This window comes from Acrocarpospora catenulata (assembly GCF_018476525.1).
In the GTDB taxonomy this organism is placed as follows: domain Bacteria; phylum Actinomycetota; class Actinomycetes; order Streptosporangiales; family Streptosporangiaceae; genus Acrocarpospora; species Acrocarpospora catenulata.
The window spans coordinates 1-42,146 of the sequence record NZ_JAHCST010000078.1 but is presented as its reverse complement, the minus strand read 5'-3'; the positions used below and the strand labels follow the sequence as shown (position 1 = coordinate 42,146).

Here is a 42,146-nt window from a genome sequence, read left to right as displayed (position 1 = left end):
GGCCGGCACCCGGACGCCCCGCTCGGCGGCGATCTCCAGCCACTCCTCCACCAGCCGGGGGTGCTCGCCGCCGAGCATGCGGGCCAGCCGGTCCCCCGCCCGGCGCGGGGCCGCCGGGCGGGTCTCCTCCGGGGCCGGCGGCAGCGGCTCGGCCCGGACCAGCGGCTGCCCGGCCCGCCGCCCGGCCACCTCCACGGCGGCCTGCTCCAGCACGGCCGCCGCCGAGGGGCCGGCCCCGCGGTCGCTGCCCACCAGCGCGGCCGAGACCAGGTGCTCCCATTCGCTCACAGTGTCACCACCCGTCCGTACTCGTCCCAGGTGGTCAGCAGGCGCAGGCCGTCGGGGGTCCACTCGGCGGCCACGGTCACCGGATGGCCGCCGGAGACCGCAGCCAGGTTCCACGGCGGCGCGGCCGAGGGCAGCAGCGGCACGGCGTTCTCCTCCTTGGGATGGTGGTCGGTCAGATGCCAGGCGTCGCCGGAGCGGGCCGGCACCACGTCGGTGAGGATCAGCGGCCAGGACTCCGTCCACGGGTCCCTGGCCAGCACGTCGGCGATCAGGCCGGGCACCTCGGCGACGCGGATCCCGTGCGGCGGAGCCTGGATGGGCGTGGCGGGCGCGTGGCGCTCGGCGACCAGCGCCCGCAGCGGCGCGGCGCCCGGGTAGAAGGCCAGGTCGGCGTCGAGCGTGGTGCCCAGCACCAGCGAGGCGTCCAGCACCTGGCCGACCGGGGCGAAGGACAGGACCAGGGCCGGGCGGCCGGTGGCCCGGCCGTGCAGCCAGACCCGGCGGGAGACCAGGCGGTCGCGCTCCTCGTCCCGGGTGGCCACCACCTGCCAGTGGTCGCGGACCGGGGGCCGGGCGAGCACGGCCTCCTTCGGCGTGGAGAAGCCCACCCGGGACCTGATCGTCTCGGCCAGGTCCGCCGGGAGCTCGGCGCTGCGCCGGTAGCCGACCGCGAGCAGGTGGATCAGCCCGTACTCGGCGAGCAGCCTGGCCGGCCAGTCCTCGTGCCTGAGCACCCGGCTGAGCCCGGCGACCGCGCTGGAGACGCCGGGGGCCTGCGCGTCGATCAGCCGTTTGGCCAGCTCGTCCCAGTCCCGCAGGCCGGTGCGGCGGGCGTCCGCGATGCCGTGGGCGATCTGGTCGCGGAGCCAGCGCTCCAGGTCGGCCAGCCCGGCCTCGACCCGCTCCGCCCGCTGCCGGGCGCGCCGCTCGTCGGTGACCTTCTCGGCCTTCTCCGTCGGCTCCGCCTCCGCCTTCGCCTTCTCCCTGGCCTCCTGCCTGGCCGCCCGCTCCCGGCGCTGGTCCAGCCACTCGCCCACCCAGTCCACCGGCTCCTCGACGGGCGGCGCCCCGTCCGCCGACCAGAGCAGCAGCAGGCCAAGCGCGTGCTTGCAGGGGAACTTCCGGCTCGGGCAACTGCACTTGTACGCGGGCTCGCTCAGATCCACACACGCCCGGTACGGCTTGGCGCCGCTGCCCTTGCACTCCCCCCACACCACGGCCCCGGTCACCCCGGTCACCAGCCACTTCGCGGGGGCGCTCACACCTGCCGCCGCCTTCTGCGACGCGGCGTCCGGCGCGAGCGCCAGCACCTGATCCCGACTCCAACGTTCGATCACGCGCCGCACCATATCCGGGGCGGACGACAAAACAAGCCCGCCCAGTTCAGCCCGTTGTTCGGGGTCCGGGTTCTGTCGGTGGCGCGTGAAATACTCACTCCGTGATGGCGCGATTCGCTCAAAGCACCCATAGCGAGCTTATCGGGCGGTCCGCCGAGCTGGCCCGGCTGCGGGGGGTGCTCGACGCGGCGGCCGGGGGGCTGGCCGGTGTCGCGCTGGTCGGGGGCGACGCGGGGATCGGCAAGACCCGGCTGGTCAAGGAGCTGTCCCGGCTGGCCGGGGAGCGGGGGTTCGAGGTTCTGGTCGGCCAGTGCGCGGAGCTGGGGGACGCGCTGCCGTACCTGCCGCTGGCCGACGCGCTGCGCGGGGCCGGGCCGGACGGGCCGGTGCCGGGGGCGCTGGCCGCGCGGCCGGTGCTGCGGCGGCTGCTGCCGGACGGGGAGGCCGCGCCGGGCGACCCGGTGACCGGGGGGCTGGCGCAGCAGCGGCTGTTCGGTTCGACGATCAGCCTGCTCGGCGAGGTGGCCGGGCAGCGGCCGGTGCTGCTGGTGCTGGAGGATCTGCACTGGGCCGACCGGTCCACCCGCGACCTGGTGGTGTTCCTGACCCGGATGCTCCAGCGGGAGCGGGTCTGCCTGGTCGGCACCTACCGCACCGACGACCTGCACCGCCGTCATCCCCTGCGCCCGGTGCTGGCCGAGCTGCACCGGCTGCCGCTGGTCACCGGGGTGGAGCTGGCGCCGCTGCCGGACGACGCGATCGCCGCCCACCTGCTGGAGCTGTGCGACGGCGACACCGCCGTGCTCGACGGGGTGATCCGGCGCGCCGGGGGCAACCCGTTCTTCGCCGAGGAGCTGTTCGCCGCCACCGCCGAGGCCGAGCGGCTGCCCGGCACACTGGCCGACGTGCTGATGGCCCGGGTGGAAGGGCTGCCGGACACCGCGCAGCAGGTGATCCGGGTGGCCGCGGTGGCCGGGCGCAGGGTCGACCACGACCTGCTCAGGGCGGCGGCCGGGCTGGCCGACGGGCCGCTGGAGGAGTCGCTGCGTGAGATCGTCTCGCGCGGCCTGCTCACCGTGGACCGGCGGACCGGCTATCAGTTCCGGCACGCGCTGCTCCAGGAGGCCGTCTACGGCGACCTGCTGCCCGGCGAGCGGACCCGGCTGCACCTGGCTTTCGCGGGCCTGCTCACCGAGCTCGGCGGCGCGCCCGCCGAGCTGGCCCACCACTACGCCGCCGCGCACGACCCGCGCGGCGCGGTGCTCGCCTCGGTGGCGGCGGGGCGGCGGGCCATCGAGCTCGGCGCCCCCGCCGAGGCGCACCGCCACTTCGACCGCGCCCTGGCCGACTGGGAGCATGTGCCGGACGCCGAGCGGCTGACCGGCGTCACCCTGGCCAGGCTGGCCCTGGACAGCGCCGCCGCGGCGGCCGACAGCGGCGAGTACCACCGGGCCATCGCCCAGCTCAAACGGCTGCGGCGGCTGGCCACCACCCCCGAGCTGGTGGCCGAGGTCAACGAGCGGCTGGCCTACTACCAGGCCGACGTGGACGATTTCGCCGGCATGCTGGACGCGGCCCGCACCGCGGTAACGACCCTCGACCCGCTCGGGAACAGCCCGCTGCTGGCCCGCGCCCTGGCCACCTACGCGCGCACGCTCTGGGCCGCGGAACAGCCGGGCGAGGCGCGGGCCACCGCCACCCGGGCGCTGGAGGTGGCCCGGCACACCGGGGCCGGCGACGCGGAGGCCGCCGCGCTGGTCTCGCTGGCCCTGTTCGAGGAGGCCACCGGCACCCTCGCGCAGGCCGAGAAGCTGCTGTCCGGCGCCGCCGCGCAGAACTCGCCGATCCTGTCCATCAACCTGCGGGCCCGGTTCAACCACGCCCGGGTGCAGTTCGAGCAGGGCCATCTGGAGGCCGCGGCCAAGTCGGCCGAGGACGGGATCCGGCTGGCCGGGGAGACCGGGCTCACCTGGAGCCTGTTCGGCACCGACCTGCGGTTCCTTCAGTATCTGGTGCACTACGTGGACGGGGACTGGGCCACCGCCGAGACGCTGGCGGCCGGGTTCGGGGTGCGGGTGGGCACCATCCCCGAGGCGACGCTGTCCTCCTTCGCGCTGTTCGTGGAGGTCGGGCAGGGGCGGGAGGCCGCCGACGAGCGGCTGCGCTGGCTGGCGCCGTTCTGGGGGGACGAGCTGGTCAACTACATGGCCCGGGGCATGGCGGCCGAGCAGGCGCTCTGGCGGGGGGATCCGGGCACCGCGCGGGAGCATGTGGAAGCGGTGGCCGGCACGCTCAAGCCGTACGATCCGGGGTGGATCCGGATCGCGGCCACGGGGCTGTGGGCGCTTGCCGAACTGGGCAGCCAGCAGCGGGCGGCGGTCCGGGAGCGGGCCGACGAGCTGCTGGCGGCGGCGCGGCACGCGGCGGCCAACGGCCTGTCCGGGCCGCGCGGGGAGCTCGGCCCTGAGGGCCTGGGCTGGCTGGCCCGGGCCGAGGCGGAGTGGCACCGGGTGTGCGGCACCGCCACACCGGAGGTCTGGCGGGCCTCGGTGCACGCCTTCGGCTTCGGGTTCCGGTACGAGGAGGCCCGGTCACGGTGGCGGCTGGCCGAAGCCCTGCTGGAGGCCGGGGAGCGGGAAACGGCCCGGGTCGAGTGGCACGCCGCCGTGGCCGTGGCCGAGCAACTGGGGGCGGCGCCGCTCGGACGGGCCCTGACCGAGCTGGGGCGCCGGGCCAGGTTCGCGGCCGGGGAGGCGCCGCCGCCGAGCCTGCTGGGCGGGCTGACCAGCCGGGAGCGGGAGGTGCTCGCCCTGGTGACGGCCGGGGCGTCCAACCGGGAGATCGGGGAGCGGTTGTTCATCTCGCAGAAGACGGCGAGCGTGCACGTGTCGAACATCCTGGCCAAACTCGGGGCCACCACGCGGACACAGGCCGCGGCCATCGCCCATCAGGAGGGCATCGCGGGTCAGGAAAACTAGGATTTTCGCATGAGCACACCGAAACTCGCCGAAGAGCTGGGGCTGGTTCCGCATCCCGAGGGTGGTTGGTTCCGGGAGGTGTGGCGGTCGCCGGTGGCGTTCCAGCCGCCGGGGTATCCGGGGGCGCGGAGCAGCGCCACCTCGATCTACTTTCTGCTGGAGCCCGGGGAGGAGTCGGTGTGGCACGTGGTGCGCAGCGCCGAGCTCTGGTTCTGGCATCGGGGTGGGCCGCTGGTGCTGACCCTGGGCGGGGATGGGGCCGCTCCCGGTGCGGAGACGGCTGTCGTGCTGGGGCCGGATGTGGCGGGTGGGCAGGTGCCGCAGGCGCTGGTGCCGGCGGGGACCTGGCAGGCCGCGCGGCCCGCCGGGGAGGAGGGCGTCCTGGTGAGTTGCGTGGTGTCGCCGGGGTTTGACTTCGCGGACTTCCGGATGCTCGATGGAGACGGAAATACTGAAGGATGAGCATGCCCATCGTGGAGCATTTTGGAGGTCGACGGTGACCCGCCACATCGTTTCCGTAATCGCAGGGAAAGACGGCTCGCTTGGGCCGGTCTACGAGTCGGTCAATCCGGCCCGGCTGGACGAGATCGTCGCGGAGGTCCGGCTGGCGGACGTCGAGACGTTCGCGGGAGCCTGCCGTGCCGCCAAGGAGGCGCAGGCGGAGTGGGCGCGGGTGCCGGCTCCCGTCCGGGGGCGGGTGGTGGCCTCGATCGGGCGGCTGGTGGAGGCCAACGCCGAGACGCTGGCGCGGCTGGTGACCGAGGAGATCGGCAAGCCGTACGCGGAGGCGCTGGGCGAGGTTCGGGAGATCGTGGACACCTGCGACTTCTTCCTGGGGGAAGGGCGGCGGCTGTACGGGCAGACCGTGCCGTCCGAGATGCCGGACAAGAACCTGTTCACCTTCCGTACGCCGGTGGGGGTGGCGGCGATCATCACGGCGGGGAACTTCCCGGTGGCGGTGCCCTCCTGGTATCTGGTGCCCGCGCTGCTCTGCGGCAACGCCGTGGTGTGGAAGCCCGCCGAGTACGCCGCCGCGTCCGCGCACGCGCTTTTCCGGCTGTTCGTGGCGGCTGGGTTGCCGGATGGGGTGTTGAACATCGTCTTCGCGGACGGGGAGACCACCTACGCGGGGCTTGAGCGGGGGCTGGCCGAAGGGTTGGTGCAGAAGGTCGGGTTCACCGGGTCGTCCGAGGTGGGGCGGCGGGTGGGTGAGCTCTGTGGGCGTCACCTGCAGGCGCCCTGTCTGGAGCTCGGTGGGAAGAATCCGATGGTGGTGACGGCGGACGCCGATCTCGACCTCGCCGTCGAGGGGGCGCTATTCGCGGGGTTCGGTACTGCTGGGCAGCGGTGCACCTCGCTGGGCACGGTGATCGTGCACGAGTCGGTGCACGATGAGTTCGTGGCTCGGTACGCGGCGGCCGTCGGGGCCGCGGAGATCGGGGATCCGGGCGGCGATGTCCTCTGCGGGCCCCTTCTGGATCGTCGCTTCGCCGACCGGTTCGAGGCGTATCTGGGGTGGATCGAACCCCATCACCAGGTGGTTTCCGGCCCGGTTGGGCAGATCAGCGCTGACAATCCGCGTGGCGAGTTCACCGGGGCGGGTGGGCTCTACTACCACCCGGTGATCGTGGACGGTGTACGGGACGGTGATCGTCTCTTCCTTGAGGAGACCTTCGGCCCGATCGTCGGCGTAACCACCTACCAGACCCTGGACGAGGCGATCGAACTCTCCAACAAGCCCGGCTATGGACTCTCCTCCTCCATCTACACCACCGACCCGAAGGCGGCGTTCCGCTTCCGGGAGGGCATCTCGGCCGGAATGGTCAGCGTGAACAACTCGACCTCGGGCGCGGAGGCACACCTCCCCTTCGGCGGAAACGGAAAGTCAGGTAACGGAAGCCGCCAATCCGGAATGTGGGTCCTCGACCAGTTCACCCGATGGCAGGCCCTGAACTGGGACTACTCGGGCCGCCTGCAGAAGGCCCAGATGGACGTCGCCGACATCACCCCAGACCTCGGCTTCCGCCTCTGAACCAGTGGCCGCGAGGCTGCTACCGGGGTCCTACGACCTGCTGGCGCTGGCTGCCCAGCCCGTCGATGCCGAGTTCCATGACGTCGCCGGGCTGGAGCCAGATGGGCGGATTGTGGCCCATGCCGACGCCGGGCGGGGTGCCGGTGTTGATGAGGTCGCCGGGCTCCAGCACCATGAACTGGCTCAGGTGGTGCACGATCACGTACGGGTCGAAGATCATGGTCTTGGTGGTGCCGGTCTGGCGGCGCACCCCGTTGACCTCCAGCCACATGCCGAGGTTCCTGACATCGGGGACCTCCTCCGGGGTGACCAGCCACGGCCCGGCCGGGTTGAACGTCTCGGCGGACTTGCCCTTGCTCCACTGGCCGCCGCGCTCCAGCTGGAAGGCGCGCTCGCTGACGTCGTTGACCACGCAGTATCCGGCGATCGCGTCAGCGGCCTCCTCCGGCGAGTCCAGGTAGGAGGTGCGGCGGCCGATGACGACGCCCAACTCCACCTCCCAGTCGGTCTTGGACGCGCCACGCGGGATGCGCACTTCGTCGTACGGGCCGATCAGGGTGTTGGGCGACTTGGTGAACAGGATCGGCTCGGCCGGGACGGCCTGGCCGGTCTCGGCGGCGTGGTCGCTGTAGTTCAGGCCGATGCAGAGGATCTGGTGCGGCCGGGCGATCGGCGCGCCGACCCGCTCGCCGGCGAACGCCCGCACATCGCCCCGGGCGACCCGGTCGGCCAGCAGCGCGGTGCCGCCTGCGGCGAAGAAACGCTCGTCGAAATCGGGGGTGACGTCCGAGACGTCGATGTAGTGGGACTCATCGACGCGGACGACCGGCTTCTCGGCGCCGGTTGCGCCGATGCGCATGAGGTACAAGGCACTTCTCCTTTCGGGGTCAGCGGTAGACGAGGCCGGCGCCGACCTCGATCACTTGGCCGGTGACTCCGGCGGCGCCGTCACCGGCCAGGAAACGCGCCGCCGCGACCAGGTCGGCCGGCACCAGCCGGCGGCGCATCGTCTGCCGGGCGATCACGTCGGCGTCCAGTTCGGCCTGGTCACGGCCGTCGGCGAGTTCGACTTCGCTCGCTGTCTTGATCGCGCCTGGCGAGATCGCGTTGACCGTGATGCCGTCCGGGCCCCACGCCCGCGCCAGCGACCGGGTCAGCCCGACCAGCGCCGCCTTGCTGGCGACGTAGGCCGGTCCGGAGGGGCCGGCCAGCCGTACCGTGGCCGAGGTGATGTTGATCACCCGCCCCCAGCCCCGTGTCCGCATCCCGCCGGCCAGCGCCTGCGCCAGCAGCATCGGGGCGGTCACGTTCACCGCGAAGGTCGCCTGCCACTCGGCCGGCGACAGCTCGTCGGGGGTCACGTTCGAGGCTCTGGCCGCGTTGTTGATCAGGATGTCGACCGCGCCGGCCTGGTCCGCCAACGCCGATACCGCGGTCGGCTCGGTCAGGTCGGCCTCGACGATCCGCACCTTCGCGCCCGCCTCCGTGCAGTGCCGCGCCACCTCGGCGGTCTCCTGCTCGGCGGCCAGGTGGTGAAGCACCAGCGTGACGCCCGGCTCCGCCAAGCCCTCGGCGAGCGCCGCCCCGATGCCCCGGCGGGCTCCGGTGATCAAGATCGTACGCCCGGTCACGGCCGTACCTCCGGGGTGAGCACGGTCTTGACGGTCCGGCCGGACCGTACCAGGGCCAGCGCGTCGTCGATCCGATCCAGCTCGAACCTGTCGGTGACCAGCGGTGCCAGCCGGGCCGCGTGACGGCGGATGACGTCGATGGCCGGGGGAAAGCTGTTCAGGATGGCCATCGAACCCACGATGGTCAACTCGTCGGCGTAGATCCGGTACGGCGACACCGCGGCCGTGGCCTGCGGCGAGGCGACGCCGAAGACCAGCAGATGGCCGGCGCGCGCCACGCAGTCGAGGGCCTGCGCGAACGCCCGCGGGCTGCCGGTCGCCTCGATCACCCACGGCGCCCGCAGCCCCGCGGCTTCCTCGGGGTCGCAGGCGCGCGCGCCGGTCAGCCGTTCGGCGAGTTCCCGCCTGGCCGGGTTGATGTCCACCACGGTCACCGGCCCGACGCCCCGCGAGTCGAGCATGATCGCCAGGATGAGCCCCATCGTGCCGGCCCCGAAGACGATCGCGGGCTCGTCGGGCCGGGGGTTCAACCGGTGCAGGCCGCGAACCGCGCAGGCCACCGGTTCGGCCAGCGGGGCCGCCTCCAGGGGGAACGACTCCGGCAGGCGGTACAGGTTGGCCTCGGGCACCGCGGCGAACTGGGCCCACGCGCCGGGCCTGGTGGCGCCGAGCGCACCCCACCGCAGGCACATGTTGCCCTGCCCCCGCCGGCATGGGTCGCACCGGCCGCAGTGCAGCGACGGGTCCACGGCGACGAGGTCGCCCACCGCGTACCCGCCTACCTCGGCACCGACCGCGACCACCTCGCCGTACGGTTCGTGCCCGGGGATCAGCGGCAGCCGGTCCACCCCGAGGTCGCCGCTGACCAGGTGCAGGTCGGTGCCACAGATGCCGCACGAACGGACGGCGATCACCACGCCGTCGGGCGCCGGCGCCGGATCGGGCACCTGGGTCACGGCGAGGCGGTCCGGCGCCTCTACCACCACGGCGTGCATTGGCTCCCCCTCACTCGAAGACGATCAGGCCGCGGGTCTGCATGCCGGAGCTGAGCGCCTCATACGCCTCGTCCACCTGATCGATCCGCCATCTCCGGGAGACCAGTTCGTCCAGGCGCAGCCGCCCGGCGAGATACAGGTCGACCAGATCGGGAAAGTCGACCGGTGGATTCGACGAGCCGTACTTGGAGGCGATGATCCGGCGTTCCCCGTTGAGCAGATGTCCCGGGTCAAAGGAGAGCGTCGCGCCGTCCGGATAGCCGGCGATCAGCACGCAGGTGCCCTGGGGGGCCAGCACGCGGGTCGCGAGCGGGAACGCGGAGGGCGCGCTGCTGGTGACGAGGGCGTAGTCCACGCCACCGCCGGTGATGTCGAGGATGCGCGCGACGGCGTCGTCAGCCGTCGCGTCCACACAGTGCGTGGCGCCGAGTGCCGTGAGCGCGGGAAACTTCTCCGGCACCACGTCGACGGCCACGACCGGGTACGCGCCGGCCAGCGCGCCCGCGTGCAATGCGCTGATACCGACCCCGCCGCAGCCGACCACCACCATGCTCTCGCCGGTCCGCACCCGCGCGGTGTTGCGCACCGCGCCCACCCCGGTCGCGGCGGCGCAGCCGATCAGCGCGGCCAGGTCCAGCGGCATCCGCGGGTCGACGGTGACCACGGCGCGTTCGTTCAGCACGGTCAGCGGCGCGTTGGTGGCCGGGCCGTAGTGGAAGACCTCCGCGCCGTCGAGGTGGAACCGGGTGGTGTGGTCGGCCATCCGGCCCAGTGGCGGCCCGGCGGCGCACAGGGCGGGGGCTCCCCGCAGGCAGGTACGGCACCGGCCGCAGCCGGGCGCCCAGGAGACGATGACATGGTCGCCTTCGGCGACCGAGGTGACGCCGGGGCCGACCGACTCGACCACCCCGGCCCCCTCGTCGCCCAGCACGATCGGCATCGGGATCCCCGCGTGCTGGCCGTTCATGGTGTACAGGCAGCTGTGGCAGACTCCGGAGGCCGCCATCCGCACCCGTACCTCGCCCGCGCGGGGTTCGTCGACGTCCAGTTCGACGACGCGGTGCGGGGTGCCCGCCTGGAACAGCACCGGCGTGGCTACGCGCATCGGGTTTCCTCCTCCAACGATCAGCCGGCGGCCGGGCCGGACAGGTGGATCTTGACTTCGGCGCCGGTGGCGGCGGTGCGCAGCGCGTCCGGCGCGTCGCCGACCGGACGGATCGAGGTGACGAGCCGGTCGACCGGCGCTCCGGCGGCGATGAGCCGCTCCGCGGCGGTGAAGTCGCCGGGTACGTACATGGCCGAGCCGGCGATGCGGATCTCCTGGTCCTGGATAACCTCGATGGCGACCTCCAGCGGACCGTGGCCGACGCCGACGACGATCACGCTGCCGCCACGCGAGGACAGCGAGATCGCGACCCCCAGCGAGCCGGCGGTCGCCACACAGTCGAAGACCACGTCCGGACGGCCGCCGAGCACCTCGGCGAGGCCGGATTCGAGTGCCGGGTCGGCCGCGTCCAGGGCCGCCACCGCGCCCAGCCGGGTGGCCAGCGCCCGCTTGCCCGGGACAGGATCGGTGACCGCCACCGCGGCGGCCCCCGCGTCGAGCGCCGCGAGCAGCACGCACTGCCCGATCGTGCCGCCGCCGAGCACGGCGGCCGTGCACCCGTCCAGCCGCCCGCCGCGCCCGGCCGCCAGGGCGACGGCGTGCACTGCGGTGGCCAGCGGCTCGGTCATCGCCGCCGCCCCCAGGCCGACCCCGGCGGGGACCGGGGCGAGCGCGGCGTGCGGCACCGTGAAGTAGTCGGCGAACGCGCCGGGCCGGTGCGAGCCGATCCCGATCAGGTTGGCGCACAGGTTCTCCCGGCCGCGGCGGCAGTAGAAGCACCGTCCGCAGTGCAGGGCCGGGCGGAGGTAGACGGCGTCACCGACCGCGAGACCGGACGTGCCGGGACCGATCTCGGCGACCACGCCGGACGCCTCGTGGCCCGGCGCGATGGGGTAGGGCAGCCAGGGATGCCCGCGCCGCAGTGTGTGCAGGTCCGAGCCGCAGATGCCGGCGTAGGCCATGCGTACCAGGACCTCGCCCTCCGCCGGCCGGCAGATCGGCACTTCGCGCACCTCGGCCAGCTCAGGCCCGTTGATCCACACCTGTCGCATACTCACTGCTCACCGCTCCTTTCCGCGGTCGCGCCGAACAGATGGCCGGGGACGCCGTGCCGGCCGACATCCAGCAGGTAGACCGATCCCCCGCCACCGGCCGGGTCGACGTCGTCCGCGGCGGTGGTCACCGCGAGCAGGCCGAGGTCGGGTCCGGCGAAGGCGCATGAGGTGACGTTCCGGTCGGGCAGGTCGACCCGTCCGACCGGGGTGCCGTCGGCGCGCAGCCGTACCAGACAGCCGCCACCCCAGACGGCGAGCCACAGGTCGGCCTGGGCGTCCACGGTCAGGCCGTCGGGGATGCCGTCGGGGATGCGAGCGATGACCTCGCCGGCCCCGACCCCGCCGTCGCTGGAGAACGCGGCGCGGGACACGGTCCGTTCGCCGCTGTCGACGAAGAACATCGTGTCGCCGGACGGGTTCCAGGTGATGCCGTTGCCGTGGCTGATTCCGGACCAGTGCCGGACGGTGTCGCCGGTGGGGCCGATCGACCACAGGGCGGCGGTGTTCGGCTGTCCCGGGCAGACCGTGCCGGCCCAGAGCCGGCCGTCCGGGCCTGCCTTCGCGTCGTTGAACCGTATCCCAGGGGGCTGGTCGGGGATTCGCGCGAGCTCGGTGGCCGGTCCGCCCGGCCCTGCCGTACGCAGGACCCGCCGGTCGGCGGTGAGCACCAGGCCGCCGCCGGTGTCGGCGGCGATCGCACTGAGCACCCCGGTCACGACCGGCCGTCGTTGGTGCCCGCCCGGACCCAGCGTGTGCAACTCACCGCGTACCGCGTCGACCCAGCGGAGTTCCGCGGTGCCGGGCAGCCACAGCGGGCTCTCTCCCAGCGCGCACCGGCTGTCGACGACCTGTACGGTACGCGCGGGGAGGCGGGGCAGGCGGCCGAGGTCCATCAGCACTCCGGCGGCAGGCAGGCGATCACCCGGACTGTGCCCCGCAGGCACAGCGGTCCGGCCGCGGCGGGCACCACCAGCGTCTGGCCGCGCGCGATGGGGGTTTCCCCGCCGTTCCAGACCAGTGTGCCCGCGCCGCCGGTGACGACGAGGACGGCGAATCCGGCGCCCGGCAGGGCCAGATCCTCGGTGCACTCCGCCTGCCAGGCGCGGAAGTAGGCGTCCGCGTCGGCGGGGAAGAGGCTGCGCAGCCGGCCGCCGGAGGACGACCGCAGATCACGGGAGGCCGGCATCAGCTCGCCGAGCCGGTCGGCGTAGCCGTTCAGGTCGAAGCAGGTCAGCGCGAGATCCCAGCCCAGTCCCAGGGTCGCCGCCGCCGATCCCAGCCCGAACGCGTCGTGCTCGGCGAGGACCGAGAACGAGGTCGGTTCCTGCAGTTCGGTCACCATCACGCCCGCGCCGATCGCGTGCGGCAGCCCGGCGGGAACGTAGAACACCTGGCCGGCGGTCACCGGGATCTCGTTCATCGCGGCGAGCATGGCGGTGCTGTCCTGGGCCGTGATCCAGCGCCGGAGCTCCTCGGCGGCGACCCGCTCGCGCAGGCCGAGCCAGACCCGGGCACCGGGCGCGGCGGCCAGCACGATCCAGCCCTCGGTCTTGCCGAACCGGCTGCCCAGATGGGCCCGGGCGAAGTCGCGGGTCGGGTGGCAGTGCACCGGCAGCCGTTCGCCCGCGTCGAGCAGCTTGACCAGCAGTCCGCTCTCGGCGCCGTGGGCGGCGGCCAGTTCCTCCCCCAGCCAGGCCTGTGGGGCGGCTTTCACCAGGTCGCGAAGCGAGCCGCGGTCGGTCCGCGAGACGCCCGTGTCCTGCGGATATCCGGGTGGCAGGAGGGCGGCGGGCAGGGCGGTCAGCGAGCCGACCCAGTCCTCAGGGCCGGTCGGGGAGTCGCCGCCGCCCCGGAACTCGCTGATCCGCTCGCCGCCCGCGTAGTAGACCGGTATCCGGTTGTCCGCCAGCAGCAGCGGGGCTGGTCTGGAGTTCATCGGCTGCCTTCCGCCAGAGTCGGGTCCAGGGGATGAAGCGGTCGCGGGGCGTGCCGGAACTCGAGGTAGTCGAGCCGGGGCGTGCTGGCGCCGGGCAGGTCGAGCAGGATCGCGCCGGCGTGGATGCCGCGGAACCCGGCCCGGTACATGGTGGCCGAGCGGACCACGACGGTGTCCGCGTCGGCGGGTTCGAGCCCGGCGTGCCGGTATCCGGCGGGATCGAAGGTCGGCGCCGGGCGCTCGGTCACCAGCACCACCAAGCCCTCGCCGGTGTCGACGGTCGCCCAGCGGCCCATGGAGATCGCCTGGCCGGTCATCGAGTCACCGGTCAGAATGACCGGTTCCGCGCCCAGCCGCCGTACGGTTCCGGACAGCGGCGTCGGCCCGGACCATCGCGGATCCAGGGTCGCGCCGACCACGGTGCCGACCGTGGCCCCCGGTCCCGCGGCGAAACACGCGGCCACCGCCGGAGCGTCCACCACCGTCGCGTACGCCCGCAGGCCCCGGCCGTGCTCCCGCAGTGCCGCGATCACGGCGGCGCTGTCGGCGGTGGCCCCCGCCGTGGGCGAGTCGGCGGACTGAACCAGCAGCACCGGCCCCAGCCCGGTACCCGGGCGGATCCGGCGGATGGCCTCGGCGACCGGCACCGGCTGGACCGAGAACCCCGCCCTGCCGTCCCACGCCGCACCGGCGATCCGATCGGCGACCGCCTCGGCCGCCGCCGCGGCGCCCGGCGCTCCGGTGTGGGTGACCGTCACGGCGAACCCCAGCTCCGGTACGTCCAGCCAGGGCTGCACCGGGAACAGCGACACGTCGAGGATCGGCCCGCCGGTCGCCGCGTCGGCGAGCGCGCGCAGCCGCGCCATCGGCGGGTCGGCCAGGGCCTGCGACTCGGCCGGCACCAGCATGGGCCGTTTGGCCAGCGCCGTACCCGGCATCGGCCCGCCGTCCGCCGCGCGCAGCGCGAGGTCGGCGCCGCGCCGCCCGGTCTCGCCCTGGTCCACGTGCGGGTAGGTGTGGAAGCCGATCAGCGCGTCGGCGGCGCGCACGATCCGCCGCGTCACGTTGGCGTGCAGATCGTGGGTCACGATCACCGGCACGCCGGGGGCGAGCGCCGCGCGCGCGGCTTCCACCAGCACGGCGTCGGCGGCGGCCGCGCCGTCGGCGACCAGCGCGCCGTGCAGGCAGAGCACCAGCGCGTCGACAGGTCCCGCGGCGGCCAGGCCGTCGGTCAGCAGCCCCCGCAGGGTGGCGAAGCCGGGCCGGTCGAGAACGCCGCCGGACATCGCCCAGGCCCGCATGATCGGCACTGGCCGGGCCCCGGCCTCCCCGATCCGCTCGACCGCGCCGGCGAACTCCGTGTTGGTGCCGGCGGACCTGTCCATGGCCTCGGCGCCCAGCCAGAGCCCCTGCGCCCGGAAGTCGTCCAGGGTGGACGGTTGCGGGGAGAAGGTGTTGGTCTCCTGGATGAGACTCGCGACGGCGATCCTGACCGGCATCAGTGCATCACCCAGCCACCGTCGACGACCAGCAGTTGCCCGGTCACGAACGAGGCGTCCTCGCTCAGCAGGAAGCTCGTCGCCGCCGCCACGTCCGCCGGTTCGCCGCGCCGGCGCAGCGACTGCACGGCCGCCAGGTCCGCGGCGAGTTCGGCCTCGCCGCCGTACACCGCCTCCGCCGGGGTACGGATCGCGCCGGGCGCGATGGCGTTGAACCGTACGCCGTCCGGGCCGGACTCCCGGGCCAGCGCCCGGGTCAGCCCGATCAGCGCGGCCTTGGAGGTCACGTAGTGCAGGTTCCCGGTCCGGCCGAGCAGCGGCGTGACCGACGACATCACCACCACCGCGCCGTGGCCGCCGGCGGCCAGGTCGGGATAGGCCGCCTGGACGCAGAGGAAGGCGCCGGTGACGTTGACCGCGAGCACCCGTGCCCAGTCCTCGGCGGTGAGCCGCCGCCAGTCGCCCCGCGCGGCCACCGACGTCGCCGCGTTGCACACCAGCGCCGAGACCGGCCCCAACCGGTCGCGGGCCGTGCTCACCAGTTCCGCGACCTGATCCGGGTCGGACACGTCGGCGGGGATCGCGGTGGCCCGGTCCGCGCCGATCTCCCGGACCAGCTCCTCGGCGGCGGTCTCCTCGTCCGCCGCCGGGTGGTAGTTGACCGCGACCGCCGCGCCGTCGGCCGCCAGCCGCCGCGCGATCTGGCGGCCGATGCCGCCGGCCGCCCCGGTCACCAGGGCCACCCGGCCCGCCAATGACCCTGCCGGCATCAGAACCTCGGGAACTTCGCGCGGAACCCGGGCTGGGCGGTGTCGGCGAACTCGCTGCCCTCGCCGTTCCTGCGGTGGTAGTCCGCGTAGAAGCGCAGCTTGTCCTGGTCGATCTCGACGCCGAGTCCGGGTCCGGCCGGCACCTGGATCCGCCCGTCGCGGAAGGTGAACGGCTCGGTGATGATGTCGTCGGCCTGCTCCGGCAGGTGGGAGTCGACGGCGTGGCTGACCATCGTCTCCGCGGCGGCCACGTGCAGCACCGCCGCGGTGGAGATGCCCAGTTCGCGGTCGCTGTGCATGCTCAGGCCGAGGTTGAACGTCTCGCACACCTTCGCCAGTTGCAGCACCGAGCTGGGGCCGCCCCAGAAGTGCACGTCGCCGAGGATCACGTCGACCGCGCGCAGCCGTACCGACAGCGGGATCTGCTCGAAGGTGACGCAGCACATGTTGGTGGCCAGCGGGACCGGGGTGCGCTCCCTGACCAGCGACATTCCCTCGATCCCCCAGGTCGGGTCCTCGCAGAACTCCAGGCCGTAGTCGGCCAGCTCGTTGAGCACCCGGACACTGGTCTCCACCGACCAGACCGCGTTGGGGTCGATCCGCAGGTACCGCAGCCGCGAACCGAGCCGCTCCCGCATGATGCGGACCGAGGCGATCTCCTGCTCCGGCGGCAGGACCCCGTTCTTGAACTTGATGTCGGTGAACCCGTAGGTGTCGAAGAGCTCCTCGGCGTGGTCGGCGGCGTCCTCGGGACGGTCACCGTTGCCGATCTCGCCGGTGGCGGCGTAGCGGTAGAAGACGTACGCGGCGAACTCCACCTGTTCGTTCTCGATGCCGCCCCACAGGTCTCCGCAGCGCTTGCCCAGCGCCTTGCCGACCAGGTCCCAGCAGGCCATCTCCACGGCGGCGCCGGCCAGCTTCGCGGCGCCGACCAGCGCCAGCTGCTCGCTGGTCATCCGGAAGACGCTGAAGCGGCGGGTGATCCGCCACACCTCCATCGGATCGACGCCGATGTAGAGGTCGCGGTGGAGCATGAGGGCGCGCACGACCTCGTCGCCGCCCCGGGTCTCGCCGACGCCGATCAGGCCCTCGTCGGTGATCAGTTCCACGATGGTGCGGGTGGTGGACACCTCGACGCCGAAGGACCAGCGCAGCGGCCGGCGCAGCGGCACCGTCACCGGGGTCGCACGGATGTCAACGATCTTCAAGAGAGGGTCCCTTCGGGTCGGACCTCGGCGAGCACCGCGCGGACCGCGGCGAGGGTGGCGTCGACGTGGCTGTCCTCGTGCGCGGCGGACACGAACCAGGTGCCTCGGGGCAGCACCCGCACCCCGTGGCGGAGCAGCGCCGCCGCGAAGTCGGCGTACCGCGCGTTGTCGGCCTGCTGGGCCTCGCGGTAGTCGCGCGGGCGCACCGCGCCGAACCGCACCTGGAACACGGCCGGATAGCCGACGACCTGGGCGTCCACTCCCGCTGCCGCGAACTCCCCGCGCAGCCCGTCCATCAGCCGGGCGCCGACCTCGTCGAGCCGCCGGTACGGCGTGCCCTCCCTGATCTGGGTCAGGGTGGCGAGCGTGGCGGCCATCGCGATGGACTGGGTGTTGTAGGTGCCGCCGTGCAGCACCTGCCGGTCGGCGATCAGATCCATGTACCGCCGCCGTCCCACCACGGCGGCCACCGGGAACCCGTTGGCCAGCGCCTTGCCGAGGATGGTCAGGTCGGGTACCACGCCGAACCGTTCCTGCGCGCCGCCGGGGGCCACCCGGAAACCGGTGATCACCTCGTCGAAGACGAGCACGGTCCCGGCGGCGTCGCAGGCTTCGCGGACCGCTTCGAGGTAGCCCGGCGCGGGCAGGATGCCGGCGCTGTTGAACATGACCGGCTCCATGATGACGGCGGCCACGTCACCGGCGCCGAGCCGCTCGCGCAGGGCCTCGGCGTCGTTCCAGGGCAGTACGGAGATGTTCTGGTCGGGTATCTGGCCCGCCGATCCGGGTAGCGGCACCGGCGCCTCCCGCGGACCGGCCTTGGCGAGGTCCGGCGCCACGCTCCACAGCACGTTGTCGAACCAGCCGTGGTAGTGGCCCTCGAACTTGACCACCACCGACCGCCCGGTGGCCGCCCGCGCCACCCGCAGCGCGGCCTGCACCGCCTCGCTGCCGGAGACGGAGAAGCGCACCAGCTCCGCCGAGGGCACCAGGTCGACCAGCAACCGCGCGGCGGCGTACTCCAGTTCGGTCTGCCCGGCGACGAGGATGCTCCGGTCCAGCTGCGCCCGCGCGGCCTCGACGACGGCCGGTGGCCGGTGCCCGAGCAGCATCGGCCCCATGCCGAGGAAGTAGTCGATCAGCCGGTTGCCGTCCACATCGGTCAGGATCGCGCCGTCCGCCGAGGCGAAGACCAGCGGATGGGGGCGGATGCCGAGCCGGAAGGCGCTGTTCACCCCACCCGCGACCACCGCGGCGGCCTGTTCGACCTGTGCCCGTGACACGTCGAATTCCATCAGTGGCTCTCCTTCACCAGATCGTCCATCCGCCGTCGACCACCAGGCTCTGCCCGGTGACGAAGGAGGAGGAGGGTGCCGCGAGGAACAGCACGGCCGAACGCAGCTCCCGGTCGGTGCCCAGCCGGCCCATCGGGGTGCCGGCGGAGAGCGCCGCGATCACCTCGGGCTGTAGCGCGTCGTCGTTGGCCGGGCTGGGGAACATGCCGGGGCAGAGCGCGTTGACCGTCACGCCGGTCGTGCCGATCTGGGCGGCGAGGAACTTGGTCATCCCGATGACGGCGTGCTTGCTGGCGAAGTAGGAGGCGATGTCCAGGCCAAGGCCCGGATAGCGGCCGGCGTCCCCGGCGACCAGCCCGTACACCGAGGCAACGTTGATCACCCGGCCCCAGCCGCGCTCGATCATGCCGGGCACGAAACGCTGGCAGAGCCAGAACGGCGCCTCCACGTTGAGCGTCATGATCCGTCGCCACTCCGCGGACTCGACCTCCTGCCAGGGCGTACGGTGCGCGAGTCCGGCGTTGTTGACCAGCACGTCGATCTGGCCGGCCGCGGCGACCAGCGCGTCCACGTCAGCGGGGACGGTCACGTCGGCCTGGACCGGCGTGACCTCGCCGCGCTCGGCCAGCTCGGCGGCGGTCCGCTCCAGCGGTTCCCTGCGACGCCCGCAGATGACCACGCGGGCGCCCGCGTCCACGAACGCCTCGGTCATCTGCCGGCCGAGCCCGTCCCCGCCTCCGGTGACCAGTACCCGGCGGCCGGTCAGGTCGAAGTCGTCCATGTCATTTCCCCGTCTTGGTGGTGGAGTCGTCTTCAAGGCCGGCCATCAGGTGCAAGAGCCTGGTGTGGGTGATCTGGTGGACCGAGTCGTCGTACACGACCCGGCCCAGGCGCAGGACCACCACCCGGTCGGCGACGGCGAAGACGGTGCGGATGTCGTGGCTGATCAGGATCACGCCGGCGCCGTTCTCCGCGGCCTGCCGGGCGATGCGCAGCACGTTCCGGGTCTGCGCAACGCCCAGCGCCGCGGTGGGCTCGTCGAGGATGACCAACTTGATGTCCGCTTTCATGGCCCGGGCGATCGCGACCGACTGGCGCTGGCCGCCGGACAGCCGCCCCACCGACCGGTTCAGGTCGGTGAGCGTGATGCCCAGCGACGCCAGCCGCGTCCTGGTACGGGCGACGGCGGCGGCGTCATCGCGTACCGGGATCAGACCGAACATCCGGCGGCGCGGCTCGTCGCCCAGGATCAGGTTGTGGGCCACCCCGAGGTTCGGGCAGACCGCCAGATCCTGGTGGACCGTCTCGATGCCGGCCCGCCGGGCGTCGATCGGGCCGCCGAACTCGACCGGATGGCCGTCCAGTTCGATGCGGCCGGCGTCCGGCTTGTAGACGCCCGAGATCAGTTTGATCAGCGTCGACTTGCCGGCGCCGTTGTCGCCGACCACGCAGACGACCTCGCCGGCGCGTACCGAGAAGGTGCCGTCGCGCAGGGCGAAGACCGGTCCGAATCGTCGGGCCAGGCCGGTCGTGGCGAGCACCACCTCGCCGGGCTCGCGGGTGCGCGGCACGCCCAGGCCGTACTCGTCGGCGGCGTCCGGTGGCGGCGACGTCCCCGCCGCCACCGGTTCGGCCGCCTCGGCGGGCGGGTCGTCGCGTGCCGCGCGGGCCCGCCGGTGCTCGGCGATCTGGTCGGCGCCCAGGGCCAGCAGCAGCACCAGGCCCTTGAAGATCTGCTGCCACCAGTCCGCCAGCCCCGCGAAGATCAGACCGGAGCCGAGGATGCCGATGGTGGCGACGCCGACGAACACGCCGGCGGGGTGGCCGCTGCCGCCGGCGAACCCGACGCCGCCGAGGATGACGGCGGTGAGCACATCCAGCTCGAAGGCGGTGCCGATCTGCGGGGTGCCGCTGCCCAGCCGGGCGGTGGTCAGCACCGCGACCACACCCATGAGCAGGCCGTTGAGCACGTAGAGCCGGACGACCACCCAGTCGACGTTGATCCCGGTCAGCCTGGCCGCCTGCTGGTTGCCGCCGATGGCGAACAGCCGCAGGCCGGCGGCCGTGCGCAGCAGCCAGAAGCCGCCGACCACGAAGATGACCGTGGCGATGATGACCGGCAGCGGCACGTTGTTGATCCGGGCCCGGCCGAGGAAGATGAACGCCTCGGCGAAGCCGAACACCGACTTGCCCTCGCTGACCAGGTAGGCCAGTCCCTTGAAGACGGCCATGGTGCCCAACGTGACGATGAGCGGTGAGATCTTCATGTACTTCACGAGGATCCCGTTGGTCAGGCCGAGGACCAGCCCGGCAACCAGCCCGGCGAGCACCGCCACCCAGACGCTGCCCTGGTCCCGGGCGAAGCTCGCGACGATCACCGAGATGAGCGCGTACTGGCCGCCGATCGACAGGTCCACGTTGCCGGAGACGACCAGGAACATCGCGCCCACCGCCGCGATCGCGATCGCCGAGATGTTCATCAGAATGGACAGACCGTTGGAGACGGTGAAGAAGTTGTCGTAGGCGAACCCGAAGTAGGCCACCAGGACGACGCAGAGCATCGCCAGCCCGGTACGCCGGCTGGGCTCGCCGGGAACCAGGTAGCGGCGGTTCACCGGCGTGGAACTGATCGGCACAGCAGCAACCCCTAAGTGGCGGTTCAGGCGGCGTAGTTGATGAACTGGTCCCGTTCCTGGTAGCGGATGGAGCCCAGCAGCGTGAAGTACGTGCCGGCGTTCTTCCAGGTCTCGGCCACCGCCTTCATGTCGGCCTGGTACTTGTCGATGGTCTCGGCCGAGTTGAGCTCGATGGCGTTGAACTGCATGACCTGAGGGATCGGCTTGCCCTCCAGCCAGTCCGCCGCGAACTGTCCCCAGGCGTAGCCCATCAACGGGTAGGCGAAGGCGAAGCTGGCCTTGTACGCTCCGCCCTTGCGGATCTCGGCCAGGGCCTGCTCGTCGCCGTCGATCCCGGACAGGTACATGTCCGGCCGGTCCTTGCCGGCGGCCTGCAGCGCCGAGAGCGCGCCCAGGCAGTGCGTGTCACCGCCCACGACGACGTTGACGTCGGGGTGGGCCTGCAGGATGGTGTTCATCGCCTTGAAGCCGCCATCCTGGGTGAGGGCCGGCGGCTGCACGTCGGCGATGATCTTCACATCCGGTCCGGCGGTCTTCAGGCCGTCCAGCACGCCCTGGTGCCGGGCCTTGAGCACCTCGATGGTGTCGATGTTGAAATAGACGGCGTTGGCCTTGCCGCCCAGCTTCTCGGTGATGTACTTGGCGGCGGCCAGCCCCTGGGTGTTCCCGACCTTGTACTGGTCGGCGACGGCCTGTGAGGTGCTGGGCGGGGTCACCAGCGACATCACGGCGGCGCCCGCCTCGATCGCGCGCTTCATCAGCGGCGCCTGGGCGTTGGCGTCCAGCGGCTGGATGCACAGCGCGCCGATGCCGCGCTGCAGGAAGGTCTCGATCTGCTCGACGTTCTTGGCCGAGTCGTCGTTGGCGATCGCCGTCACGAACTCCAGCCCGCGGGCGGTGGCGGCCAGCTGGATGGATTGGGTGATCTGCAGGAAGAACTCGGCGTCGGAGGTGTTGGCCCAGGCGATCCGCTGGGGGATGTCGGGCTTCTCGCCCGCCGGGCCGCCGAACTGGAAGGGTGCCAGCTCCTTCTTCTCGGTGAGGCCGTTGCCGATCGCTTTCTGGGTGGCGGCGCCCGGTGCGGAGCTCTGCTCCGTGCCCGAGCCCGTCCCGCTGTCGACCGAACATGCGCTGAGTAGCGGGGCGCCGACAGCGATCCCGGCTCCGGTGATGACGCTGAGGCGCAGGAGATCGCGCCGGTTGAACTGGCCCAGGCCCTTCGACGTGTCAGGCATTGCTACCCCTTAGGGTTAGTCCGCTATGCGGACTACGTTTTTGCTATGCGGACCAAATTAGGAAGGCCGGAACGGCTGTGTCAATCACTCGACGTGTCGCGATCTTCGACTGGTACCGAGTTGTGACCAGGCAGGTTACGGAAGGTTCCCCGAGGTCAGCCCGGTGGCCACGGCGGATTCCCAGGCCGGGTCCCGTTCCAGCGGGTAGAGCGGTGCCGGGCGGGACCGGTAGTCGAGCTGGTCGAGCGCGGCCGGACAGTAACCCGGAGTACGGACGTAAACGGTCTGTGCGGCGTATCCGGCGAACGCGGCCTTCCACGCGATGGCCCCCTTGGCGACGATCACGCGAGCGCCGCGCGGCGCCAGGTCCAGCGCGCGCAGATGATCGTCATCGAACGGGACCACCCGGTTCTCGGTCAGCACGATCGCGCCGATCGGCGCCTCGATCACCGCCACCCGGCCCATCTCCACCCGCTGACCGCGCATGTACGAGCCGGTACGCAGGTACGACACGGCGCCGAAGCGGCGGACCGGCCCGGCCGCGCGGAACGGCGGCCCCATCACCGGGTCGCTGTGGCCGCCCACCCGCAACTCCATCCGGTCGGCGGACCCCGCGTGCGCCGCGGCCACCGCGGCCGGATCCCAGATGACCGCGATGGCGCCGGAAACGCCGGCTTGGGCCAGCGCGTGGAGCAGCGCCGTACCGTCGCCCGGTGAGCCGCCGCCCACGTTGTCCGCCACGTCGACCAGCACGGTGGGCCCCCGCCCCCGGACGCCGGCCAGCCTGGCCACCGCCTCGGCCGGGCTGACCAGCGGCGCGGAGAACGCCGCACGCTCCCGCCACACATGGGCGGCCAGCTCCCGGGCGCGCGCCACCGCGTGCGTCTCCGCCGCTAGGTACACCGCGAACCCGAGCCGGTCGCTCTCGGCGTAGGCGAACCCGGGCAGCGCGCTGGCGGCCCAGACGCCGGGCTCGGCGCGTAACTGGTCGGCCGCGGCGAGGATGGACCGCATCGGTTCGGCCACGTCCTCCTGGGACGGGGGCACCGTGAGCAGCGGAAGCTTCTCCAGGTGCCGGGCCGGGCGGCGTCCCCGCCACGGCGCGCGCAGCAGGCGCAGCACCGCCTCCATCGCCTCCGCGCCGCGTTCGGCCATGTCCACGTGCGGATAGGTGCGGTAGCCGACCAGGATGTCGGTGACCTCGGGCAGGGTGGCGCCGATGTTCGCGTGGTAGTCCAGCGTGGCGGCGATCGGGATGTCGCCGACGACGGCACGGAGCGCCGTGACGATCTCCGCCTCGGGGTCCGGATGGCCGTCGACCACCATCGCACCGTGCAGCGACAGCACCAGTCCGTCGAGGGGAAGCTGAGCCCGGGTGAGGGCGGTCAGCCGGCGCAACATCGACTCGAACGCCCGCGACCGCACCATTCCGGAGGGCAGCGCGGCACCGAAGAACAGCCCCACCGGATCTGCCGACCGCCGCCGGGCCGCGTCGATGGCCCCGCCCAGCTCAGTGCCCGTCCCACGGAGCGAGGCCACCAGTTCCCCGCCCTCGAAGAACTGGTACTGACGGAAGTCCGCCAATGTGGTGGGCTCGACTGCGAAGGTGTTCGTCTCCTGCCAGATTCCGCCCAGCCCGATCCGAACCGTCATCACTTTGCCCTTCCGATCAGCCAGGTGTACGATAAGCGAAATCTAGTTCCGTATATCGGACTTCGCAATGACGGGGTATCCACCCGGAAGGAGCCATTGGTACCGGTGACCAGCGAACGGCGGTCCGACGAGGTCGGAGTCCTCGTCAAGGCGCTCGACATCCTCGACCGGATGGCGACGGACGCACCCTGTACCGTGGCCCAGCTCTGCCAGCACACCGGGATCACCAAGCCGGCGGCGTACCGGATTCTCAAGACCCTCGACCAGCGGGGCTACGTGGTGCGCGACGAGGTGCGCCGGGAGTACTCGCTCGGCCCCGCGCTCTACGGCCTGAGCCGGGCGGCGCGGAACTCCACCGACCTGGTCCGGCTGACCCGCCCGGCCATGCAGTCGCTCAACGAGGAGTTCGGCGAGACCGTCAACCTCGGGGTGGTCAGCCACGGCCAGGTCGTCTACCTCGACGCGGTGGAGAGCCCCCAGCGGCTGCGCACGACGGTGCAGATCGCGCTGCGCGACCGGGTGCACACCACAGCGCTGGGCAAGGCGGTCCTCGCCGCGCTCCCCGAGGAGCAGGCCCGCGAGCTACTCGCCGAGGCCGACTGGTCGCAACCCACCCCCAAAGCCGTCAATTCGGTCGAGGAACTGCTCGCGACTCTTGGGCCCTTCCGCCGGCTCGGCTACGCCATCGACGACGAGGAGAACGAGGTGGGCTCCCGCTGCGTGGCCGCGCCCATCCTGGATGGTGAGGGCCGGCCGGTGGCCGCGATCAGCGTCTCCGCGCCCACCCCGCGCATGACCGACGAGACCCTGGCCACGGTGGGGCGGCGCCTGCTCGAGGTGTGCGCGGGGCTCGGCAACGCGCTCACCTGATCCGGGAAGGGAGTCCCCATGGCCTTCGACCTGTGGCTCCACGGGGCCACCGTGCTGGACGGCACCGGCGCGCCGGAGCGCCGGCTCGACATCGGGGTGACCGCGGACCGGATCACTCACCTGGAGGCGCCCGGAGCCTCCCCGGAGAACGGTGTCACGGCGGTCGAAACGGTCGATCTGACCGGGCTCACCCTCGCTCCCGGATTCATCGACATCCACACCCATTCGGACGTCAGCCTGTTGCTCGACCCGCGCGGCGAGAGTAAGGCCCTGCAGGGGGTGACCACCGAGGTGGTCGGCAACTGCGGGTACTCGGCCTTCCCGGTGCATCCGGCCCGCCACCACCTGCTGACCGACCACCTCGCCCGCCTGGGCGACGGCTCCGCCCCGGTCACCTGGACCGACTTCGACGGGTACGCCGAGGCCCTGACCGGCGCGCGACCGGCCATCAACGTCGCCGCCCTCGCCGGTCACGGCGCGCTGCGGATCGCCGCGATGGAAGACCCGTACGGGCCGGCCACCACCGCCGACGTCGCCCGCATGCGGCACCTGCTCGACGACGCGCTCGCGGCCGGCGCGTTCGGCCTGTCCACCGGGCTCACCCACACGCCGTCCTCACTCGGCGACCCCGGCGAGGTGGCCGCGCTGGTGGAGATCTGCGCCACGCACGACGCCGTCTACGCCACCCACGCCCGGGCCTCGGCCGGCCGGGAGCTGGCGGCCGTAGACGAGGCCGTCGACACCGCCAGGCGTACCGGCGGGCGGCTGCAGTTCTCCCACCTCGCGCTGAACGATCCCGCCTACTGGGGCCGCGCCGCCGACGCGCTCGCCCGCTTCGACACCGCCGAGGCGCAGGGTCTCGACGTGGCCTTCGACGTCTACCCCTACGCCGCCTCGTCCTCGGCACTGGTGCAGTACCTTCCCGAGTGGGTGCAGCGGGGCGGCAGCGCGGAGCTGCGCCGGCACTCCGGCGACGCCGCATGGCGGCAGCGCGCGCTTGGCGACATCCGAGCCGGCTTCTTCGGCGGCATTCCCTGGCACTGGGACCGGATCGTGATCACCGCCGCCGGGCCGTACGACGACCTGCCCGGCAGCTCGATCGGCGAGGTGGCCCGGCGTCGGAGCCGGCCGCCCGAGGAGGTCCTGCTCGACCTGTGCGTCGAGTTGGGCAGCGCGGCCCAGGTGGTGCTGCACTACCGCACCGAGGCCGACATGACCGCGTTCCTCGCCCATCGCCTCTCGATCGTGGGCTCGGACGGCAACGCGCTGCCGTTACGTGCCCGCGCCGACCAGCCGCACCCGCGCGCCTACGGCACCAACGCCCGGGTCCTGGGGCGTTACGTGCGCGAACTCGGCGTGCTGGCCTGGCCCGACGCGGTACACAAGATGACCGCCGCCCCGGCGGCCCGGCTCGGCCTACGCGATCGCGGGCAGATCCGTCCGGGATTCGTCGCCGACCTGGTCGCCTTCGACCCCTCCACGGTGGCCGACCGGGCCACCTTCGAACAGCCCCGGCAGGCGCCGGTGGGGATCGCGCTGACCGTCGTCGGCGGTCAGATCGTCGTACGGGACGGCGTGCTCGGCACCGCCCGTCCGGGAAAGGTGCTGCGCCATGCGGGATGAGCCGAAGGTCACGCCGGAGAAAGGGCTGCCCGACGTCGCCGACCCGCGCGGAGCCCAGCTCTTCGACGGCACGTTCCCGCTGCCCACCGCCGTGCTGCTGCGGGACGAACTCGAGCACAACCTCGCCACGATGGCCGCGTACTGCGCGGCCAACGGCGTGCTGCTGGCCCCCCACGGCAAAACGACGATGTCCCCGCAGATCATCGAACGGCAGCTCGCGGCCGGGGCGTGGGCGATCACCGTGGCGACCGCGTGGCAGGCCCGGACGGTGGCCGACATGGGCGTGCGCCGCCTGGTGCTGGCCAACTGCGTCGTCGACCCCGGCTCGCTCCGGCTCCTCAACGACGTGCTGGCACGCCATGACGACCTCGAACTCTACTGCTACGCCGATTCGCCGGCCGCGCTGCACGCTCTGGAAACCGGCATCGACGCGGGCCTGCGCGGCCGAGCGCGGGTTCTCGTCGAGCTCGGGGTGGCCGGTGGACGGACCGGTCTGCGCGACGACCGCGACGCGCTCGCCCTGGCGGCCAGGATCGCGGGCGGCCCCCTGGGGCTGGCCGGATTCTCCGCTTTCGAGGGCATCCTGCGCGGAGCCGACCTAACCGGCACCCTGGCGCTGGTCGACCGGCTCCTCGACCGGCTCTCCGGCGTGGCGCGCACCGCGTACGCGGACGGGCTGATCGGGGCCGGACCGCCGCCGATCGTCACCGTGGGCGGCAGCGCCTACTTCGACCGGGTGGTGGAGCGACTGGCGCCGGCCCTGGCCGGCACACCGTTCCTGACCGTCCTGCGCAGCGGGTGCTACGTCACCCATGACGCCGGTGGCTACGAGGCGATCTCCCCGTTCGGCGCCCTGCCCCGGGCACCGTACCGGCTCCGCGAGGCGCTGCGGATCTGGGCGCCGGTGCTGTCCCGCCCCGAGCCGACGCTGGCGCTGGCCGGGCTGGGCCGTCGGGACGCCTCCACGGACGACGGGCTGCCGGTGCCCCGCATGGTGCGCGACCGCACCGGCCTGATCACCCAGCTCGACGGCGAGCTACGGGTGACCGCCGTCAACGACCAGCACGCCTATCTCGCCCTGCCCGCGGACCTGCCGCTCGCGGTGGGCGACGTCGTCGCGTTCGGCATCTCCCACCCGTGTACGACCTTCGACAAGTGGCGGGTCATCCCGATCGTCGACGCCGACTACACGGTGACCGAGCTGGCGTACACCCATTTCTGATCAGCAGGCGTTGACCTGGATCCAGTAGTCCGGGCGGGTTTGGCGGAGGGAGGTGGTGGTGCCGCTGGTGCCGAGGTACTGGCCGGAACCGGTGGCGTAGACGAGGAAGAAGAAGCGGACGAAGGCGCGGCCGGCGGAGACGTGGGTGCCGTTGGTGGTGCGGTGGCACGGCTGCGGCTGGGCCGTTGGAGTGGGGGTTGGGCCGGTCGTGGGGGTCGCGGTGCCGGTCGGCGTGGGAGTCGGGGTCGGAGTCGCGGTCGGGGTCGGGGTGGGACTCGCGGTGGGGGTCGCCGTTGGGGTGGCGGGGTTGGCGCTGAGGAGGATGTTCGGGGAGCCGGTGCCGGGGCTGGTGATCGCGTTCTTGATACCTGCGTTTACGAGGGTGTCGCGAATCTGTTGCGGGGTGGCCGTGGGGGTCGCGGCGAGGAGCAGGGCGGCTGCGCCGACTACGTGGGGGGTGGCCATGGAGGTGCCGCTGATGGTGTTCTTGGCGGTTGGGCCGGTGTACCAGGCTGAGGTGATGTCGGTGCCGGGGGCGAAGATGTCCAGGCAGGTGCCGTAGTTGGAGTAGGTGGCGCGGGCGTCGGTGCGGGTGGTGGCGCCGACGGTGATTCCGGCGGGGACCCGGGACGGGGAGGTGTTGCAGGCGTTGGCGTTGCTGTTGCCGGCGGCCAGGCCGTACACGACGCCGGAGTTGATGGAGTTGGTCACGGCGGTGTCGAGGGCGGTGCTGGCGGAGCCGCCGAGGCTCATGTTGGCGACGGCCGGTTTGGCGGCGTTCTGGGTGACCCAGTCGATTCCGGCGATCACGCTGGAGTTGCTGCCGCGGCCGGCGCAGTCGAGGACCCGGACGCCGACGAGTTTCACGCCTTTCGCCACTCCGTAGGTGGTTCCGCCGACGGTGCCGGCGACGTGGGTGCCGTGGCCGTTGCAGTCGGTGGCGTCGGCGTCGTTGTCGACGAAGTCGCGGCCGGAGACCGCCCGGCCGCCGAAGTCCTGGTGGGTGGTGAGGATGCCGGTGTCGATGATGTACGCGGTGACGCCGGCGCCGTTGCCCGCGTACGAGTAGCGGTTGTCCAGCGGTAACGCCCGCTGGTCGATGCGGTCCAGCCCCCAGGAGGGCGGGTTGAGCTGCTCCGCGTCGAGGGTGACCACCCGGTCCTGCTCGACGTAGGCGACCTCGGGGTCGGCGGCCAGGGCGCGGGCCTCCTCTGGGGTGGCCTCGATGGAGAAGCCCTTGAGCGCCCGCTGGTAGACGTTGGTGACCTCCCCGCCGTTCTCCTCGACGAGGTCCCGGGACTGGGCCCGGACGTTCGGTTCGCGCGGGTCCTCCAGCACCACGATGTAGCTGCCGGGGATGGCATCCGGCGCCCCCAGGCCGACAATGGCGGGAGTCGTCGCATGAGTCGGTGTGGTCATGGTGGTGAGGGTCACCAAGGCGGCGATGACGGCCACACCTCGGGAGGTTCGATGCATCGGGGTCCCCTTCCGGAACAAGCAGAAGACGCCCCACACACCGACAAATCACGAAATATCGTGAAAAACCGCTCGGGCGTGACAGCGCCAGGTCCCGAGCTTCCACGAAATTTCGCGAGGAATCAGGTGGTATGTCATTTCCGGTCTGACGACCGGAGCGCCCGCAGCACAGCGAGTACAGTCGGCAGTTCATCGTCGGCCAGCGACTCCACGATGCCCCGCAACTCCTCCCGCTGCGCCGACGGATCATCCCCCAGCCACCGCCCCCGCGGCCGCCGCGGCCCCAGCAGCGTCACCAGCGAGTGCGTGGGCAGCCCCAGAATGATCTCCAGCTCCCCCACCGCCGCCAACGACGAGGACCGCTCCGGCCGGGACCGCCCACGCTGCCAGTTGCTCAGGCTGGCCAGGCTGACATGCGTACCACGTTCGGCCAGCCGTACATGGAGACGTTCCAGGGACAACCCCCGGGCCGCGATGGCGGCCCGGAGTGCCCGTTCGAACGGCCCGGTCCGGAGCAGTACGGCCAGTTCCCGCTCCGTCCCACGCGCCCGATCAGTTGCCACACATGTCACATTTACATTGACATGCGATGGCGTCCATCACTGCTGTGTGATCTTCACATCATCAACGCCGGCTTCGACCAGTGAGGCCGTCGAGGCGTCCGCCGCCTGGATGGTGATCTGCACCGTCTGCCCGGCGAACGACGACAGGTTGGCGGTGGCCACCCCCCACGCGCCGTTCCGGTTGGACGCCGCCCCCAGTTGCTGGAACACCTGGGTCCCGTTCACCAGCACCCGCAGGTAGTCGGCGGTGGAGGAGTTGGACCCGTGCGCCAGGTACCAGGAGAACGACAGGGTCAGCGTCCCGCTCGCGGGCAGCGTGATGGACGGCGACCGGATCGAGGTCACCCCGCCGTCCACGTCGTAGTCACCCGCGGAGGCGCCCGCCAGCGGACCGGTCACCAGGTCGTAGCTGCCGCTGACGGTGGTGCCCAGCTGCTTGGCCCCGCTGGAGTTGGTGTCCTGCGGATCGGCCCGCTCCCACTGGCCTAGGGTGGCCGTGTCGGTGCCGAGCGGGTTGACCGTCCAGCCGGTGGCGGTCTCGAAGGTGTCGTTGTAGACCACGGTCGGCGGGGTGGCGTTGCAGTACTGGACCTCCTTGCCGATGATCCGGTAGACGCAGTCGGAGTACTCCAGGAAGCGGAGCACCGCCTCCCGCAGCTTGGTGGTCTGTGGCACGATCTGCTCGTCCGGCGGGTAGAAGCCGGGGTTGGAACCGGTCGGGTACATCTCGATGGTGTAGGCGAAGATCTTGTAGACGCCCCACATCCAGTCGTCGATGGAGCCGTCGGTGATGTAGAGGTCGCTGGCCTGTTCCGGCGTGTAGCCGCTGGCGGTGGAGGCCATGTTCTGGCCGAGTGTGGCGTGCGCGTTCCGGTCGTCCAGGGTCAGGCCGGGCGCCGTGTCGGCGGTGGTGTACCCGTACGGCCAGAGGATGAGCTGCCCGTAGGTGTGCCAGTCGATGGTGGACTTGATCTGCTGCACGCCGCCGACCACCCGGCTCCTGACGAAGTCGGCGACCGCCTTCACCTCGGGGGCCGACTCGGCGGACGGGCCCCGGTAGGTCTCGCTGGAGGTGGTCCCGGAGGAGCCGCCGCAGCAGCCCCACTGGTAGGCCCAGTTCCGGTTGAGGTCGGTGCCGACCGCGCTGGAGCCGGCGTTGGGCTGCCGGTTCTTCCGCCAGGACCGGTAGGAGCCGGTGGCGATGTCGTACTCGCCGCCGTCCGGGTTGAGGTCCGGCATGATCCAGATCTCCCGGGTGTTGACCAGGTTGGTGATCCGGGAGTCGGTGCCGTAGCTGTCGGTGAGCAGGTTCATCAGGTAGAGCGCCATCTCGACGGTGAGATGTTCGCGGGCGTGCTGGTGGGCCGTGAAGAGCACCTCGGGCTCGTTCTCGTCGGTGGCCACGTTGTCGCTGATCTTGATGGCGATCAGGTCCCTGCCCTCGTACGAGGTGCCGTAGCTGATCTTCCTGAGGATCGCCGGGTGGTCCAGGACCGCCTGGTTGATCTCCGCCGTCATCTCGGCGTAGTTGTGGTAGCCGCTGTCGGCCGCCGGGAAGTCCTGCAGCTGCGGCACCACGGGGGTCAGGGGCTTCGGCAGGACGGTGACGGTGTGGCCGAGCGCCCTGATGGCCGCGACCTCGTTCTCGGTGGCGGTCACGACCACGTCCGCGGCGCTCACCTCGTCGATGGCGGCGCCCGTGGCGGCGATGGCGGAGCGCTGCGGCTGGGTGGTCACCCCCGCGACCCGGTACTGACGGTTGGCCGGTGGTTCGGCCGCGGACTGGGAGGCGGTCGCCCCGGTCAGTCCCCAGGCGCAGAACATCACGAACAGTGTTAATGCAGTTAAGACGCGCTTCACCCTTTGTGCCCTCCATCTGGCAGACCTTGTGGTCAAGGTCAGATGGCGGCAGCGATCATACAAGTAGTCCGCACGACGCGAAGTCAAGACGGTTAAGCGACCGTGTCAGACGCCTGTGCTTCTCCAGCAATACTGTGATTTTTCAAGCAAACGGCCCGGCCTTCGGGAAAAAGGCCGGGCCGTTTCGATCCCCGGATCAGGGACCCTGCTTGTCCCGCCCGTCATAGCCGAGCAGCCGCATCGCGACCTCCGGCTCCATCGCGGCGGCCAGCAACTGCGCCCGCTCGTTGGCCCGGTCCCTGGACTCCTCGGCCCGTTTCCTGGTCGCCTGCTGGTTGCGCACGATGAGCGCGATGGCCACGATCAGGCCGATCAGCACCAGGATGCCGACCAGGAACGCGATGATGGTCCCGGTGCTCAGACCGCCGCCGCTCATCTCGGCCGACTCCGGCGTCATCCCGGCGCCGAAGGCCGCGAACAGCAGCACGACGAAGACCACCAGTGCCATCGAGGCCCCGACCAGCGCCCAGAGCATGCCCCGGCCCTTGGACGTCTCGACCGGCGCGGGCGGCGGGTACGGCTGGGCGTACCCGGCCGGCGGAGGCGGCGGCTGACTCCCGCCGTTCCACGGCACGAAGTCGGGTGAGGCCACCCCGGCCGCCCCGGCCACCGCCCCGCGGTTGCCGTTGCCGTTGGTCTGCACGATCTCCCCGGCGATGAAGGCGGGCCCGGCGGCGGGGTAACCCACCCCGGCGCCGACCGGCTCCAACTGCTGGACCTGCTGGTAGACCGGCAGCGGCAGCATGGACTGGTCGTGCTCCAGGTGGGCCCGGAGCGCCGCCTCGTGGTAGGCGTCGATCTCGGCCACGAAGCGCGGGTCCTTGTAGATCCTGCCGTCCACGATGGTGCCCGGCACGCCGTCCATGACCGCCTTGACGTCCTCACCGCTGAGCGTCTTGTACGTCTCCAGCGCGTGCGCCACGGCGAGCACCTCGGCCCGGTTCTCCCGGAGGATGTTCTCGGCCTTCTCCAGCAGTCGGCTGAGGGTGTACTCGACCCGCATGCCCAGCGCCTCGGGGGCGATGTTCTCGTCATTGGGGCCCAGCCGCTGGGCCAGGAAGCCGATCCGTCCCGGCTCGCCGCGCCGGCGCTGGTCCGGTTCGCCCGGCTGGATCCCCAGGTCCTGGAGCGCGGGCAGCGAGGCGATGCCCACGCCCATGCCCCAGTGCGATTCCATGCGTCCGGCCACCAGCGTGGCGTTGGCCAGGTCGCCGGAGACGCCGGAGGAGTTGTCCTCGCCGAAGAACATGCGCTCCCCCGCCAGCGAAGCCAGCGAGGTCAGGATGTGCGCCTCGTAGGTGGACTTCCACTCGGTGAACTGGTCCTCCAGCGGAATCCTGGACACCATGCCCAGGTAGCCGGCGCCCTTCTCGATGGTGGCCAGGTCGATCTCGGTGTAACGCTGGACACGGATAGCCATCACCGCGTGGCAGGCCTCGTGCACGGCGGTGGCGTGCCGCTCGCGCTCGACGTACTCCACACCCTCCGGCGGGCCGAGATCCTTCAGGTGCTTGGCCGCGATCACGTCCTGCCAGGTGATCACCTCCCGGCCGTCCCGGATGGCGATGATCAAAGACTCGTTGACCAGGTCCTTGATCGTGGCGCCGGTGGCGTACGGGGTGATGGTGGCCAGCTTCTCGATCTGCTCGTCGGTGATCTCGTGGTTCACCTTTTCGAAGTAGCCCTGGTACGTGCGGAGGCGTCCGGCCTTGGACGGGTAGCCGACCTTGTAGATGCGGTCGATACGGCCCGGCCGCAGCAGCGCCTCGTCCAGCGCGTTGGGCATGTTGGTGGCCATCATGACGAGGATGCGGTACTTGGGTGGCGGCTTGGGGCGCATGCCGAGCAGTCGCCGTACGTGGCGGTTGATGATGCCGCGCGGTTTCTTCAGGCCGGACAGCTCGGTGAGCAGGGCCTGGAGGGTACCCATGTCCCCACCACCGCCGCCCATCATGTTGCCGCCCATCATGAAGAAGTTCCGCCGGCGGGCGGGCTCCTGCGGCGGGGCGAAGCTCTCCTCCAGCATGCTGCGCATGTTGCTGGACATGTAGCTGTAGCCGTTGCAGCTCATCCTGTCCACGAGCGGGCTCATCCGGGGACCGGCGTTCGGGCCCTGCTGGGCCAGTGAGCCGCGGCGGCCCAGCGAGTCGGCCTCGTCGAAGAAGACGATCACGCCGCCGTACCGCAGGGCCAGCTTGCGCAGCTTACGGAAGAGCGACTTGACCTTGAGGATGCCGATGCCCATGAACATGTTCACGAACGCGCCCGGGTCCACGAACACGTACGGCTTGCCGGTCTCGCCGGCCACCGCCTCGGCCATCAGGGTCTTGCCGGTGCCGGGCGGCCCCCACAGCAGCAGACCGCTGGGCACGTAACCGCCGCGCTTCTCGATCTCGTCCGGCCGCTCCAGGAAGACGATGTTCTCCTTGACCCGCTCGACCACGTGGTCCTGGCCCCAGACGTCGGAGAACCGGGTCTTGATGTCGTCCGGGAAGTAGGTCTCGATGCCGCCCTTCGACAGGAACCAGAACAGACCAATGAACTGGAACATGATGAAGAAGAACGCGAAGGCCAGCTGCGCCACGTACGGCAGCGCCGACCAGAGCAGCGCCGGCGCCTGAAACAGCGCCTGGATCGGCGAGGGGTCGTTCGGCAGCGCCTCGGCCAGCACGAACGCCAGGATCGTGATCCAGAACGCCCACTTGATGAAGCGGGCCAGGCGGAACCGGTTCCAGTCGCTGAAGGTGCGGTGGCTCCAGCGCTCGAAGCCGCCGAACACGCCCTTGGTCCAGAACCGGTGGTAGCCGGCCGAGCGTTCGCTGATCAGGAAGTGCACCTGACGCAGGGCGTCCAGGCCGATCAGATAGAGCAGCCAGGGGGTGGCCTTGGCCTGCTCGTAGAGGGCGTCCTGGAACGTCATGATGCCGTCGAACTCGCCGTACGTCTTCACGGCCAGTAGGAGGAACGCCAGGCCCAGGATGATGATGATCTTAGAACGGTCCCAGAAGGCCATCCGCTTGCGGGTCTTCGGGTCCCGATCATCCGGGCCGGAACCCGGGGCACGCAGCCCTTCGTACGTCATGCGGGGGGCATTCATCGCTGCGTCACCACCCGGGTCTCTGATCTATGGTCAACGTGGGCTCCTTACCCGAGCATCTTCCTGACCTTGAATGACTGCGTGACCCCGTCGAGCTCGGAGGCCCGCTGCCGGTAGCAGGTGGCCGAGCAACGGACCAGCAGAATCGACATCTTCGTGTCGTCCTCGTTGAGGTACGCGGTGAGGTCGAAGGTGTGCGTGCCGCCGGTGGCCCCGAGCTGGTAGTTGAACCGCACGTGCACTCCGCGCACGCCGTCGCCCGGCTGGAGCACGTCGTCGGCGAGCAACTCGAAGTTGCGCAGCGGGTAATCGGGGCTCTGCTCGGCGATCTGGTCGCGGTACGACTTGGTCACCGGCAGTATGGCGTTGCGCAGCACGTTGAGCGACACGGTGTCGCGCGTTTCCTCGGAGAGCGGCTGCACCGTGGAGAACACGAAGGGCTGATCGGCGCTGGCGTCCCCGAGCGGGATGAAGTGGTCGACGTTCGGTTTCTTCGCGTCGCCGTCGAAGGCCGCCGACCACACCAGCTGGGCGCGGAGTTTCGCGGTCTCCGACTCCGGGTCCTCACCGGTGAGCATCTGCTGGATCGGCGCGTGGTCCACTTTCGGCCAGGACGCCGGAACCTTGAAATACGTTTCGCCCTCATTGTCACGGACATACGTGAACTGAGCGCCGCCACACCCTGCGAGTCCGGCGGCGAGCGTGGCTGCCGCGAGGGCCGCCGTAACTGCGGAACCCACCCGCGATCTTTTCACCTGGGCCATACCTCCGCTTTGCGGGCCTACGAGGTAGTCTTGCCCGTTTCCCAAGTATCCATCTCACGGGAAGGTTGTTACATCTTGGAAAACTTGACCAAATCTTGCCCAGATCTTAGCTCGACTTGTTACATGATCACAGCTCTAGGAGATCTGGGTAGTTGAAGGATAAACAGTTGCGGCGCACGCTATTGGTGCTCCTTTCCCCGGAATCGCCGATTCGTAACCGACATCCGAAACCTGTCACAACAGCACCATGCGTGCCGTCGGTCTGTAACATCCCGCGCCATCGTGCACGACATATTGGTACACCCAGGGCAAGGGTGCTCACGACCCTGGGCAGGCCCCGCCAAGTGGCCGACCATGGGAAAGACAACCACTCGCGGAACCGGGCGGGGACGGGAAGTGCCAGATGAGTGAGCCAGAGGACCGCACGCGCGGCCTGGAGATCATGAAGCGGGTGTACGGCTGGGACCACGTCGGAGACGCCCCCGGCGACTTCTTCGCGATGACGGTCGAGCACCTGTTCGCCCAGGTGTGGGCCAGGGACGGGCTCTCCATGCGGGACCGGCGGCTGCTGCTGACCGGCCTGCTGGTCGGCCAGGGCCTGCACGACGCGCTCGCCACCCAGTTGGACGCCGCGCTCCGCACCGGAGAGCTGACCCCGGACGAGTTACGCGAAGTGGTCGTCTTCCTCACCCACTACGCGGGCTGGACCGTTGGCGCGAAACTGAACGACCAGGTCGAGGAGCTGATCGCGCGCACCCTCGACTAGCCTCTAGTCTGCGGGGATGCTCACCGCTCTCATCACCGGCGCCACCGCGGGAATCGGCGCGGCGTTCACCCGCCGCCTGGCCGGGGACGGGTTCCGCCTGGTGCTGGTCGCCCGCGACCGGGAACGCCTGGCCGCCGCCGCCGAGAACCTCCGCAAACGGTACGGCGTGCCCGTCGAGGTGCTCCCCGCCGACCTGTCCACCGAGGCCGGGCTGTCGGCCGTGGAGGAGCGCCTGCGGGCCGGCGGGGTCGACCTGCTGGTGAACAACGCCGGCTTCGGCCATCCGGGCGAGTTCCTCGAGGTCCCGGTGGCGGAGGAGCTGACCATGCTCCGGGTGCACTGCGAGGCCGTGCTCCGGCTGACCTACGCGGCGCTGCAGTACCTGACCGAGCGGGGGCGGGGTGGGGTGATCAACGTCGCCTCGGTGGCGGCGTTCTTCTCCCGGGGCACCTACAGCGCCTCCAAGGCGTGGGTGGTCAACTTCAGCGGCTCGGTGGCCGCCGAGGTGCCGGGGGTGCGGGTGATGGCGCTCTGCCCGGGGTTCGTGCGGACCGAGTTCCACCGGCGCGCGGAGATCGATGTTTCCGGGGTGCCGGACTTCCTCTGGCTGGACGCCGACTACGTGACCCGGGTGGCCATGCGCGACCTGGCCCTGGGCAAGGTGGTCAGCGTGCCCAGCCTGCGGTACAAGGCGATCGTCGGGGTGGGCCGGTTGATCCCTGCCAACCGCGTCGCCTGGATCTCCGCCCGGGTCGGCCGCCGCTACCGCTGATCACTCCGGCGGCTTCACGGAGCGGCCACTGCAGGCGCGGGGATGTCAATCCCCGGACTCGATGATCACTTTGAGTAGCATCACGGTCATGTTCGGTAACCCTTCGCGCCGCCCCGAGCTGGTCGTGCAGCTCATCGGGCATCTGGGTCAGGGCGGGGCGGAGCATCAGGGCGTGCTGCTCGCCAAGGAGCTGGCGGCCCGGGGCGTACGCTCCGAGGTCCTGGTCATGTACGGCGGCGGCCGGGACGAGACCCTGCAAAAGGCCGGAATCCCCGTCCATCACCTGGGATTCCGCACCTTTTCGCGGTACGGGCTGCGGGCGCTGCCCGCCGTGCTCCGGGGCTGCCTGCGCATGATCGTCTACCTGCGGCGCAGACGCCCCGACGTGCTCCACACCCACCTGTTCCAGGGCCACCTGACCACCGCGCTGCTGGCCCGCCCGGCCGGCGCGCGGGTACTGGTGGCGGCGGCACACGCCATGACCGGCCGGCGCGGAGCCTCCCGCCTGGTCCGCCTGCTGGACCGGCGGGCCGCCCGCCGGGCCGACTACCTGCTGGCGGGCGGCGGCGAGCTGGCCAGGCGGGTGGCCGAGAGCACCCGCCTGCCGGACGGCAGGATCGGCGTGGCCTACGCCGGGCTGCCCGCCGACGCGTTCGCCCGGTACGTGCCCGCCCAGATCGACACCCGGGGCCCGGTCATCCTGGCCATCGGCGCCCTGCACCCGTCCCGGGGCCACAGCGTCCTGCTCGGGGCCGCCTCCTTGCTCCGGCAGCGGGGCCTGGACTGCACGGTGGTGATCCTCGGCGAGGGCCCGGAGCGCGCGACGCTCAGCCGCCTGGCCGCCAGCTTCCGGGTGGACGCCCGGCTGCTCGGCGCCCGGCCGGACGTCGGCCGGTGGCTGGCCAGGGCCGACGTGCTGGCCCACCCGTCGTTGTCGGAACACGCGGGGCTGGCGGTGATGGAGGCGATGGCGGCCGGGGTGCCGGTGGCGGCCAGCGCGATCGGCGGCGTGCCCGAACTGCTCACCGGCCGGGGCCTGCTGGTGCCGCCCGGCGACGCGGACGCGCTGTCCCGGGCCCTGGAACGGCTGCTCCGGGACCGTGCGCTGGCCTCCGCGCTGACCTGGCGGGGCTACTCGTGGAGCAAGGAGCACCTGCACGCCGAAGCGGCTGCCGACCGGCACCTGTCCATCTACGGCCGGTTGCTGGCCGCCCGATGAAGCACCTGGAGCGGGAATGTGCGGGATAGCGGGACAGGTCGCCGTCGGCGGCCCCGACCACCACCTGGTCCGGCGGATGTGCGACGCCCTCGCGCACCGGGGACCCGACGGCGACGGCTTCCACCACGGGCCACGCGCCGCCTTCGGCATGCGCCGCCTGGCGGTCACGGACGTGGCCAGAGGCGGCCAGCCGGTACGCAACGAGCGCGGCGACGTCACCGTCGTGTTCGACGGCGAGATCTACAACTACCCGGAGCTCCGCACCGAACTGCTGGCCAGGGGCCACCAGCTGCACAGCGGTTCCGGAGCCGAACTGATCCCCCACCTGTACGAGGAACACGGCCCCGACCTGGTGCACCGGCTGCGCGGCATGTTCGCCTTCGCGCTCTGGGACGACCGGACGGGACAGCTGCTGCTGGCCAGGGACCGGCTCGGCAAGAAGCCGCTGTTCTACCGCGAGCGGGCCGGAACGCTGACCTTCACCTCCGAGCTGAAGGCGCTCCGCCAGGACCCGGAGCTCCCGCAGGCGGTCAACCTGGAGGCCCTGCACCACTATCTGACCTACCGGTACGTCCCGGCCCCGCTCTCCCTGCTGGACGGCGTGCACAAGCTGCCGCCCGGGCACCTGCTGATCTGGCGGGACGGCACCACGCAGGTCCGGCGTTACTGGCGGCTGGACGCCACGCCCCGGCCGGTGGCCGACGAGGAGAACGAGGCCGCCCGGCTCCGCGAACTGCTGTTGGACGCCACCCGGCGGCGGCTGGCGGGCGAGCGCCCGATCGGGGCGTTCCTGTCCGGCGGCATCGACTCGGCCGCGGTGGTCGCCGCCATGGCCCGGGTGACCGGCGGGCGGCTGCGCACCTTCACCATCGGCTTCGAGGACCCGCGCTTCGACGAGCGGGTTCCGGCCCGCGCCCTGGCCGGCATGTACGGCACCAGCCACCACGAGTTCGTGGCCACCCCGTCGGCGGCCGAGTCGGTGGCCGGGCTGACCCGCCACTTCGACGAGCCGTTCGCCGACGCCTCCGCCATCCCCAGCCTCTACCTGGCCAGGATGAGCGGCGCGCACGTCACCGTGGTGCTCAGCGGGGACGGCGGGGACGAGTGCTTCGCCGGGTACCAGCGGCACCTGCTGATGGCCCGCCTGGGCGCGGCCCGGGCGCCGGGCCCGCTCAGCCGGGCCCTGACGGCGGCGGGCAACGCGCTGGTCGCGCGCGGCGCGCCGGGCACCCCGCTCCGCCAGACCGGCTGGACGCTGCGCGTGCTCGGGCAGCCGCCGTCCCGCCGGTACGCCGGGCTGATGACCTGCTTCGACCATGAGGAGAAGCTGGCGCTCTACACGCCGGAGGCACGGGCGGCCCTGACCGGCGTGCGCAGCGGGGCGCTGGTGGACGAGGCGTACGCGACCTCCCGGGCGCGCACCCCGCTCGGGCGGGCGGTGGACGCCGACATCGCCACCTACCTGCCGGGTGACCTGCTGGTCAGGACGGACATCACCACGATGGCGCACTCGGTGCAGGCCCGCTCGCCGTTCCTGGACCACGTGCTGCTGGAGTGGGCGGCCGGGCTGCCCGACGACCTGCGGATCAGGAAGGGGCGGACCAAGCACCTGCTGCGGGAAGCGGTCGCCCCGTGGCTGCCGCCCGAGACGCTCGCGCTGCCGAAGAAGGGCTTCGGCGTGCCGCTGGCCGCCTGGCTGCGCACGTCCCTGCGCGATCTGGCCTACGACGCGCTGACCGATCGCACCGCCGCGTCCCGGGGCTTCTTCCAGCCGGAGGGCATCGCCCGGCTGCTGGAGGAGCACATGTCCGGCCACGACCACGCCACCCGAATCTGGACGCTGCTCCAGTTCGAACTCTGGCAGCGTGCCGCGACACCTGTCCGGGTGTGATCCCGGGTAACGCCCATATCGGCGGCCGGACAACAGCCATGACCTGGGCGCGTGTGACGCGCCCGGCCCTGACTCGCACAGATGAGGAGTCACCTTGACCGCTACGACCTATCTGATCACCGGCGGCTGCGGGTTCATCGGATCGCACCTCACCGATGCCCTGCTCGCCCGGGGTGACGCGGTGACCGTCCTCGACGACCTGTCCACCGGGCGGGCGGCCAACCTGCGCCAGTCGGCCGCCCATCCCCGGCTGCACGTGGTCCAGGGCTCGGTCCTGGACGGGCTGCTGGTGGACGAGCTGACCCACCAGTGCGACGTGGTCGTGCACCTGGCCGCCGCGGTCGGGACGCGCCTGATCGCCGACCACCCGCTCCGCTCGCTGACCACCAACATCCGGGGCGCGGAGACCGTCATCGCGGCGGCCCACCGCTACCGGCGGAAGATCCTGCTGGCCAGCAGCAGCGAGATCTACGGCAAGAACACCGCGGTCCCGCTGGGCGAGGACGCCGAGCGCATCCTCGGCAGCACCGCCGTGGCCCGCTGGTCGTACGGCACCGCCACCGCGGTGGACGAGCTGATGGCCGCCGCCTACCACCGGGAACGCGGCCTGCCCGCCGTCATCGCCCGCCTGTTCAACACCGTGGGCCCCCGCCAGAGCCCCGCCTACGGCGTGGTCGTCCCCCGCCTGGTACGGCAGGCCCTGGCCGCCCGCCCGCTCACCGTCTACGGCGACGGTACCCAGACCCGCTGTTTCGTGCACGTCCTGGACGTGGTGGACGCCCTGATCCGCCTGCTCGACGAGCCGCTCGCGGTCGGCCAGACCTTCAACGTGGGCTCGGCCGAGGAGGTGAGCATCCTGGAACTCGCCAAGACCGTGATCGAGCTGACCCGGAGCAGCTCGCCGGTGGAGATGGTGCCCTACCACGAGGTCCACGAAAAAGAGGTCTATGAGCGCGGCTTCGAGGACCTGCCCCGGCGGGTGCCCGACACGTCCCGGCTGCGCGCCCTCACCGGCTGGCGGCCCACCCGAAACCTGGACGACATCCTGCTGGACACCATCACCGACACCATCAGGGAGACGGCCCGGGGGAAGTCCCGGTGACGGCTCCGGTCGTCCCTGCGAAGTGACTGCGGCGCGTCGGCTGCGCTGGCGGGGGCGGTTCGAGCATGGTGTAACTATCTGCATCCGGGTAGCTACAGGGGGCCTTCATGCTGCGTGTCGCCATTCCGAACAAAGGGGAACTCTCCGGCCCGGCGGTCACGCTGCTCCGCGAAGCCGGGTACGCGCAGCGCACGGGGACCAAGGAACTCGTCGTGGCGGACCGGGAGAACGGCGTCGAGTTCTTCTACCTGCGGGCCGCCGACATCGCCACCTATGTCGGCTCCGGCCGGGTCGATCTGGGCATCACCGGGCGCGACCTGCTGCTGAACTCCGAGGCCGCGGCCGAGGAGGTCCTGCCGCTGGGGTTCGCCCGGTGCGCCTTCCAGCTGGCCGCCAGGCCGGGGGCCGTGGCCTCGGTGCACGATCTGACCGGGCGGGTCATCGCGACCGGTTACCCGGGGATCCTCGGCAAGTACCTGGCCGACCACGGGGTGGCGCCGCGCCGGATCCTGCGGGTGGACGGCACGGTCGAGATCGCGCTGCACCTCGGGGTGGCCGACGCCGTGGCGGACGTGATCGGGTCCCCGGCCGCGCTGGCCGACCGGGGCCTGGAGGCCGTCGGGCCCGCGATCATGACCTCCGAGGCGATCCTGGTCCGCCCGTACTCCACCACTCCCGGAGAGGGTCGCGCCAGCCGTTTCGTCCGCCGCCTGCGCGGGGTGCTGATCGCCCGCGACTACGTGCTGATGGACTACGACATCCGCATCGAGGACGTCGCCCACGCCCTGACGCTCACCCCCGGGCTCGAATCCCCCACCGTCTCGCCGCTGCACCGGGCGGGCTGGGCGGCGGTACGCGCGATGGTTCCCGCCCACCAGACCCAGACCATCATGGACCACCTCAAACTGGCGGGCGCCCACGCCATCCAAACCACCCAGATCCAGGCATGCCGCCTCTGAATCCTATTTACCAGCCGGTCGCGGCGGCCGGTTCCCCGCAGGCGCAGGAGTTCTCCCTGGCGTCGGTGCGCGCCTGGACGGCGGCGATCGAGAACTCCGGCACCGCCACGGCCGCCGACATCGCGGCGGCGGTCGAGGTGTCGACGGCGCAGTTCGCGCCGGACCTGGCCGGCCAGAGCTGAACCGGCGCGGACGCGCTCGGCCCGGGAGCGGTGCTCCCGGGCCGAGCCTGGTGGAACAGCCCTCGCC

35 protein-coding genes are annotated in these 42,146 nt (G+C 71.8%); 12 read left to right on the top strand and 23 right to left on the bottom strand.

Going from position 1 to position 42,146, the window contains the following annotated elements; genetic code table 11:
- Together KIP79_RS41565 and KIP79_RS41560 are read right to left on the bottom strand one after the other, a co-directional pair.
- Nucleotides 1-288: DUF5691 domain-containing protein (locus tag KIP79_RS41565; protein WP_443611874.1), on the bottom strand; the 288-nt coding region annotated here is incomplete at its 3' end.
- The gene (locus KIP79_RS41560) at nucleotides 285-1,625 is read right to left on the bottom strand and encodes an SWIM zinc finger family protein (protein WP_308170175.1); all 1,341 of its coding nucleotides are present in this window, start codon (nucleotides 1,623-1,625) and stop codon (nucleotides 285-287) included. The genes KIP79_RS41565 and KIP79_RS41560, both read right to left, overlap by 4 nt.
- A gap of 104 nt (nucleotides 1,626-1,729) precedes the next feature.
- Between KIP79_RS41560 and KIP79_RS49870 the strand changes: the two genes are divergently transcribed.
- Genes KIP79_RS49870 through KIP79_RS41545 form a run of 3 tightly spaced genes read left to right on the top strand, consistent with a single transcriptional unit; the run spans nucleotide 1,730 to nucleotide 6,635 of the window.
- Complete coding sequence (locus KIP79_RS49870) at nucleotides 1,730-4,603, top strand: helix-turn-helix transcriptional regulator (RefSeq protein ID WP_214110547.1); 2,874 nt, start codon at nucleotides 1,730-1,732, stop codon at nucleotides 4,601-4,603.
- 9 nt (nucleotides 4,604-4,612) lie between these two features.
- On the top strand, nucleotides 4,613-5,065 hold the full coding sequence (locus tag KIP79_RS41550; protein ID WP_214110543.1) for a cupin domain-containing protein: 453 nt from the start codon (nucleotides 4,613-4,615) through the stop codon (nucleotides 5,063-5,065).
- 34 nt (nucleotides 5,066-5,099) lie between these two features.
- Nucleotides 5,100-6,635, top strand: a complete 1,536-nt coding sequence (locus tag KIP79_RS41545; RefSeq protein WP_214110542.1) for an aldehyde dehydrogenase family protein — start codon at nucleotides 5,100-5,102, stop codon at nucleotides 6,633-6,635.
- 19 nt (nucleotides 6,636-6,654) lie between these two features.
- Here the strand turns inward: KIP79_RS41545 and KIP79_RS41540 are convergent, their stop codons facing one another.
- The 15 genes from KIP79_RS41540 to KIP79_RS41470 form a co-directional block, all read right to left on the bottom strand.
- Nucleotides 6,655-7,503, bottom strand: a complete 849-nt coding sequence (locus tag KIP79_RS41540; RefSeq protein WP_214110541.1) for a fumarylacetoacetate hydrolase family protein — start codon at nucleotides 7,501-7,503, stop codon at nucleotides 6,655-6,657.
- A 19-nt stretch (nucleotides 7,504-7,522) separates the two neighbouring features.
- Complete coding sequence (locus tag KIP79_RS41535; RefSeq protein ID WP_214110540.1) at nucleotides 7,523-8,266, bottom strand: SDR family NAD(P)-dependent oxidoreductase; 744 nt, start codon at nucleotides 8,264-8,266, stop codon at nucleotides 7,523-7,525.
- A complete protein-coding gene (locus tag KIP79_RS41530; RefSeq protein WP_214110539.1) occupies nucleotides 8,263-9,261 on the bottom strand; it encodes an alcohol dehydrogenase catalytic domain-containing protein in 999 nt (332 codons plus the stop codon). The genes KIP79_RS41535 and KIP79_RS41530 overlap by 4 nt, the downstream gene beginning before the upstream one ends.
- 10 nt (nucleotides 9,262-9,271) lie before the next feature.
- The gene (locus tag KIP79_RS41525; RefSeq protein ID WP_214110538.1) at nucleotides 9,272-10,366 is read right to left on the bottom strand and encodes a zinc-binding dehydrogenase; all 1,095 of its coding nucleotides are present in this window, start codon (nucleotides 10,364-10,366) and stop codon (nucleotides 9,272-9,274) included.
- A 20-nt stretch (nucleotides 10,367-10,386) separates the two neighbouring features.
- Nucleotides 10,387-11,418, bottom strand: coding sequence for a zinc-dependent alcohol dehydrogenase (locus KIP79_RS41520; protein ID WP_250214717.1), 1,032 nt, complete (start codon nucleotides 11,416-11,418; stop codon nucleotides 10,387-10,389).
- A 2-nt stretch (nucleotides 11,419-11,420) separates the two neighbouring features.
- Nucleotides 11,421-12,314, bottom strand: a complete 894-nt coding sequence (locus tag KIP79_RS41515) for an SMP-30/gluconolactonase/LRE family protein (protein ID WP_214110536.1) — start codon at nucleotides 12,312-12,314, stop codon at nucleotides 11,421-11,423.
- Nucleotides 12,314-13,357 carry a class I mannose-6-phosphate isomerase gene (locus KIP79_RS41510; protein ID WP_214110535.1) on the bottom strand — a complete coding sequence of 348 codons (1,044 nt, stop codon included), beginning with the start codon at nucleotides 13,355-13,357 and terminating at the stop codon, nucleotides 12,314-12,316. Before KIP79_RS41510 ends, KIP79_RS41515 begins: the two co-directional genes overlap by 1 nt.
- Nucleotides 13,354-14,856, bottom strand: coding sequence for a M81 family metallopeptidase (locus KIP79_RS41505; RefSeq protein WP_214110534.1), 1,503 nt, complete (start codon nucleotides 14,854-14,856; stop codon nucleotides 13,354-13,356). Before KIP79_RS41505 ends, KIP79_RS41510 begins: the two co-directional genes overlap by 4 nt.
- On the bottom strand, nucleotides 14,856-15,626 hold the full coding sequence (locus KIP79_RS41500) for an SDR family NAD(P)-dependent oxidoreductase (RefSeq protein WP_214110533.1): 771 nt from the start codon (nucleotides 15,624-15,626) through the stop codon (nucleotides 14,856-14,858). The genes KIP79_RS41505 and KIP79_RS41500 overlap by 1 nt, the downstream gene beginning before the upstream one ends.
- Nucleotides 15,626-16,834, bottom strand: a complete 1,209-nt coding sequence (locus KIP79_RS41495) for an enolase C-terminal domain-like protein (protein ID WP_214110532.1) — start codon at nucleotides 16,832-16,834, stop codon at nucleotides 15,626-15,628. The genes KIP79_RS41500 and KIP79_RS41495 overlap by 1 nt, the downstream gene beginning before the upstream one ends.
- On the bottom strand, nucleotides 16,831-18,129 hold the full coding sequence (locus KIP79_RS41490) for an aspartate aminotransferase family protein (RefSeq protein WP_214110531.1): 1,299 nt from the start codon (nucleotides 18,127-18,129) through the stop codon (nucleotides 16,831-16,833). Before KIP79_RS41490 ends, KIP79_RS41495 begins: the two co-directional genes overlap by 4 nt.
- Nucleotides 18,130-18,142: 13 nt before the next feature.
- On the bottom strand, nucleotides 18,143-18,910 hold the full coding sequence (locus KIP79_RS41485) for an SDR family NAD(P)-dependent oxidoreductase (RefSeq protein ID WP_214110530.1): 768 nt from the start codon (nucleotides 18,908-18,910) through the stop codon (nucleotides 18,143-18,145).
- A 1-nt stretch (nucleotide 18,911) separates the two neighbouring features.
- The gene (locus KIP79_RS41480) at nucleotides 18,912-20,765 is read right to left on the bottom strand and encodes an ABC transporter permease subunit (protein ID WP_214110529.1); all 1,854 of its coding nucleotides are present in this window, start codon (nucleotides 20,763-20,765) and stop codon (nucleotides 18,912-18,914) included.
- Nucleotides 20,766-20,788: 23 nt separating this feature from the next.
- On the bottom strand, nucleotides 20,789-22,000 hold the full coding sequence (locus KIP79_RS41475; RefSeq protein ID WP_214110528.1) for a sugar ABC transporter substrate-binding protein: 1,212 nt from the start codon (nucleotides 21,998-22,000) through the stop codon (nucleotides 20,789-20,791).
- Nucleotides 22,001-22,135: 135 nt separating this feature from the next.
- Entirely contained in the window at nucleotides 22,136-23,653 is a 1,518-nt protein-coding gene (locus KIP79_RS41470) for a M81 family metallopeptidase (RefSeq protein WP_214110527.1), read from the bottom strand.
- A gap of 105 nt (nucleotides 23,654-23,758) precedes the next feature.
- Here KIP79_RS41470 and KIP79_RS41465 point away from each other — a divergent pair, with 105 nt between their 5' ends.
- Genes KIP79_RS41465 through KIP79_RS41455 form a run of 3 tightly spaced genes read left to right on the top strand, consistent with a single transcriptional unit; the run spans nucleotide 23,759 to nucleotide 27,368 of the window.
- A complete protein-coding gene (locus tag KIP79_RS41465) occupies nucleotides 23,759-24,523 on the top strand; it encodes an IclR family transcriptional regulator (protein ID WP_214110526.1) in 765 nt (254 codons plus the stop codon).
- A gap of 18 nt (nucleotides 24,524-24,541) precedes the next feature.
- On the top strand, nucleotides 24,542-26,146 hold the full coding sequence (locus KIP79_RS41460; RefSeq protein ID WP_214110525.1) for an N-acyl-D-amino-acid deacylase family protein: 1,605 nt from the start codon (nucleotides 24,542-24,544) through the stop codon (nucleotides 26,144-26,146).
- Complete coding sequence (locus KIP79_RS41455; RefSeq protein WP_214110524.1) at nucleotides 26,136-27,368, top strand: type III PLP-dependent enzyme domain-containing protein; 1,233 nt, start codon at nucleotides 26,136-26,138, stop codon at nucleotides 27,366-27,368. Before KIP79_RS41460 ends, KIP79_RS41455 begins: the two co-directional genes overlap by 11 nt.
- Here the strand turns inward: KIP79_RS41455 and KIP79_RS41450 are convergent, their stop codons facing one another.
- From KIP79_RS41450 to KIP79_RS41430, 5 genes are all read right to left on the bottom strand, one after another.
- Nucleotides 27,369-28,844: a S8 family peptidase gene (locus KIP79_RS41450; RefSeq protein ID WP_250214713.1), complete on the bottom strand. Its 1,476-nt coding sequence runs from the start codon at nucleotides 28,842-28,844 to the stop codon at nucleotides 27,369-27,371.
- 134 nt (nucleotides 28,845-28,978) lie between these two features.
- A complete protein-coding gene (locus KIP79_RS41445; RefSeq protein ID WP_214110523.1) occupies nucleotides 28,979-29,407 on the bottom strand; it encodes a hypothetical protein in 429 nt (142 codons plus the stop codon).
- 36 nt (nucleotides 29,408-29,443) lie between these two features.
- Entirely contained in the window at nucleotides 29,444-31,231 is a 1,788-nt protein-coding gene (locus KIP79_RS41440) for a M14 family metallopeptidase (RefSeq protein ID WP_214110522.1), read from the bottom strand.
- A gap of 232 nt (nucleotides 31,232-31,463) precedes the next feature.
- Nucleotides 31,464-34,424 (bottom strand): AAA family ATPase, encoded by a 2,961-nt coding sequence (locus tag KIP79_RS41435; RefSeq protein ID WP_214110521.1) that lies wholly within the window; start codon nucleotides 34,422-34,424, stop codon nucleotides 31,464-31,466.
- A gap of 47 nt (nucleotides 34,425-34,471) precedes the next feature.
- On the bottom strand, nucleotides 34,472-35,026 hold the full coding sequence (locus KIP79_RS41430) for a hypothetical protein (protein ID WP_214110520.1): 555 nt from the start codon (nucleotides 35,024-35,026) through the stop codon (nucleotides 34,472-34,474).
- Between the two features lie 565 nt (nucleotides 35,027-35,591).
- On the opposite strand from KIP79_RS41430, the gene KIP79_RS41425 reads away from it, so the two are divergent.
- From KIP79_RS41425 to hisG, 6 genes are all read left to right on the top strand, one after another.
- Nucleotides 35,592-35,954 (top strand): carboxymuconolactone decarboxylase family protein, encoded by a 363-nt coding sequence (locus KIP79_RS41425; protein WP_214110519.1) that lies wholly within the window; start codon nucleotides 35,592-35,594, stop codon nucleotides 35,952-35,954.
- A gap of 16 nt (nucleotides 35,955-35,970) precedes the next feature.
- Entirely contained in the window at nucleotides 35,971-36,726 is a 756-nt protein-coding gene (locus KIP79_RS41420; RefSeq protein WP_214110518.1) for an SDR family NAD(P)-dependent oxidoreductase, read from the top strand.
- An 88-nt stretch (nucleotides 36,727-36,814) separates the two neighbouring features.
- Nucleotides 36,815-37,945, top strand: coding sequence for a glycosyltransferase (locus tag KIP79_RS41415; RefSeq protein WP_214110517.1), 1,131 nt, complete (start codon nucleotides 36,815-36,817; stop codon nucleotides 37,943-37,945).
- A gap of 16 nt (nucleotides 37,946-37,961) precedes the next feature.
- Nucleotides 37,962-39,836, top strand: a complete 1,875-nt coding sequence (gene asnB, locus KIP79_RS41410) for an asparagine synthase (glutamine-hydrolyzing) (protein ID WP_214110516.1) — start codon at nucleotides 37,962-37,964, stop codon at nucleotides 39,834-39,836.
- Between the two features lie 94 nt (nucleotides 39,837-39,930).
- The gene (locus KIP79_RS41405) at nucleotides 39,931-40,938 is read left to right on the top strand and encodes an NAD-dependent epimerase/dehydratase family protein (protein ID WP_250214712.1); all 1,008 of its coding nucleotides are present in this window, start codon (nucleotides 39,931-39,933) and stop codon (nucleotides 40,936-40,938) included.
- Between the two features lie 107 nt (nucleotides 40,939-41,045).
- Entirely contained in the window at nucleotides 41,046-41,897 is an 852-nt protein-coding gene (hisG, locus tag KIP79_RS41400) for an ATP phosphoribosyltransferase (RefSeq protein WP_214110515.1), read from the top strand.
- Nucleotides 41,898-41,904: 7 nt separating this feature from the next.
- Here the strand turns inward: hisG and KIP79_RS41395 are convergent.
- Nucleotides 41,905-42,146: hypothetical protein (locus KIP79_RS41395; protein ID WP_214110514.1), on the bottom strand; the 242-nt coding region annotated here is incomplete at its 5' end.

Bases quoted from the DNA above. Each gene is read 5' to 3' on its own strand.
- KIP79_RS41500 (WP_214110533.1), bottom strand. From the start codon at position 15,626: ATGCCGGCAGGGTCATTGGCGGGCCGGGTGGCCCTGGTGACCGGGGCG.
- KIP79_RS41420 (WP_214110518.1), top strand. From the start codon at position 35,971: ATGCTCACCGCTCTCATCACCGGCGCCACCGCGGGAATCGGCGCGGCG.
- hisG (WP_214110515.1), top strand. From the start codon at position 41,046: ATGCTGCGTGTCGCCATTCCGAACAAAGGGGAACTCTCCGGCCCGGCG.
- KIP79_RS41525 (WP_214110538.1), bottom strand. From the start codon at position 10,366: ATGCGCGTAGCCACGCCGGTGCTGTTCCAGGCGGGCACCCCGCACCGC.
- KIP79_RS41435 (WP_214110521.1), bottom strand. From the start codon at position 34,424: ATGAATGCCCCCCGCATGACGTACGAAGGGCTGCGTGCCCCGGGTTCC.
- KIP79_RS41415 (WP_214110517.1), top strand. From the start codon at position 36,815: ATGTTCGGTAACCCTTCGCGCCGCCCCGAGCTGGTCGTGCAGCTCATC.
- KIP79_RS41450 (WP_250214713.1), bottom strand. From the start codon at position 28,844: ATGCATCGAACCTCCCGAGGTGTGGCCGTCATCGCCGCCTTGGTGACC.
- KIP79_RS41485 (WP_214110530.1), bottom strand. From the start codon at position 18,910: ATGGACGACTTCGACCTGACCGGCCGCCGGGTACTGGTCACCGGAGGC.
- KIP79_RS49870 (WP_214110547.1), top strand. From the start codon at position 1,730: ATGGCGCGATTCGCTCAAAGCACCCATAGCGAGCTTATCGGGCGGTCC.
- asnB (WP_214110516.1), top strand. From the start codon at position 37,962: ATGTGCGGGATAGCGGGACAGGTCGCCGTCGGCGGCCCCGACCACCAC.
- KIP79_RS41475 (WP_214110528.1), bottom strand. From the start codon at position 22,000: ATGCCTGACACGTCGAAGGGCCTGGGCCAGTTCAACCGGCGCGATCTC.
- KIP79_RS41510 (WP_214110535.1), bottom strand. From the start codon at position 13,357: ATGAACTCCAGACCAGCCCCGCTGCTGCTGGCGGACAACCGGATACCG.
- KIP79_RS41470 (WP_214110527.1), bottom strand. From the start codon at position 23,653: ATGACGGTTCGGATCGGGCTGGGCGGAATCTGGCAGGAGACGAACACC.
- KIP79_RS41440 (WP_214110522.1), bottom strand. From the start codon at position 31,231: ATGTTCTGCGCCTGGGGACTGACCGGGGCGACCGCCTCCCAGTCCGCG.
- KIP79_RS41550 (WP_214110543.1), top strand. From the start codon at position 4,613: ATGAGCACACCGAAACTCGCCGAAGAGCTGGGGCTGGTTCCGCATCCC.
- KIP79_RS41425 (WP_214110519.1), top strand. From the start codon at position 35,592: ATGAGTGAGCCAGAGGACCGCACGCGCGGCCTGGAGATCATGAAGCGG.
- KIP79_RS41530 (WP_214110539.1), bottom strand. From the start codon at position 9,261: ATGCACGCCGTGGTGGTAGAGGCGCCGGACCGCCTCGCCGTGACCCAG.
- KIP79_RS41460 (WP_214110525.1), top strand. From the start codon at position 24,542: ATGGCCTTCGACCTGTGGCTCCACGGGGCCACCGTGCTGGACGGCACC.
- KIP79_RS41515 (WP_214110536.1), bottom strand. From the start codon at position 12,314: ATGGACCTCGGCCGCCTGCCCCGCCTCCCCGCGCGTACCGTACAGGTC.
- KIP79_RS41505 (WP_214110534.1), bottom strand. From the start codon at position 14,856: ATGCCGGTCAGGATCGCCGTCGCGAGTCTCATCCAGGAGACCAACACC.
- KIP79_RS41455 (WP_214110524.1), top strand. From the start codon at position 26,136: ATGCGGGATGAGCCGAAGGTCACGCCGGAGAAAGGGCTGCCCGACGTC.
- KIP79_RS41490 (WP_214110531.1), bottom strand. From the start codon at position 18,129: ATGGAATTCGACGTGTCACGGGCACAGGTCGAACAGGCCGCCGCGGTG.
- KIP79_RS41520 (WP_250214717.1), bottom strand. From the start codon at position 11,418: ATGCGACAGGTGTGGATCAACGGGCCTGAGCTGGCCGAGGTGCGCGAA.